Source organism: Pseudomonas hefeiensis, assembly GCF_030687835.1.
Lineage (GTDB): Bacteria > Pseudomonadota > Gammaproteobacteria > Pseudomonadales > Pseudomonadaceae > Aquipseudomonas > Aquipseudomonas hefeiensis.
The window spans coordinates 4,361,259-4,418,929 of the sequence record NZ_CP117449.1; the positions used below are offsets into that span (position 1 = coordinate 4,361,259).

43 protein-coding genes and 1 other RNA gene (2 of these 44 cut by a window edge) are annotated in these 57,671 nt (G+C 61.1%); 19 read left to right on the forward strand and 25 right to left on the reverse strand.

Annotated features, from left to right (window positions below; translation table 11 throughout):
• Nucleotides 1-1,646, reverse strand: partial view of a putative bifunctional diguanylate cyclase/phosphodiesterase gene (locus PSH57_RS19615; protein WP_305384966.1) — the 5' portion only. It extends 97 nt beyond the left edge of the window; the window shows 1,646 of its 1,743 coding nt (coding positions 1-1,646); it begins with the start codon at nt 1,644-1,646; its stop codon lies off the left edge, out of view.
• 338 nt (nt 1,647-1,984) lie between these two features.
• Between PSH57_RS19615 and PSH57_RS19620 the strand changes: the two genes are divergently transcribed.
• On the forward strand, nt 1,985-2,299 hold the full coding sequence (locus PSH57_RS19620; protein WP_305384968.1) for a helix-turn-helix domain-containing protein: 315 nt from the start codon (nt 1,985-1,987) through the stop codon (nt 2,297-2,299).
• 189 nt (nt 2,300-2,488) lie between these two features.
• Here the strand turns inward: PSH57_RS19620 and ffs are convergent.
• Together ffs and PSH57_RS19630 are read right to left on the reverse strand one after the other, a co-directional pair.
• Nucleotides 2,489-2,585: signal recognition particle sRNA small type (gene ffs / locus PSH57_RS19625), an RNA gene on the reverse strand.
• Between the two features lie 148 nt (nt 2,586-2,733).
• Nucleotides 2,734-3,894: a zinc-binding metallopeptidase family protein gene (locus PSH57_RS19630; protein WP_305416020.1), complete on the reverse strand. Its 1,161-nt coding sequence runs from the start codon at nt 3,892-3,894 to the stop codon at nt 2,734-2,736.
• Nucleotides 3,895-4,313: 419 nt separating this feature from the next.
• Here PSH57_RS19630 and PSH57_RS19635 point away from each other — a divergent pair, with 419 nt between their 5' ends.
• Nucleotides 4,314-4,673: a DUF6124 family protein gene (locus PSH57_RS19635; RefSeq protein WP_305384969.1), complete on the forward strand. Its 360-nt coding sequence runs from the start codon at nt 4,314-4,316 to the stop codon at nt 4,671-4,673.
• A 178-nt stretch (nt 4,674-4,851) separates the two neighbouring features.
• Here PSH57_RS19635 and ligA read toward each other — a convergent pair whose 3' ends face one another.
• From ligA to PSH57_RS19655, 4 genes are all read right to left on the reverse strand, one after another.
• On the reverse strand, nt 4,852-7,209 hold the full coding sequence (gene ligA, locus PSH57_RS19640) for an NAD-dependent DNA ligase LigA (RefSeq protein WP_305384970.1): 2,358 nt from the start codon (nt 7,207-7,209) through the stop codon (nt 4,852-4,854).
• A 256-nt stretch (nt 7,210-7,465) separates the two neighbouring features.
• Nucleotides 7,466-8,311 carry a cell division protein ZipA gene (zipA, locus tag PSH57_RS19645; RefSeq protein ID WP_256230339.1) on the reverse strand — a complete coding sequence of 282 codons (846 nt, stop codon included), beginning with the start codon at nt 8,309-8,311 and terminating at the stop codon, nt 7,466-7,468.
• A 257-nt stretch (nt 8,312-8,568) separates the two neighbouring features.
• A complete protein-coding gene (smc, locus tag PSH57_RS19650) occupies nt 8,569-12,057 on the reverse strand; it encodes a chromosome segregation protein SMC (RefSeq protein ID WP_305384971.1) in 3,489 nt (1,162 codons plus the stop codon).
• Nucleotides 12,058-12,059: 2 nt separating this feature from the next.
• Nucleotides 12,060-12,719: a GntR family transcriptional regulator gene (locus PSH57_RS19655; RefSeq protein WP_305384972.1), complete on the reverse strand. Its 660-nt coding sequence runs from the start codon at nt 12,717-12,719 to the stop codon at nt 12,060-12,062.
• Nucleotides 12,720-13,099: 380 nt separating this feature from the next.
• On the opposite strand from PSH57_RS19655, the gene xdhA reads away from it, so the two are divergent.
• The 4 genes from xdhA to guaD all read left to right on the forward strand — a co-directional run bounded on the left by xdhA (nt 13,100) and on the right by guaD (nt 19,237).
• Complete coding sequence (gene xdhA / locus PSH57_RS19660; protein WP_305384973.1) at nt 13,100-14,554, forward strand: xanthine dehydrogenase small subunit; 1,455 nt, start codon at nt 13,100-13,102, stop codon at nt 14,552-14,554.
• Complete coding sequence (gene xdhB / locus PSH57_RS19665) at nt 14,547-16,946, forward strand: xanthine dehydrogenase molybdopterin binding subunit (protein ID WP_305384975.1); 2,400 nt, start codon at nt 14,547-14,549, stop codon at nt 16,944-16,946. The genes xdhA and xdhB overlap by 8 nt, the downstream gene beginning before the upstream one ends.
• Nucleotides 16,947-17,070: 124 nt before the next feature.
• Nucleotides 17,071-17,913 carry a xanthine dehydrogenase accessory protein XdhC gene (gene xdhC, locus PSH57_RS19670; RefSeq protein WP_305384976.1) on the forward strand — a complete coding sequence of 281 codons (843 nt, stop codon included), beginning with the start codon at nt 17,071-17,073 and terminating at the stop codon, nt 17,911-17,913.
• A 19-nt stretch (nt 17,914-17,932) separates the two neighbouring features.
• Nucleotides 17,933-19,237 (forward strand): guanine deaminase, encoded by a 1,305-nt coding sequence (gene guaD / locus PSH57_RS19675; protein WP_305384977.1) that lies wholly within the window; start codon nt 17,933-17,935, stop codon nt 19,235-19,237.
• A gap of 138 nt (nt 19,238-19,375) precedes the next feature.
• Here the strand turns inward: guaD and PSH57_RS19680 are convergent, their stop codons facing one another.
• Nucleotides 19,376-20,140 (reverse strand): GntR family transcriptional regulator, encoded by a 765-nt coding sequence (locus PSH57_RS19680; protein WP_003183531.1) that lies wholly within the window; start codon nt 20,138-20,140, stop codon nt 19,376-19,378.
• A 241-nt stretch (nt 20,141-20,381) separates the two neighbouring features.
• Here PSH57_RS19680 and PSH57_RS19685 point away from each other — a divergent pair, with 241 nt between their 5' ends.
• Nucleotides 20,382-21,572, forward strand: a complete 1,191-nt coding sequence (locus PSH57_RS19685) for a benzoate/H(+) symporter BenE family transporter (protein WP_305384978.1) — start codon at nt 20,382-20,384, stop codon at nt 21,570-21,572.
• Nucleotides 21,573-21,730: 158 nt separating this feature from the next.
• On the opposite strand, the gene PSH57_RS19690 is transcribed toward PSH57_RS19685, so the two are convergent.
• Nucleotides 21,731-22,075 (reverse strand): YggL family protein, encoded by a 345-nt coding sequence (locus tag PSH57_RS19690; protein ID WP_305384980.1) that lies wholly within the window; start codon nt 22,073-22,075, stop codon nt 21,731-21,733.
• Between the two features lie 230 nt (nt 22,076-22,305).
• On the opposite strand from PSH57_RS19690, the gene dacB reads away from it, so the two are divergent.
• Nucleotides 22,306-23,772 carry a D-alanyl-D-alanine carboxypeptidase/D-alanyl-D-alanine endopeptidase gene (dacB, locus tag PSH57_RS19695; protein ID WP_305384981.1) on the forward strand — a complete coding sequence of 489 codons (1,467 nt, stop codon included), beginning with the start codon at nt 22,306-22,308 and terminating at the stop codon, nt 23,770-23,772.
• 124 nt (nt 23,773-23,896) lie between these two features.
• Here the strand turns inward: dacB and PSH57_RS19700 are convergent, their stop codons facing one another.
• Both PSH57_RS19700 and rlmKL read right to left on the reverse strand, forming a co-directional pair.
• Nucleotides 23,897-26,281 carry a sensor domain-containing diguanylate cyclase gene (locus PSH57_RS19700; protein WP_305384982.1) on the reverse strand — a complete coding sequence of 795 codons (2,385 nt, stop codon included), beginning with the start codon at nt 26,279-26,281 and terminating at the stop codon, nt 23,897-23,899.
• A gap of 143 nt (nt 26,282-26,424) precedes the next feature.
• Nucleotides 26,425-28,695 carry a bifunctional 23S rRNA (guanine(2069)-N(7))-methyltransferase RlmK/23S rRNA (guanine(2445)-N(2))-methyltransferase RlmL gene (gene rlmKL, locus PSH57_RS19705; protein ID WP_305384984.1) on the reverse strand — a complete coding sequence of 757 codons (2,271 nt, stop codon included), beginning with the start codon at nt 28,693-28,695 and terminating at the stop codon, nt 26,425-26,427.
• Nucleotides 28,696-29,226: 531 nt separating this feature from the next.
• Between rlmKL and rmf the strand changes: the two genes are divergently transcribed.
• On the forward strand, nt 29,227-29,442 hold the full coding sequence (gene rmf / locus PSH57_RS19710; RefSeq protein WP_003223300.1) for a ribosome modulation factor: 216 nt from the start codon (nt 29,227-29,229) through the stop codon (nt 29,440-29,442).
• 307 nt (nt 29,443-29,749) lie between these two features.
• On the opposite strand, the gene PSH57_RS19715 is transcribed toward rmf, so the two are convergent.
• A complete protein-coding gene (locus tag PSH57_RS19715; RefSeq protein WP_305390432.1) occupies nt 29,750-30,769 on the reverse strand; it encodes a quinone-dependent dihydroorotate dehydrogenase in 1,020 nt (339 codons plus the stop codon).
• A 237-nt stretch (nt 30,770-31,006) separates the two neighbouring features.
• Here PSH57_RS19715 and PSH57_RS19720 point away from each other — a divergent pair, with 237 nt between their 5' ends.
• The 8 genes from PSH57_RS19720 to cobA all read left to right on the forward strand — a co-directional run bounded on the left by PSH57_RS19720 (nt 31,007) and on the right by cobA (nt 43,053).
• Complete coding sequence (locus PSH57_RS19720; RefSeq protein ID WP_305384985.1) at nt 31,007-32,218, forward strand: CmpA/NrtA family ABC transporter substrate-binding protein; 1,212 nt, start codon at nt 31,007-31,009, stop codon at nt 32,216-32,218.
• Nucleotides 32,219-32,232: 14 nt separating this feature from the next.
• A complete protein-coding gene (locus PSH57_RS19725) occupies nt 32,233-32,808 on the forward strand; it encodes an ANTAR domain-containing response regulator (RefSeq protein ID WP_047227152.1) in 576 nt (191 codons plus the stop codon).
• A gap of 496 nt (nt 32,809-33,304) precedes the next feature.
• Complete coding sequence (locus PSH57_RS19730) at nt 33,305-34,516, forward strand: nitrate/nitrite transporter (RefSeq protein ID WP_305384987.1); 1,212 nt, start codon at nt 33,305-33,307, stop codon at nt 34,514-34,516.
• A gap of 9 nt (nt 34,517-34,525) precedes the next feature.
• Nucleotides 34,526-36,196, forward strand: a complete 1,671-nt coding sequence (locus PSH57_RS19735) for a bifunctional protein-serine/threonine kinase/phosphatase (RefSeq protein WP_305384988.1) — start codon at nt 34,526-34,528, stop codon at nt 36,194-36,196.
• A gap of 543 nt (nt 36,197-36,739) precedes the next feature.
• Nucleotides 36,740-39,193 carry a nitrite reductase large subunit NirB gene (gene nirB, locus PSH57_RS19740; RefSeq protein WP_305444710.1) on the forward strand — a complete coding sequence of 818 codons (2,454 nt, stop codon included), beginning with the start codon at nt 36,740-36,742 and terminating at the stop codon, nt 39,191-39,193.
• Nucleotides 39,190-39,507 carry a nitrite reductase small subunit NirD gene (nirD, locus tag PSH57_RS19745; RefSeq protein WP_092401770.1) on the forward strand — a complete coding sequence of 106 codons (318 nt, stop codon included), beginning with the start codon at nt 39,190-39,192 and terminating at the stop codon, nt 39,505-39,507. The genes nirB and nirD overlap by 4 nt, the downstream gene beginning before the upstream one ends.
• A complete protein-coding gene (locus PSH57_RS19750; protein WP_305384992.1) occupies nt 39,507-42,224 on the forward strand; it encodes a nitrate reductase in 2,718 nt (905 codons plus the stop codon). Before nirD ends, PSH57_RS19750 begins: the two co-directional genes overlap by 1 nt.
• 10 nt (nt 42,225-42,234) lie before the next feature.
• Entirely contained in the window at nt 42,235-43,053 is an 819-nt protein-coding gene (gene cobA, locus PSH57_RS19755; RefSeq protein ID WP_305384994.1) for a uroporphyrinogen-III C-methyltransferase, read from the forward strand.
• Nucleotides 43,054-43,147: 94 nt separating this feature from the next.
• Here cobA and PSH57_RS19760 read toward each other — a convergent pair whose 3' ends face one another.
• The 8 genes from PSH57_RS19760 to ppsA all read right to left on the reverse strand — a co-directional run bounded on the left by PSH57_RS19760 (nt 43,148) and on the right by ppsA (nt 51,339).
• Nucleotides 43,148-44,182, reverse strand: a complete 1,035-nt coding sequence (locus PSH57_RS19760; protein ID WP_305384996.1) for an OmpA family protein — start codon at nt 44,180-44,182, stop codon at nt 43,148-43,150.
• Between the two features lie 107 nt (nt 44,183-44,289).
• Nucleotides 44,290-44,880 (reverse strand): RNA polymerase sigma factor SigX, encoded by a 591-nt coding sequence (gene sigX / locus PSH57_RS19765; RefSeq protein ID WP_042729583.1) that lies wholly within the window; start codon nt 44,878-44,880, stop codon nt 44,290-44,292.
• A gap of 91 nt (nt 44,881-44,971) precedes the next feature.
• Entirely contained in the window at nt 44,972-45,796 is an 825-nt protein-coding gene (locus PSH57_RS19770) for a mechanosensitive ion channel family protein (protein ID WP_047227144.1), read from the reverse strand.
• Between the two features lie 2 nt (nt 45,797-45,798).
• Nucleotides 45,799-46,044, reverse strand: coding sequence for a CrfX protein (locus PSH57_RS19775; RefSeq protein WP_186609889.1), 246 nt, complete (start codon nt 46,042-46,044; stop codon nt 45,799-45,801).
• Between the two features lie 63 nt (nt 46,045-46,107).
• A complete protein-coding gene (locus PSH57_RS19780) occupies nt 46,108-47,103 on the reverse strand; it encodes a zinc transporter ZntB (RefSeq protein ID WP_305385001.1) in 996 nt (331 codons plus the stop codon).
• Nucleotides 47,104-47,128: 25 nt separating this feature from the next.
• Nucleotides 47,129-47,620: a ribonuclease E activity regulator RraA gene (gene rraA, locus PSH57_RS19785; protein WP_047227142.1), complete on the reverse strand. Its 492-nt coding sequence runs from the start codon at nt 47,618-47,620 to the stop codon at nt 47,129-47,131.
• A 127-nt stretch (nt 47,621-47,747) separates the two neighbouring features.
• Nucleotides 47,748-48,737: an alpha/beta fold hydrolase gene (locus PSH57_RS19790; protein WP_305385002.1), complete on the reverse strand. Its 990-nt coding sequence runs from the start codon at nt 48,735-48,737 to the stop codon at nt 47,748-47,750.
• A gap of 226 nt (nt 48,738-48,963) precedes the next feature.
• Nucleotides 48,964-51,339: a phosphoenolpyruvate synthase gene (gene ppsA / locus PSH57_RS19795; protein ID WP_305385003.1), complete on the reverse strand. Its 2,376-nt coding sequence runs from the start codon at nt 51,337-51,339 to the stop codon at nt 48,964-48,966.
• Nucleotides 51,340-51,518: 179 nt separating this feature from the next.
• Between ppsA and ppsR the strand changes: the two genes are divergently transcribed.
• A complete protein-coding gene (gene ppsR, locus PSH57_RS19800; RefSeq protein WP_230149764.1) occupies nt 51,519-52,337 on the forward strand; it encodes a posphoenolpyruvate synthetase regulatory kinase/phosphorylase PpsR in 819 nt (272 codons plus the stop codon).
• A 139-nt stretch (nt 52,338-52,476) separates the two neighbouring features.
• Here ppsR and PSH57_RS19805 read toward each other — a convergent pair whose 3' ends face one another.
• The 5 genes from PSH57_RS19805 to PSH57_RS19825 form a co-directional block, all read right to left on the reverse strand.
• Complete coding sequence (locus PSH57_RS19805; protein WP_305385007.1) at nt 52,477-52,704, reverse strand: MbtH family protein; 228 nt, start codon at nt 52,702-52,704, stop codon at nt 52,477-52,479.
• 84 nt (nt 52,705-52,788) lie between these two features.
• Nucleotides 52,789-54,201 (reverse strand): aspartate aminotransferase family protein, encoded by a 1,413-nt coding sequence (locus PSH57_RS19810; RefSeq protein ID WP_305385008.1) that lies wholly within the window; start codon nt 54,199-54,201, stop codon nt 52,789-52,791.
• Nucleotides 54,202-54,319: 118 nt separating this feature from the next.
• Entirely contained in the window at nt 54,320-54,826 is a 507-nt protein-coding gene (locus PSH57_RS19815) for a GNAT family N-acetyltransferase (RefSeq protein WP_305385009.1), read from the reverse strand.
• Nucleotides 54,827-54,952: 126 nt separating this feature from the next.
• Nucleotides 54,953-56,278, reverse strand: coding sequence for an ATP-binding protein (locus tag PSH57_RS19820; protein ID WP_305444712.1), 1,326 nt, complete (start codon nt 56,276-56,278; stop codon nt 54,953-54,955).
• Nucleotides 56,275-56,955 carry a response regulator gene (locus PSH57_RS19825; protein WP_256230303.1) on the reverse strand — a complete coding sequence of 227 codons (681 nt, stop codon included), beginning with the start codon at nt 56,953-56,955 and terminating at the stop codon, nt 56,275-56,277. Before PSH57_RS19825 ends, PSH57_RS19820 begins: the two co-directional genes overlap by 4 nt.
• A 175-nt stretch (nt 56,956-57,130) precedes the next feature.
• On the opposite strand from PSH57_RS19825, the gene dsbD reads away from it, so the two are divergent.
• Nucleotides 57,131-57,671 carry the start of a protein-disulfide reductase DsbD gene (dsbD, locus tag PSH57_RS19830; RefSeq protein ID WP_305385011.1) on the forward strand. 1,187 nt of this gene lie beyond the right edge of the window, so the window shows 541 of its 1,728 coding nt (coding positions 1-541); the start codon lies at nt 57,131-57,133; the stop codon falls past the right edge of the window.

Sequence of the window (57,671 nt, forward strand, 5' to 3'; positions counted from 1 at the left end):
CAGCCTGGTACTTGTTCAGGCGGCATGGGCCGGGCGATGAAATAGCCTTGAGCCACTTCGCAACCCAGGCGTAACAGCAATTGACCATGCTCCAGGCTGTCCAGTCCCTCCGCCACCACCTGGCGACCAAATGCCCTGGCCAAGCCGATGATCGCTTCGGTCAGCGCCAGATCATCCCGGTCATTGAGTATGTCGCGGACAAAGGTCTTGTCGATCTTGATGGTCTGTGTGCGCAGGTGTTTGAGGTCATTGAGCGAACAGTATCCCGTGCCAAAACCGCCCAGGGAAAACCCCACACCCAAGGCCTGGCACGCCTGGAGACAGGTGCTGACGTGGGCAAGGTTTTCCACCGCGACGGATTCAACGATCTGCAGATCCAGCATGCGCGGCGACACCGCCGGGTGCCGTTGCAGCACCTGCCGCAACCGCTCGACGAAATCCGCCCGCTGGAAATGCCGCGCCGAGATATTGATGCTCACCGGCCAGACCTGCCCCGCGTGCTGCCATTGCTGCAACTGAATCAGCACCTGCTCCATGACCCACTCACCGATCTCGACGATCAGGTCGGTCTCCTCCACAAGCGGCAGGAACTCCCGGGGCGGCACCAGGCCCCGTTGTGGATGTTTCCAGCGCAGCAACGCTTCCAGGCCCACCACCGCGCCATGGCGCATATTGACCTTGGGCTGGAAATGCAGCCGCAACTCGTTGCCGGCCATGGCCTGCCGCACCCGCTCGACGGTCTGGTAAGTGACCCGCACTTCATGGTCCCGGGACACGTCGAACAAATGAAAGCGATTGCGACCGCTCTGCTTGGCCACGTACATCGCCTGGTCGGCGTGGCGCAACAAGGTGTCGGCGTCTTCGTTGTCATCGGGAAACAGGGTGACGCCAATGCTGGCGAAAACCTTGATGGCCTTGCCATCAATGGCATACGGCATGGAGACGGCAATCAGCACCCGGTTCAACGCGGCATGCAATTCATCAAGCCCGCGTACATGGCGCAGCACCAGCACAAACTCATCGCCAGCCAGCCGCGCCACCACATCCTCACCGCGCACGATGCTGCGCAGGCGCCTGGCGACTTCCACCAGCAACTGATCACCACAGGCATGGCCATGACCGTCGTTCACGGCCTTGAAGCCATCCAGGTCGAGCATACACACCGCCAGAGGCAAGTTCTGCGCCCTGGAAAACTCCAGAGCCTGATCCAGCAGATCGGACAGGTAGGTGCGGTTGGGCAATCCGGTCAACACATCGTGACCGACCCGCCATTGCAGCGAATGCAACAACTGACGCTTCTCGCTGATATCAAAACGAATCGCCAGGTAGCGCTCGATCTGACCGGTCGCATCGTCGATCACCGGCACCAGCGTGGTATCGACCCAATGCAGCGTACCGTCCTTGGCCCGGTTGCAGATCTCACCCTTCCAGACCTGCCCCAGGGCGATGGTGCGCCACATGGCGCTGAAGAACTCGCCAGGGTGCTGGCCGGAGTTGATCAGGCGATGGTTAGCCCCCAACAGCTCTTCGCGCGGGTAGCCAAAAAGCTTACAGAATTGGTCGTTGACGTAGGTAATGCGCCCGCTCAGATCGGTTTCAGAAAAAATCGCGGCGGCGTCAACGGCTCTGCGGTACTTCTTATCCATCGAAGCAGTCATCCATGAGTCAGGCTCATTTGTCGCGCGCGGTTGCACCGCCCCAAGACAGGCGAAAAATCAACTAGGCTCAAACACCTTGAGATACGCTGGAGCGCGGGCCGTGGCGGTGCTACCTGAAGGCGCCAAGCGTCGCCTTGTGTACAACAAGAAAACGCAAGGCCCACCCTTTTCGCACATCCAGGCTTCTGAAGCAGGTCACCAAATGCCCGTGCCAAAGGCCGATTCTACGAAACGCATCACATTTTGCAAAGCAAGGTGATGAATCATGCGGTTGCCTAATGCAAAAATCTATCGTTAAGTTCTTGATTCTAAATGGGAATTAAGCGATGCAAATTTCAAGTTTGGGTCCGGCCATCAGACGCTATCGCAAAGTAGCGGGGCTTACTCAGGCTGAACTTGGCGAAAAAACCGGTTTTGACCCTAAAACCATCAGCCGTTTCGAAACCGGCACCTACACCCCGAGCGTCGAAGCCTTGGTCTTGCTTGCCGACAAACTGGATGTACAGCTCAAAGTGTTTTTTGCCGACATGGACGACGAGGACGAACAGCGGGCATACCTGTTTGGCGTCATACACAAAGCCACCGCAAAGGATTTGGGGAAGCTGATTGCGGCGGTAGATCAGGCACTGGCGAAGCCTTGAAGCGATAATGCAAAAGAAAAGCCCGGCCTGTCGATGAGCGACAGGCCGGGCTTCTCTTTCGGTGTTTGGTTGTTCTGCCACACCAGAATCCAGGCAGCAGAAAGCGGCGATAAATATCGTTCGGTAAATAAAAGAAATATGGAATATTCGCAAACCTTGCGAACGAAGGCCTGGGCGTTATGGAGGCAACCCCACCAGCCACACCCCGGCACACAATGTTCCCGCTGTGGCTGCTTCCTTCCGGATCTGACCAGGTTCACGGGTAATCGTTGCGGGGGGACCGATGGGGTCACCATAACGACGCCCACCTGACGGCGAGCCGCGCCATTGTACCTATCTGACGAGAAGTTACAACCGTTCGCGCCGGATTAAAAAACTGAAGATGTTCAAGCACTTGCCTGTGGGAACAAAGCCTGCTCCCGCAAGCCGGGCTGCTACAGCAACACCTCGTCAGCGCGGCCGCCCTCCTCCTGGATTACCAGATGGATGAAATGCAGCTTGGTGATCACCGCGGCCGGTACGACGAACGGATAAAAATCCGGCTGGCCCATGCTGCGCGACAGTTCGTTGAGCATGCCGGCCAGTTCGATCCAGGCGTTGACGAACGACAGGAAGGCCACGCCGCCGCTGTGTTGAGGGTCGAACAAGGTCTCGGGCGGGAACGGTTGGTAGTCGAAATCCATGTCCCCGGCGCTCATGCCAAAACCCAGGGCCGTGTCCACCGCGTCCATCATGTGCAGGTAATGCGCCCAGGTTTCCGCCCAGTCTTCCCAGGGATGCATGGTGGCGTAGGCGCTGACGTAGTGAGTTTGCCAGTCCAGCGGCGCGCCCTGCTGATAGTGACGTTCCAGGGCATCGGAATAGCTGGCCCGCTCGTCGCCAAACTGCTCGCGAAACGCCTCGAGCCAGTGGCTGTTGGCGATCAACCGGTCCCAGTAGTAGTGCCCTACCTCATGACGAAAGTGCCCGAGCAAGGTGCGATACGGCTCGTGCATCTGCTGGCGCACGTGCTCGCGGTGGGCATCGTCGGCCTCTTTGATGTCGAGCGTGACCAACCCGCTGGCATGGCCGGTGGTCGGAGCCGTGCCGTCGAGATCAACGCCGATGAAATCGAAGGCCAGGCCCTGACTTTCACTGACGGTTTTTGGGATGACTGGCAAACCGAGAGTGATCAATTGCGCCACCAGCCGGCGCTTGGCGGTTTCGACCTTGCACCAGCGTTCGGGGTTTTCCGGGATCGACAGGTCTGGAATGGTGCGGTTCAAGCTGCAGGCGATACACAAGGTGTCGCGCCCATTGGCCGGCAACAGCCAATTGCAGGCCGCCGGGGTGTCGAGGTTGGCGCAACGGCGGAACAATCCGGCGTGCGGGTCGGCATCCAGGGTCCAGGTGCCGGGCTGTTCGCCGGGTTGCAGGGACGACAAGCGGCTTTGCTCGGGCTGATAGCCCAGCACCGCCTGGCAGGCCAGGCACTGGCTGTTGCGAAAAAACAGCGACTGGCCGCAACGACACGGCCAGATCTTGCTGTTACGCGAGCGATCGCCGGTAAAGGGCGCGGCGATGCGTGAACTCAGTTGCTCGAAGAAGCGGTACATGGTGATCTCCGGGGGCCTGCAAGACTAGATTCCCCCCTGTGCGTGATCGTTCCCGGGAGCGTGCGAATCATCCGAAGATTGTGAGCATTGTGTAGGACGCTGCCGGGCCGGGCTACCCCGCCTTGCGCCATTACCTACAACTGCGCCAGAATCCGCCGGCTTGTGCACCTATGGGCCGGGCTTTATCGTTTCCGGGTCGCTGACGAATCAGCGATCGGGTTTAGCGACCCGGATCATTCTAGGTGCATAAGCGGTCCATGCTTCGCTGCAGGTCTAACTGCAATGACGTTATGGCGGCTGTATGTGGGAGACCTTCGAGTCTGCCGGGTGCCTATGACCGGTTCGCTAACCTGCGTGCAGCCGCCACCATTTCTGTTTAGCGACAGGCCTTGGTGGCTCCATCTCATAGGAGCGTCACCATGTTCAAAGCAACACCCAACCCACCGGACACCGATCCAACATCCCCGCACAAAACCGCCGCCGCTAAAAAACTCGACGAAGCCGCCGAACGCGCCCTCGACTTCTACCTGAAGCCAAAACCGGAACAACCGGAGGCCGACCCCACACCCGGCCAGCTCTTCACCGTGATCAACGGCATCGACACCGAATGCCTGCTCGCCAACCTCAGCGAAACCCTGGCTTCGGCCGATGCCATGATCAGTGATCTGGCTTTTGAACTGGAGGGTTCGCGGCGGCATGTTGCGTTGGGTATTCAGCAGTTGATCGAGCTGGGAGGGTTGCTGGCGAATCGGGCGCTGGATAACGTCGATCCACGCTAGCCGACTCTCCACATAACCCTGTGGCGAGGGGATTTATCCCCGCTGGGCCGCGCAGCGGCCCCAATCCTGTCGACTCAATCAACCAGACAGACCGAGATGGCAGATATTAGGGCCGCTGCGCGGCCCAGCGGGGATAAATCCGCTCGCCACAATGAATCCGAGCTTCCTGGCGACATGACTAAACCGTGATGCCGTGCTGACTCAAAAACGCCACAAACGCTTCTTCATCCAGCACCTTGAGCCCCAGCTCGTTGGCCTTGGTCAGTTTCGAGCCCGCCCCTGGCCCGGCGACGACGCAGTGGGTTTTCGCCGACACGGAACCGGCCACCTTGGCCCCCAGGCTTTCCAGCTTGTCCTTGGCGACATCGCGGCTCATCAACTCCAGCGAGCCGGTCAGCACCCAGGTGTGTCCCGCCTCGGGCAAACCTTCGACGACCTTTTTCTCGCTTTGCCAGTGCATGCCGAAGGCCTGTAGTTGCTGCTCGGCGGCTTCGGCCAGTTGGCGGTTGGCGGCGATGGCGAAGAACTCGCGCACGGCGTTGGCCTGTTTCTCCGGCAGGGCCTGGCGCATGTCCAGCCAGTCGGCGTTCATCACCGCTTCGAGAGAGCCAAACTTGTCCGCCAGTTTCTGCGCCCCGCCCGGCCCGACCGAGGGAATGTTCAGTTTGTCCAGAAAACCACCCAGGGTGGTGCTGGCGGAGAATTCAGCGCCGAGTTCACCCTGGTCCTGGATATCCAGGCCATGGCGCAGCAGGTCCTTGATCACCTGGCGATTGTGCGGGTCTTCGAAGAAGCTGTGGATCTCGTGAGCCACTTCCAGGCCGACGTCCGGCAAGTACGTGAGCACTTGCGGCAAGGCCGCTTGCACACGCTCCAGTGAACCGAGGGAGCGAGCCAGGACCTTGGCGGTTTCCTCGCCCACGTCCGGGATGCCGAGGGCGTAGATAAAGCGCGCCAGGCTCGGCTTCTTGCTGTCGACGATGGCCGCCAACAGGTTCTTGCTCGACAGTTCGGCGAAGCCTTCCAGGTCAACCACCTGCTCGAAGGTCAGGGCATACAGATCGGCAGGCGAACCCACCAGACCTTCATCGACCAACTGTTCGACGCTCTTCTCGCCCAGGCCTTCGATGTCCATGGCCCGGCGCGACACGAAATGAATGATTGCCTGCTTGAGCTGCGCGCCACAGGCCAGACGACCGACGCAACGGTACACCGCGCCTTCGCTGATGGTTTCGCGCCCCTTGCTGCGCTTGATCAGTTGCGTACGTTCCACATGGGAGCCGCAAACCGGGCAGTGTTGCGGGATTTCAACGGGGCGGGCGTTTTCCGGGCGACGCTCGGTGACCACTTGCACCACTTGCGGGATCACGTCACCGGCGCGGCGGATAATCACCGTGTCCCCGATCATCAGGCCCAGGCGCGCCACCTCGTCCATGTTGTGCAGCGTGGCGTTGGCCACGGTCACGCCGGCCACCTTGACCGGCTTGAGTCGCGCAACGGGTGTTACAGCGCCGGTGCGGCCGACCTGGAACTCGACGTCCAACAGTTCGGTGAGCTCTTCGCTGGCCGGGAATTTATGGGCGATGGCCCAGCGCGGTTCCCGGGCGCGGAAACCCAGTTCGCGCTGGGAGGCGATGCTGTTGACCTTGAACACAACGCCGTCGATTTCGTAAGGCAGCGCGTTACGCCGCTCGCCGATGTCGCGGTAGTAATCCAGGCACTCGTCGATGCCGTGGGCCAGTTTCAATTCGCGGCTGATGGGCAGGCCCCAGGCCTTGAGTTGCTTGAGATTGCCGATGTGGGTGTCGGCAATGTCCGCCGTCACCTGACCGATGCCGTAGCAGCAGAATTCCAAGGGACGATTGGCGGTGATCTTCGAATCCAGCTGGCGCAGGCTGCCCGCAGCCGCGTTGCGCGGATTGGCGAAGGTCTTGCCGCCCGCCTCCAGTTGCGTGGCGTTGAGACGCTCGAAGCCGGCCTTGGACATGTACACCTCGCCGCGCACTTCCAGCACCGGCGGCCAGCCACTGCCCTGCAGTTTGAGAGGGATATTGCGCACCGTGCGTACGTTGACGCTGATGTCTTCGCCGGTGGTGCCGTCGCCGCGTGTGGCGCCGCGCACCAGCAGGCCGTCCTGGTACAACAGGCTGACCGCCAGGCCATCGAGCTTCGGCTCACAGCTGTACTCCACCGCCGCGCCGCCGCCCAGCAAGTCGCCCATGGGCAGGTCGAGACCTTCGGTCACGCGGCGGTCGAATTCGCGCATGGTGGTTTCGTCGAAGGCATTGCCCAGGCTGAGCATCGGGATTTCGTGACGGACCTGGCTGAAGGCCGACAGTGCAACACTGCCGACACGCTGGGTCGGGGAATCACTGGTCACCAGTTCCGGGTGTTGCTCTTCCAGGGCCTTGAGCTCATGGAACAGGCGGTCGTACTCGGCGTCCGGAATGCTCGGCTCATCGAGAACGTGGTAGCGGTAGTTGTGCTGATCCAGCTCGGTACGCAGCTGTTGGATGCGGGTTTGGACGGCAGTCATGGATGTTCTCTCATAAAGCAAAAGAGCAGCCTAGGCTGCTCAATTTTTTGAAATCATCGGCAGTCGGACCTGAGCCCGCCGAACATACAACCTGTGGCGAGGGGATTTATCCCCGCTGGGCTGCGAAGCAGTCCCAAAGCTAACGACTCAACTAGCTGATAAGGCCAAGGCGCCAGGATTTAGGGCTGCTGCACAGCCCAGCGGGGATAAATCCCCTCGCCACAAAAGCCCTTCAGCCAGAAAAATCCTGCCGACTTTAGCGTTTCTGGGTCAGTGCCCGGCGTTCGAATTCGACGATGCGCTGGCGGTAGTGTTCGATGGTCTGGGCGGTCAGCACGCTGCGCTGGTCATCCTTCAGTTCGCCGTTGAGCTCCTGGGACAGCTTGCGCGCCGCGGCCACCATCACATCAAACGCCTGCTTGGGATGACGCGGGCCGGGCAAGCCGAGGAAGAAGCTCACCGCCGGGGTGCTGAAATGGTCGATGTCGTCCAGGTCGAACACGCCAGGCTTGACCGCGTTGGCCATGGAGAACAGCACCTCGCCGTTGCCGGCCATGCTTTCATGGCGGTGGAAAATGTCCATCTCGCCAAAACGCAGGCCGCTCTCCAGGATGTTCTGCAACAGCGCCGGGCCCTTGAAGCCGGCCGGGTCACGGCAGATCACGCTGATCACCAGCACTTCCTCGGCCTGGGCCTGGTCCTTGTCGCCACGCACGGGCTTGCTCTCGTCCGGGAAATCATCGTCGCGACTGCTGAAGCTCGGGCCGCCATCCAGGTCGAGATTGAGGTTCAGGTCGCCCTGGGACGGTTCGCTGTTGCGCTTGCCGCGCTTGGAGCCCGACTCCCGTGGCTCGCGCACCGGCGCGCTCATCGACGGCAGGTCGTGCTCATCCAGTTGTGGCTCCTTATGGGTATCCAGCACCCGGGGCGGGCCCAACAGCTCGGCATTGCCATCGTCATCCGGCAAGTTCGACAGGCTGCGGTCAAGGCGAAACTTGAGTTTCCCCTTGCCGCCGCGCATGCGGCGCCAGCCGTCGAAAAGAATACCGGCAATGACAATAATGCCGATGACGATCAGCCACTCGCGCAGACCGATTTCCATGTAATCCCGTGCCTCTATAAAAATGCTGAAAAATAAGGGGCTTAGCTATGTGCAAACCGCTTTAAAACGTGGCGCCAACTCTATGTTCTGAATGGCGTTTTGCCCACGCATACGAAAAATTGACATTAAACTAGCACGACCAAAGATAACTTTACACCGTCTGTCGCATAGGCTTGCGCCATTCTGCGAATTGAACGACAAGCCCAAGGCTCAAAAAATCCTACAACATCCAAAGTAAATGCCCTACAAGCAGTGTTTCAGGCATCCACCATCGCCATCGCCTCCTCCACATCCACCGCCACCAGACGCGAGCAACCTGGCTCATGCATGGTCACGCCCATCAACTGGTCGGCCATTTCCATGGCGATTTTGTTGTGGGTGATGTAGATGAACTGCACCGTTTCAGACATCTCTTTTACCAGCCGTGCATAACGCCCCACGTTGGCGTCGTCCAGCGGCGCGTCCACCTCGTCGAGCATGCAGAACGGCGCCGGGTTCAATTTGAAAATGGCAAAAACCAGAGCCAATGCCGTCAGCGCTTTTTCACCCCCGGAGAGCAAATGGATGGTGCTGTTCTTCTTGCCCGGGGGACGCGCCATGATGGTCACCCCTGTATCGAGTAAATCTTCGCCCGTCAGTTCCAAGTAAGCGCTGCCACCACCGAAAACTTTCGGGAAAAGTGCCTGCAAACCGCCGTTGATCTGATCAAAGGTATCCTTGAAGCGATTACGGGTTTCCTTGTCGATCTTGCGGATGACGTTTTCCAGGGTCTGCAGCGCTTCCACCAGATCGTCGTTCTGGGCATCCAGATAACGTTTGCGCTCGGACTGCTGCTGATACTCGTCGATGGCCGCCAGGTTGATGGCGCCCAGACGCTGGATGCGGGCAGCGATGCGTTCCAATTCTTCTTCGGCGTCTTTCTCGTTGGCCCCGGCCACCAACGTGGCGAGCACGCCGTCGAGATCGTAGCCGTCTTCCAGCAACTGGTCCTGCAAGGCTTTGCGGCGCACGGTCAGGGCTTGCCATTCCATGCGTTGCTGTTCCATCTGGCTACGGATCAGTTGGGACTGCTGTTCGGCCTGGCTGCGGCGCTTTTCGGCGTCGCGCAGTTCGCGGTCGGCGTCTTCCAGGGCAATTTGCGCGGTCTTGAGTTCCTCATCAACGCTCATGCGCTTGTCGAGCAACTCTTCGAGTTTGAGGCGCAACTCTTCCAGCGGCGCTTCGCCCTCCTCCAGATTCAGACTCAATTGCTCGCGTTTTTCGGTCAGGCGTTCGGACTGCATTTCCAGCCGTTCCAACGCCTGGCGCGTGGAGTCGTACTGAGCCTTGAGCGAGCCCAGGCGGACCGCCAACTGGTGGGCGTGATCCTTATGTTGGCGGGCATCCTGACGCACCCGGTCGAGGCGTTCGCGCAGACTGTCGCGCTGAGCCAGCAGCAACTCGCGCTGCTCGGTGTCCACGGCCATAGCATCGAGGGCTTCCTGCAGTTGCAGGCGCGCCTCACCGATCTGCTCATGCTCCAGCGCCCGCTGCTCGCCCAGCTCGGCGATTTCTTCCTCAAGGCGCGTGCGGCGCAAGGCCAGTTGTTCAACCTTGGCCTTGCCGGCCGACAACTGCGCCTTGAGTTCGCCCTGCTGGCGTGCTTCATCCTGCAACAGCCGACGCAAATGTTCGCGGCCGTTCTCCTGTTGACGCTGTTGCGCCCGCAGATTCTGTAATTCGGTTTCCAGGGCTTCGACGCTCGCTTCGCGCTCTTCGCGCTCGGCGCTCAGGCGCTGGATTTCCTGGCCCCGGGCGAGCATGCCGCTCTCGGCTTCGCTGGCCCGGCGCACCCGCAGGAAATGCCGGCCGACCCAATAGCCATCCCGACTGATCAGGCTTTCACCGGCCGCCAGTTGTCCGCGCAGGGCCAAGGCCTGTTCAAGGCTGTCCACCGGTTTCACCTGCCCCAACCAGGGAGACAGATCGACCTGGGCCTCGACTTTATCCAGCAAGCTGCCCGGCACCCGCACGCCATCGCCAGCGGGGCTGAGCAGGCGCAGATCACCTTGGGTGAAGCCCGACAGATCGAAGCCTGCGAAGTCATCCACCAGCACCGCTTGCAGATCGGCGCCCAGCACGGTTTCCACCGCCAGCTCCCAGCCGGCATCGACCTTCAGGCCTTCGGCCAGTCGCGGACGCTCGGCCAGATGCTGGTCGCGCAGCCATTCGGCGGTGCCGGTGCCCGGGTCCAACGCGGCTTGCTGCAAGGCCTCCAGCGAAGCCAGACGGCCATTGAGGCGCTGCAATTCGCCTTGGGCCTGCTGCTGATTCTGCAGAGCCAGTTGCAAGGCTTGGCGCAGTTGTTCGAGCCGCTCAACCTGGGCATCTTCGCTGGCTTGCAAGTCTTCAAGGGTGGCTTCGCTGGCAGCCAGCTGTTCACTCAGATCAATAATCGCCGCGTCTTCGGGGTCCGCCGCGAGCAAGGCGCGCTCTTCGGCCAAGCGGCGCTGACGCTCGGCCAGGCGTTCCATGCTGGCTTCCAATTGCTGGATGCGCGACTGCTGGACTTCGGCCTGACGCCGCGGCTCGGCAGAGGTCAGGTTGAAACTGTCCCACTGCTCCTGCCAGCCGTGCATGGTCAGCTCGGCTTCTTCCAGGGCCGCGGCAGCCTCTTCGGCAGCGGCGCTGGTGAGTTCCTGTTCCGGCGTGAGCCGGTCCAGTTCTTCGCCAAGGGTCAGCAGCAACGTGCGGTCGTGGCCCAGGTGGGATTCGGTTTCCAGGCGCGCCCGCTCGGCTTCTTTCAAGTCATCCTGCAACTGGCGCAGCCGTTGCTGACCGTGCTGGATACTCTGCTCGACCCGGGCGATGTCGCCACCCACCGAATAGAAGCGCCCTTGCACCAGGTTGAAGCGTTCGGACAGATCGTGGTGGCCGTCGCGCAAGCGCTCAATGGCGGCGTCGGCATTGCGCTGCTCGGCCACCAGGGCTTCGAAGCTGACCTCCTGATTGCCGATAATCGCCTCGCGCTGACCGACCTGCTCGTTCAGCGCCTGCCAGCGCAGGGCCGAAAGCTGGGCTTTGAGCTGACGCTCTTCGCCTTTGTATTCCTGATACTTCTTGGCGGCCTCGGCCTGGCGGTGCAAGCGTTCGAGTTGGCGTTCAAGTTCTTCGCGCAGGTCGGTCAGGCGGGCCAGGTTTTCGTGGGTGCGACGGATGCGGTTTTCGGTCTCGCGCCGCCGCTCCTTGTACTTGGAGATGCCGGCGGCTTCTTCGATGAAGTTACGCAGGTCTTCGGGCTTGGCCTCGATCAGCTTGGAGATCATGCCCTGCTCGATGATCGAGTAGCTGCGCGGGCCGAGGCCGGTGCCGAGGAAAATATCGGTGATGTCGCGACGTCGGCACTTGGTGCCGTTAAGGAAATAACTGTTCTGGCTGTCGCGGGTCACTTTGCGGCGGATGGAGATTTCCGCATAGGCTGCGTACTCGCCGATCAGGGTGCCGTCGGAGTTGTCGAACACCAGTTCGATGCTCGCCTGGCTCACCGGCTTGCGACTGGTGGAGCCGTTGAAGATGACGTCGGTCATCGACTCGCCGCGCAGGTTCTTGGCCGAGCTCTCGCCCATCACCCAGCGTACGGCGTCGATGATGTTCGACTTGCCGCAACCGTTGGGCCCGACCACCGCCGCCATGTTGCTGGGGAAGTTCACCGTGGTCGGGTCGACGAAGGATTTGAACCCCGCCAGTTTGATGCACTTGAGCCGCACGTTCAGGCCGCCGTCAGGGCAGAAACCACCAGATCGCAACTGCGCTGGGCGTAGGCCGTCAGCACGATGCGGATCTGTGGCAAATCACGGGCCAGCACGGCGGTCAGCAGGCGCTGGAACAGGTCGAGGAATTCGCTCATCTCGGCCTTGCGCTGTTCCAGGGCCAAGAAGTAGGCGCGACTCATGGCCGGTTGCAGGTTCTCGACGGTTTCCTGCAAGTACGGATTGTTAGCGAAGGGATAGGCGGCGCGCATCACGCTGAAACTTTCATCGACGAAGGTGCGGATGTCCTGGCGCGCATAGGCGTCGTTGAGACGCTGCTGGATCGCCACGAACGGCGCCATGTCGGCCTGTTCCTGCCAGCCATGAGCCACGGCATTGCCCAACAGGATGTACAGCTCGCTCATCAGCGCACAGAGACTGCGTACCTTGTGTTCGCTCAGTTCGGTGACGTGTGCGCCACGGCGCGGCAGGATCGCGATCAGATGCCGCCGCTCCAGAATCAGCAGCGCCTCGCGGACCGAGCCGCGACTCACGTTCAGCGCCAGCGTGACCTTCTGTTCCTGGATGCGCTCGCCCGGCTTCATTTCGCCACGAATGATGCGTTCGGCGAGATGGTGGGCGATTTGCTCGGCGAGGCTGTCCGGGGCCTTGAACGTCATGGTTGTCCTTCAAACTCTTCGATTTGCACAAGCGGCGCAGTGTAGCGCACTCAATACGTCATGGCGCAGGGCCTGCAGCGGGTTTTTGGCACGATATAAGCAAAAAGTTTGAGCCCTCATCCTGAAACAGAACCTGTGGAAGAACCTGTGGGAGCCGAGCTTGCTCGCGATAGCGGTCTGCCAGCTTGCATCCATACTGAATGTACCGTCGTCATCGCGAGCAAGCTCGGCTCCCACAGGTTCTACAGTGTCCATAGATCGTTGTTCATCGACCAAACGGATTTTCTTGACCTATAAGTCAGAAAATCGTTGACCGCAAAGTCAGACCTGATAAATTCAGCTCAAGTCGATACAACAATAATGAGTTTGCGAGGCCTTCCGTGATCCAGTTTTTACTCAACCAGGAACTCCGTAGCGAGCACGCCCTGGACCCGAACCTGACCGTGCTCAACTATTTGCGCGAACACCTCGGCAAATCCGGTACCAAAGAAGGCTGCGCCAGCGGCGACTGTGGCGCGTGCACAGTGGTGGTGGGCGAGTTGCAGACCGACGAGGAAGGCCGTGAACGTATTCGTTATCGCAGCCTCAATTCGTGCCTGACCTTCGTCTCGTCCCTGCACGGCAAGCAACTGATCAGCGTCGAAGACCTCAAGCACCAGGGCCAGTTGCACAGCGTCCAACAGGCGATGGTCGATTGCCACGGTTCGCAATGCGGCTTCTGCACACCGGGCTTCGTGATGTCCCTGTTCGCCCTGCAAAAGAACAGCGAACAGCCCGACGCCCATAAGGCCCACGAAGCCTTGGCCGGCAATCTGTGCCGCTGCACCGGCTACCGGCCGATTCTGGCGGCCGCCGAGCAGGCCTGCTGTGGGAAACAGCCAGACCAGTTCGACGCCCGCGAAACCGAAACCATCGCTCGCCTCAAGGCCATCGCGCCGACTGACACTGGCGAGCTCAACAGCGGCGACAAACGTTGCCTGGTGCCGTTGACCGTGGCCGACCTGGCCGATCTCTACGACGCTTATCCCCAGGCGCGCCTGCTGGCCGGCGGCACGGACCTGGCCCTGGAAGTCACCCAGTTCCATCGCACCCTGCCGGTGATGATCTACGTGGGCAACGTCGCTGAACTCAAGCGCATCGAGCGCTTCGACGATCGCCTGGAGATCGGCGCCGCCACCACGCTCTCCGATTGCTACGAAGCTTTGCAAGCTGAATACCCGGACTTCGGCGAACTGCTGCAGCGCTTCGCTTCATTGCAGATCCGCAACCAGGGCACCCTGGGCGGCAACATCGGCAACGCGTCGCCGATTGGCGACTCGCCGCCCTTGCTGATCGCCCTCGGCGCGCAGATCGTGTTGTGCAAGGGCCAGACTCGCCGCAGCCTGGCGCTGGAAGACTATTTCATCGACTACCGGGTCACCGCCCGCCAGGAAAGCGAATTCATCGAAAAGATCATCGTGCCCCGGGCCAGCGCTGAGCAAGCGTTCCGCGCCTACAAGGTCTCCAAACGCTTGGACGATGACATTTCCGCCGTATGTGCTGCGTTCAACCTGCGTATCGAGCATGGCGTGGTCCAGGACGCCCGGGTGGCCTTCGGCGGCATGGCCGCGACACCCAAGCGCGCCAAGCATTGTGAAGCCGCGTTGATCGGTGCCGCGTGGAACGACAGCACGGTTGAACGCGCTTGTACCGCCCTGGCCGAAGACTTCACGCCGCTATCGGACTTCCGCGCCAGCAAGGAATACCGCCTGCTTAGCGCCCGCAACCTGCTGCGCAAATACTTCATCGAATTGCAAACGCCGCACATCGAGACTCGGGTGACCGCTTATGTCTAACCATCACGCCGTAGAGAAGACTCAAGCCGAGCTGGCCGAACTGTTCGCCCGCGACCTGACCACCGGCGTGGGCCGCAGTGTCAAGCATGACAGCGCCGCCAAGCACGTGTCCGGCGAAGCCCAGTACATCGACGATCGCCTGGAATTCCCGAACCAGTTGCACGTTTACGCCCGGTTGTCGGACCGTGCCCACGCGCGGATTTTGCGCATTGATACCGCGCCTTGCTACGCCTTTGAAGGCGTGCGCATCGCCATCACCCATGAGGACGTGCCCGGCCTCAAGGACATCGGCCCGCTGCTGCCCGGTGATCCGCTATTGGCCATCGATGACGTGCAGTTCGTCGGCCAACCGGTGCTGGCCGTCGCCGCCAGGGACCTGGAAACCGCGCGCAAGGCAGCGATGGCGGCCATCATCGAGTATGAAGACCTGGAACCGGTGCTGGACGTGGTCGAGGCTCTGCGCAAGCGGCATTTCGTGCTGGACAGCCACACCCACCAGCGCGGTGATTCGGCGGCGGCGCTGGCCAGTGCCGAGCATCGCATCCAGGGCTCGCTGCACATTGGTGGCCAGGAACACTTTTACCTGGAAACCCAGATTTCCTCGGTGATGCCCACCGAAGACGGCGGCATGATCGTCTACTGCTCCACGCAGAACCCCACCGAAGTGCAGAAACTGGTGGCCGAAGTGCTGGACGTTTCGATGAATAAAGTCGTGGTGGACATGCGCCGCATGGGCGGTGGCTTTGGTGGCAAGGAAACCCAGGCCGCCAGTCCGGCGTGCCTGTGCGCGGTCATCGCCCACCTCACCGGCCAGCCCACCAAGATGCGCCTGCCCCGGGTCGAAGACATGCTGATGACCGGCAAGCGCCACCCTTTCTACATCGAATACGACGTCGGCTTCGACAGCTCCGGGCGTCTGCACGGGATTGCCCTGGAGCTGGCCGGCAACTGCGGCTGCTCGCCCGACCTGTCGGCCTCGATTGTCGACCGGGCGATGTTCCATGCCGACAACGCCTATTACCTGGGCGATGCAACCATCAACGGCCATCGCTGCAAGACCAATACCGCGTCGAACACCGCTTACCGTGGCTTCGGCGGGCCGCAAGGCATGGTCGCCATCGAAGAAGTGATGGACGCCATCGCCCGGCATCTGGGGCTCGATCCGCTGGCGGTGCGCAAGGCCAACTACTACGGCAAGACCGAGCGCAACGTCACCCATTACTACCAGACCGTCGAGCACAACATGCTCGAGGAGATGACCGCTGAACTCGAGCAAAGCAGCCAGTATGCCGAGCGCCGCGAAGCGATCCGCCGCTACAACGCCAATAGCCCGATCCTGAAAAAAGGCCTGGCGCTGACGCCGGTCAAGTTCGGCATTTCCTTTACCGCCAGCTTCCTCAACCAGGCCGGCGCGCTGATTCACGTCTATACCGACGGCAGCATTCACCTGAACCATGGCGGCACGGAAATGGGCCAGGGCTTGAACACCAAAGTCGCGCAAGTGGTGGCCGAGGTGTTCCAGGTGGAAATGGACCGGGTGCAGATCACCGCAACCAACACCGATAAGGTGCCGAACACCTCCCCCACCGCCGCCTCTAGCGGTGCCGACCTCAATGGCAAGGCTGCGCAGAATGCCGCTGAAACCATCAAGCAGCGCCTGGTGGCGTTCGCTGCGCGGCAGTACCAGGTCAGCGAAGAAGACGTGGCGTTCCACAACGGCCATGTGCGGGTGCGCGATCACATCCTGACGTTCGAGGCGCTGGTCCAGCAGGCGTATTTCGCCCAGGTTTCGCTGTCGAGCACCGGTTTCTACAAGACCCCGAAAATCTACTACGACCGCAGTCAGGCCCGGGGCCGGCCGTTCTACTACTACGCCTACGGCGCGGCGTGTGCCGAGGTGATCGTCGACACCCTGACCGGCGAATACAAAATGCTGCGCACCGACATCCTCCACGACGTCGGCGCCTCGCTGAACCCGGCCATCGACATTGGCCAGGTCGAGGGCGGTTTCATCCAGGGCATGGGCTGGCTGACCATGGAAGAACTGGTATGGAACGACAAAGGCAAGCTCATGACGAATGGCCCAGCCAGCTACAAGATTCCGGCGGTGGCCGACATGCCGTTGGATCTGCGGGTCAAGCTGGTGGAAAACCGCAAGAACCCGGAAGACACGGTGTTCCACTCCAAAGCCGTGGGCGAGCCGCCGTTCATGCTCGGCATCGCCGCCTGGTGCGCGATCAAGGACGCCGTGGCGAGCCTGGGGGATTACCAGCACCAGCCTAAAATCGATGCACCGGCGACACCGGAGCGGGTGTTGTGGGGGTGTGAGCAGATGCGCGGGTTGAAGGTGGCGAAAGCTGTGGAAGCTGAGGCCGAGGTGGCTTCGCTTTAGACCGCGGCGCGGCCTTCGCGAGCAAGCCCGCTCCCACAGGGACTTTGTTAACCCTGAGCCCCCTGTGGGAGCCAAGCTTGCTCGCGATGAGGCCGGAACAGACAACAGAGATGTCGAGGTGAATATGTACAACTGGATCAGCGCCCTCGCCGACCTGCAAGATCGCGGTGAACCCTGCGTGCTGGTGACGATCATCGAAGAACTCGGCTCGACCCCGCGCAATGCCGGTTCGAAGATGGTGATCAGCGCCAGCCAGACGTTCGACACCATCGGTGGCGGGCACCTGGAATACAAAGCCATGGAACTCGCTCGGCAGATGCTCGCCAGCGGCCAGCAAAGCACCCATCTGGAGCGCTTCAGCCTCGGCGCCAGCCTGGGCCAGTGCTGCGGCGGCGTGACCGTGCTGCTGTTTGAACCCATGGGCCAGGTCCAGGCGCAGATTGCCGTGTTCGGCGCCGGCCATGTCGGCCGTGCCCTGGTGCCGCTGCTGGCGAGCCTGCCCTGCAAGGTGCGCTGGATCGACTCCCGGGAAGCGGAGTTCCCCGAACACCTGCCCCACGGCGTGCGCAAGATCGTCAGCGAAGAGCCGCTGGATGAAATCGACGAACTGCCCGCCGGCAGCTACTGCATCGTCATGACCCACAACCATCAGCTCGACCTGGAACTGAGCGCCGCGATCCTCAAGCGCAACGACTTCGCCTACTTCGGCCTGATTGGTTCGAAAACCAAACGGGTCAAGTTCGAACATCGCCTGCGTGATCGTGGCTTCGACAGCAGCACCTTGCAACGCATGCGCTGCCCGATGGGCATCGGCGACGTCAAAGGCAAGTTGCCTGTGGAAATCGCCATCTCCATCGCCGGTGAAATCATCGCCACCTATAACGCGGATTTCGGCCAGCACACCACGCGCGCCGAACCGATTGCCAAGCTGCTGCCGGCCTCGCGCCGCAGCCAGGCGAACCGTTGAACAATCGTTGAGAACTCCCATGCCCCTGACACGTAAAGCCTACCGCGCCGCCCTGCTCCACAGCCTCGCCGACCCTGCCGAAGTCGGCATTGAAGCGTCCTATGAATATTTTGAAGACGGCCTGCTGGTGGTAGAAAACGGCCAGATCAGCGCCATCGGCCACGCCAGCGAGTTGCTGCCGACCCTGGCGGCCGACATCCAGATCACTCACTACCAGGACGCGCTGATCACGCCCGGCTTCATCGACACCCACATCCACCTGCCGCAGACCGGCATGGTCGGGGCCTACGGCGAGCAATTGCTGGACTGGCTCAACACCTACACCTTCCCCTGCGAAAGTCAGTTCGCCGACAAAGCCCACGCCGACGCCGTGGCCGATATTTTCGTCAAGGAACTGCTGCGCAACGGCACCACCACCGCGCTGGTGTTCGGCAGTGTGCACCCGCAATCGGTCAACGCATTTTTCGAGGTGGCCGAGAAACTCGACCTGCGAATGATCGCCGGCAAAGTGATGATGGATCGCAACGCCCCGGACTACCTGACCGACACTGCTGAATCCAGCTACACCGAAAGCAAAGCGCTGATCGAACGCTGGCACGGCAAAGGCCGCCTGCATTACGCCGTGACCCCGCGTTTTGCGCCGACCAGCACGCCGGAACAACTGGCCCTGGCGGGTCAGTTGCTGGGGGAATATCCCGACCTGTACATGCAGACTCACATCAGTGAAAACCTGCAGGAAGTGCAATGGGTCAAGGAGCTGTTTCCAGAGCGCAAAGGTTATCTGGACGTCTACGACCACTACCAACTGCTCGGCGAACGTTCGGTGTTCGCCCACGGCGTGCACCTGTGTGACGACGAATGCGCGCGCCTGGCTGAGACCGGTTCGGCCATCGCGTTCTGCCCGACCTCGAACTTTTTCCTCGGCAGCGGCCTGTTCAACCTGCCAATGGCCGAGAAGCACAAAGTGAACGTAGGGTTGGGCACGGACGTCGGTGGCGGCACCAGCTTCTCGTTGCTGCAAACCCTGAACGAAGCCTACAAGGTGATGCAGTTGCAGGGCGCCCGCCTGAGTCCGTTCAAGTCGCTGTACCTGGCCACGCTTGGCGGCGCTCGGGCCTTGCGCCTGGAAGACCGGATCGGGACTTTACAGCCGGGCAGCGATGCGGACTTTTTGGTACTGGACTACAGCGCCACGCCGCTCTTGGACTATCGACTGAAGCAGGCCCGGGACATTGCCGAGAAGTTGTTTGTGTTGATGACGCTGGGGGATGACCGCGCGGTGGCGCAGACTTATGCGGCGGGCCAGTTGGTGCATCAGCGGTAGATCTTTAGCGCTTGTCAGACCGCTTTCGCGAGCAAGCCCGCTCCCACATTTGATCCGCGTATGTCATGACAACACGGTCAAATGTGGGAGCGGGCTTGCTCGCGAAGGGGGCGACACGGTGCCGCTGACTCAACTCAATCAGAGCTTGGCCGTCGACCGCCCAGGCTTCTTGCTCTGCAGCAAATGCGAAAAAACCGCATGCAGATCATCCGACGCGCTTTCTTCGTCGAGGTTGAGCTTGCTGTCGATGTGGTCCATGTGGTGCATCATCAGGTCCACCGCCAGGGTGGCGTCGCGGGCCTCGATGGCGTCGATCAACTGAGTGTGTTCGTCGTAGGAACAGTGGGAGCGGTTGCCGCTTTCGTACTGGGCGATGATCAGCGAGGTTTGGGACACCAGGCTGCGCTGAAAGCTGATCAGCGGGGCGTTCTTCGCCGCCTCGGCCAGCTTGAGGTGGAACTCGCCCGACAGGCGGATGCCGGCGCCGCGGTCACCGCGGGAAAAACTGTCGCGCTCGTCGCTGACCATCTGCCGCAGCTCAGCCAGTTGTTCGGCCGTGGCATGCTGCACCGCCAGTTCGGTGATCGCCCTTTCCACCAGGCGCCGGGCCATGAATACCTGACGGGCCTCTTCGACACTCGGGCTGGCCACCACGGCGCCGCGATTGGGCCGCAACAGCACCACGCCTTCGTGGGCCAGACGCGACAGCGCACGGCGAATGATGGTGCGGCTGACCCCGAAAATCTCCCCCAACGCCTCTTCGCTCAACTTTGTACCGGGCGCCAGGCGCTGTTCGAGGATGGCCTCGAAAATATGCGCATAGACAATATCGTCCTGGGTTCCGCTGCGGCCGGCTTTGCCTGCTCGCGGTTGTTTCTTGAGGGGCTGCAACTGTTCGTTCATGGGCACTCGAGTCGGGAGAACTGCGGCGAATTGACCGTGACTGTAATACGCCTCAGCGAGTTGCTGACAAGTATCACGTAAATAATACGGCGATTGTACACAACCTCTGATGGCAACACGACTGTACGGCTGTTTGCGGACGTGGCTGTATTGCAATCGGCAACGGGGTTGAGTTTAGGCTTAAACCCCAAACCTGTGGCCCCAGCCCTCCTGCAATTTACAACAAGGACCACCGCCCACCATGACCGAAGTCACGACCACGCCACTTCGCCCGCTGGCCGATACGGCGCCATCGGCCATCGTCGCCGGTTTCATCGCAATGATGACCGGCTATACCAGTTCGCTGGTGTTGATGTTCCAGGCCGGGCAGGCGGCAGGGCTGACCAGCGGGCAGATTTCTTCGTGGATCTGGGCGATTTCCATCGGCATGGCTGTGTGCTCCATTGGTCTGTCGTTGCGGTATCGCACACCGATCACCATCGCCTGGTCGACACCCGGCGCGGCGCTGCTGATCACCAGCCTGGGCGGGGTCAGTTATGGCGAAGCCATCGGCGCCTACATCACCTGCGCGGTGCTGGTGACAATCTGTGGCCTGACCGGTAGCTTCGAGCGCCTGGTCAAGCGCATTCCGGCCTCGCTGGCGGCGGCGTTGCTGGCGGGGATCCTGTTCAAGATCGGCAGCGAGATTTTCGTCGCCGCCCAGCATCGAACCGGCCTGGTGCTGGGGATGTTTTTCACCTACCTGATCGTCAAGCGCCTGTCGCCGCGCTACGCGGTGCTGGCAGCGTTGCTGATCGGTACAGCGCTGTCAGGTTTGATGGGGCTCCTGGACTTCAGCGGCTTTGCCCTGGAAGTCGCCACACCGGTATGGACCACGCCACACTTCTCCCTGGCGGCCACCATCAGCATCGGCATTCCACTGTTCGTGGTGGCGATGACCTCGCAAAACATGCCTGGCGTCGCCGTGCTGCGGGCAGACGGTTACAACGTGCCGGCCTCGCCGCTGATCACCAGCACAGGCATCGCCTCGCTGCTGCTGGCACCGTTCGGCTCCCACGGCATTAACCTGGCGGCCATCAGCGCGGCCATTTGCACCGGGCCCCATGCCCATGAGGATCGTAACAAACGCTACACGGCAGCGGTCTGGTGCGGGATTTTCTACGGGATTGCCGGCGTGTTCGGCGCGACACTGGCGGCATTGTTCGCGGCGCTGCCCAAGGAGCTGGTACTGTCCATCGCGGCGTTGGCGCTGTTCGGTTCAATCATCAATGGCTTGAGCATCGCCATGAGCGAAGCCCGGGAACGCGAAGCGGCGCTGGTCACCTTCATGGTCACGGCATCGGGGTTGACGCTGTTTTCCATCGGTTCGGCGTTCTGGGGGATTGTGGCGGGGGTGTTGACCTTGCTGATCCTGAACTGGCGTAACGCCTGACAGCATCGCGAGCAGGCTCGCTCCCACAGGGGGATTTGTGTCGCTCACATAACCTTGTGGGAGCCAGCCTGCTCGCGAAGGCGGCCTGAAGGTCACCCAATCCATAACTGACAGGCACAAAAAAACCGGCGCCCGAAAGGGCTGCCGGTTTCAGACCATCAAGCGACCGGATTGATCGGCTTTTCCGGGTACCAGACGTCCATCAGCGGGCTGACTTCAACACTGGTCAGCTCAGGACGCGCCTTGAGCCAGGCTTCAACGGCCGCACGCTGCTCTTCGGACACCGAGCCACGCTTCTGCAGGCAAACCAGACCGTAGTCGTCGCCGCCAACATAGCCCAGGCCATTGGCTTCCATGGCTTGTTTCAGGAAAGCGTCGAGGAAAGCGTCAACGGCCTCATCGGCCAGATCTTCTTTGAAATCCAGGTTCAGTTCGAAACCCAGCTCTTGAAATTCATCCACGCACAGTTTTTTGCGCAGACGCTGGGAACGGTTAGTCGCCATTGGAACAATCCTCATAAGTAATAACGGCCGGCACTCTACCAGTTTGGTGCACCGTTTGCCCGCCTGATCGGGTGTGTGGGCCTACCGTCGGTAAAAAATAGCGCCCCGAAGGGCTCAGGCACGGCACACGCCGTTGCACCTTGGGGCATAATGCCGACACTTTCATGACGTTGAGGGCGTTCATTTTCATGCCCTCGTTTTTTCCCCCTCGCCCGTAGGGTTTTATTTCAATGATCAAATCTTTGCGTCCACTGCTTTTGGCCAGCCTTCTTCTTCCCCTGGCCCTGCCGGCGTCCACCAGCGCCGCCACCATCAACACGGCCCTGACGCCCAATGTGCAAAAGGCCCTCAAGAACAGCAAGCTGCAAAACAACGCCTTGTCCCTGGTGATGATCCCGCTCAACGGCCCTGGCACCCCGACCCTGTACAACGCCGATGTCTCGGTGAACCCGGCCTCCACCATGAAACTGGTGACCACCTATGCCGCCCTGGAGATGCTGGGGCCCAATCACCAGTGGAAAACCGAGTTCTACACCGACGGCACCCTCAGCGGCGGGATTCTCAACGGCAACCTGTACCTCAAGGGTGGCGGCGACCCCAAGCTGAACATGGAAAAGCTCTGGCTACTGATGCGCGACTTGCGGGCCAACGGCGTGCAACAGGTCACCGGTGATCTGGTGCTGGACCGTGGTTTCTTCGTCAAACCGCAGTTGCCTGAATTCAACGACGACGGCAACGACAAAAACAAACCGTTTTTGGTCAAGCCTGATTCTCTGCTGGTCAACCTCAAGGCCCTGCGTTTTGTCGCCCGCAATGACGCCGGTCGGGTGCTGGTGTCGGTGGAGCCGCCGATCGCCAGCATTCGTATCGAAAACCAGGTCAAGGCACTCAACTCCAAAAAATGCACCGGTGGCGTGCGCTATAACCCGGTGCCCCAGGCGGACGGCAGCGTGACCGTCACCGTCGGCGGCCAGCTCGGTGACGGCTGCAGCTCCCAGACCTACCTGGCGCTGCTCGACCACCCTACCTACACCGCCGGAGCGGTGCGGGCGATCTGGAAGGAACTGGGCGGCAGCATCCAGGGCAAGGACCGCCTGGCGGCGACCCCGAGCAGCGCCAAGGTGTTGGCCCGGGCGTTCTCGCCGGATCTGGCGGAGATCATTCGCGACATCAACAAATACAGTAACAACACCATGGCCCAGCAATTATTCCTGAGCCTGGGCGCAGAGTTTCGCAACGAAGCCGACGGTGACGACGCCAAGGCGGCACAACGGGTGGTACGCCAGTGGCTGGCTCGCAAAGGCATCACCGCGCCGCACCTGGTCATGGAAAACGGCTCCGGCCTGTCCCGCGCCGAAAGGGTGAGTGCCCGGGAAATGGCGGCAATGCTGCAAGCCGCGTGGCGCAGCCCGTACTCCGCCGAATTCATCAGTTCGATGCCCATCGCCGGCACCGACGGCACCATGCGCAGACGTCTCAAGACCACCGCCATGGCCGGCGAAGCCCACGTCAAGACGGGCACCCTGAACACCGTTCGCGCCATCGCCGGCTACAGCCGTGACATCAACGGCAACACCTGGGCCGTGGTGGCGATCCTCAACGATCCGCGGCCATGGGGTGCGTCGTCGGTGCTGGACCAGGTGCTGCTGGACCTGTATCGCCAGCCGAAACTGCCACAGACGGCTTCGGTGCTCTAAACCCGTACAAATTAACTGTGGGAGCGAGCCTGCTCGCGATGCGTCAGCCAGTGAACAGAAATGTTGAATGGCACACCGTTATCGCGAGCAGGCTCGCTCCCACATTGATCCCCGGCGGAGACGCCTACCCCAACTGCGCCTCAACCCGATCCCGTCCGGCCTGCTTGGCCACGTACACTCCCGAGTCGGCTCGCAACAGCAGCGCATCCGCCCCCTCCCCGACGCGCCAGGTGGCGATGCCGAAGCTGGCGGTGATGACACCCACATCCTCGATTGGCGCGCTGCGCAGCCCCTCCCACAACCCCACGGCCAAAGCATGGGCGCTTTCGCCGTCGGTGTCCGGGCACAACACCACGAACTCTTCACCGCCCAGCCGGCAGAACACGTCGGTCCGTCTCAGCCGTTGAGTGATACGCTGGCAAACCGCCTGCAACACCCGATCGCCCACTGCGTGGCCGTGCTGATCGTTGATACGTTTGAAGTGGTCGATGTCGAGCATGATGACCGCCAACTCCCCGGTGCCCCGCTCCACCCGGGCCATCTCCGTGGTCAGGCGCTCCTGGAAATAGCGCCGGTTGCGAATACCTGTCAGGGCGTCGGTCACTGACAAGGCTCGCAGTTCCTCTTCCACCCGTTTGAGATCGGAAATGTCGGAAATATAACCGTGCCACAACACCCCGCCGCCCGGCAGCTCCTCAGGTGTGGCTTCGCCGCGCACCCAACGCAACCCACGCTGCGGCAGTTGCAGGCGATACTCCTCCCGCCATGGGCTCAGGGTGTCGGCCGAAGTCCGGATCGATCTGCGCACGCGCGCACTGTCCAGCGGATGGATGCGCGAGAAAATCGATTCGGCGTTGCGCACCAGTATCTCGGGCTCCAGCTCGTAGATATCGCGAATGCCGTCGCTGGCATAAATCACGCTGAAACGCCCATTGAAATCCATCTTGAACTGGTAGATGCCTCCGGGCACGTGAGCACTGAGCTTTTTCAGCAACAGGTCCCGCGCGGCCAGGGCCTCGTGAACGCGCTTGCGTTCGGTGATGTCGATGCAGATGGCCAGATGGCCAATCCACAGTCCCTGATCATCCAGCATCGGTGTGGCCAGCATGTTCACAGTCAGATGAGTGCCATCGCGGCGCACCAGCGTCCACTCCCGGGCTTGCTGACCACCCTGTTCGCCGCCTTCGACCAACATGGCGTGGCAGGTGGGAATCGGTTTGCCATAACGCGCTGCAAGTTGTACGGCCCGGGCCTGGAGCTCGCGCGGCAAGTGGAGGCTTTCGAGGGTCATGCTGTGCAGGACCTCGCCGCTGTCGTAGCCAAGCATCTGTTCGGCGCCCGCATTGAACGTGGTTATCACCCCGCGCAGATCCGTGGCGATGATCGCAACCTGGGTCGCGGCATCCAGCACACCTCGCAACTGGCCGTGGGTACCCCGCAGCTCCTGCTCACGCTCGCGCAGCTCCCGGGTCCGCAGCTCTACCAGTTGCAGGGCCCGCTGTCGCTGGCTGACCAACACATACAGCAGGGCACTGAGGAGCAGGCTGAGCAAGCCACCCAATACCACCAGGCTTGCCACCGAAGAGGGGTTGGTGGACAGAAAGATGCGACTGGGCCGCAACTCTATCCGATAGTCGCGGTCGGCCAGGCGCAACAGACGGGTCGCTGACAAGTCACTTTCGCCTGGTGGATCGAGCGACTCGAACAACACTTCCTCACGGTCGTCCGCAGACAAGTCCATGACCCGCATCGCAAGATTGTCCTGACCGGGCGCTGGCAGGCCATCACCTACCAACTGGTGCATGCTGACGGCAGCCACGACGTAACCGAACGGTTCCCTGGACCACGTCCTGGAGACCGGCGCGACCAACAACACTCCGCGCACCGTGGTGGAAGCCTCACCCACCAGGTCCAAAGGTTGCGATACCACCATGGTGTCACGTTGGCGAGCACGCTCAAGGGTGGCACGGCGCAAGGGCTGGGCGAGCAGATCCAAACCCCGTATGGCCTTGAAGGAAGGCTGACTCTGGAGGTACAGCACCGGCACGTATTCGTCCCGCTCGGCGGCCAGGCGCAGGCCACCTGAGTCGTCCGGCTCACGGATGGAAAACGTATCGCCCCCCTCGGTCCGGGCTTGTTGTTCGAACGAGGATCGTTCGTCGCGCAGCACCCGAGGCGCCCAGGCGAACGCCTGGGTGCGGCGCAATAACGCTTCGGCATAGCCATGGAATTCCCTCTCGAAAACCCCTGCCGAATTGGCAAAGAAACGCCTCAGGCTGTCGAGACGTTGCTCTTGGTCCTGAAAACGCTCCTCGATGCGGCTGAAGCGCTCCTGGGTTTGCAGTTCAAAGCGCTGGCGCAATTGCTGGTTGAACAGACTCGCCATCGCCCAGGTCAGCAAACCGGTCACGAACGCACCGGCCAGCAGCACCAGCGAAGCCACCAGCCAGGCCGACACATCTTCGCTGATAAAACCCAGGATTCTGGGGCGCACCTGATGCAATGCCATAAATACAACTCAGAAAGGGGCCAGGCATAGGTACTGCCCTGTCCACAAGCTTAAGTTATAGCTATTAGCCATCACTTTGACCAGCACAAAAAACCCCGAAAGCCTTGAGTTTCAAGGCTTCCATGGATCCAATCGGCTATAGGTCAGCGGGCCATGATCTTCCAGGCACGATGAATCTTGCCGTTTCGGGCAAAATCCGGATCAATGGTCTTGGCGGTGATCTCCTCCACCGCGTAACGCTCGCCAAGATTGTCCTCGAGCTGGAACTTGCGGAAGTTGTTGGAGAAATACAGCACGCCACCCGGCGCCAGGCGGGCCATGGCCAGGTCCAGCAACTGGACGTGGTCGCGCTGCACGTCGAACACACCTTCCATGCGCTTGGAGTTGGAGAAGGTCGGCGGGTCGATGAAGATCAGGTCGTACTCGTCGCGGCTGGCTTCAAGCCAAGCCATCACATCGCCCTGCTCCAGGCGATTCTTGTCCGAGAAGCCATTGAGCGACAGATTACGCCGCGCCCAATCCAGGTAGGTTTTCGACAGGTCGACACTGGTGGTGCTGCGCGCGCCACCCTTGGCAGCGTGGACGCTGGCGGTCGCGGTGTAGCAGAACAGATTGAGGAAGCGCTTGCCGGCCGCCTCTTTCTGGATCCGCAGGCGCATCGGCCGATGGTCGAGAAACAGCCCGGTGTCCAGGTAGTCGGTGAGGTTGACCAGCAGCTTCACGCCACCTTCATTGACCTCGGTGAACTTGCCTTGGGCGCTCTGGCGCTCGTACTGCTTGGTGCCGCTCTGGCGTTCGCGACGCTTGATCACCACGCGACTCTTGTCCACGTTCAATGCCTGGGGGATGGCCGCCAGGGCGTCGAACAGCCGGGCCGAGGCCTTTTCCGGGTCGATGGATTTTGGCGCGACGTATTCCTGGACATGAACCCAATCGTGGTACAGGTCGATGGCCATGGAGTATTCCGGCATGTCGGCGTCGTAGACCCGATAGCAGTCCACGCCTTCACGCTTGGCCCATTTACTCAGCAGCTTGAGGTTCTTTTGCAGACGGTTGGCAAACATCTGCCCGCCTTCGCTCAAACGTGCCTGCTCGACCACAGGGGCCGGAGCCGGGGCGGGTTTGATCGGGTTGCCGTTCTTGTTGTACTGGCGCTCTTGCGGTACGTCGGGCGCCTGTTCGTACTCAGCCTGCTCACGCTCGGCCTGACGCTGTTCCGGGGTACGACGCTCACCGGTGACGAACTGATCCGGCAGGACCTTGATCAGCAGCAATTTGCACGGCAAGGCGCCGTTCCAGAACGAATACTGCTTGTGACTGCGAATGCCCATGCGCTTGCCCAGGTCCGGCGCGCCGGTGAACACCGCGGCTTCCCAGTTCAGGCAGGCCTGGCGCAGGCGCTCGCCGAGGTTCTGATAGAGATAAAGCAAGCTGGCTTCGTCGCCCAGACGCTCGCCGTACGGCGGATTGCAGATCACCAGGCCTTTCTGGTTCTGGTCGGGACGGGGTTCGAAGGTAGCGACTTCACCCTGATAAATCTTGATCCACTCGCTCAGGCCGGCACGCTCGACGTTATTGCGGCCGGGCTGAATCAACCGCGGATCAGCCTCGTAGCCGCGAATCCACAGCGGCGGCTTGGCCAGCCCGGCGGCGGCACGGGCGCTGGCCTCTTCGTGCAGCTTCTTCCACAACGCCGGCACATGGCCGAGCCAGGCGGTGAACCCCCACTGCTGGCGACGCAGGTTCGGCGCCATGTCGGCGGCGATCATCCCGGCTTCGACCAGAAAGGTGCCGACGCCACACATCGGGTCGGCCAGCGCCCCGCCTTCAGCGGCAATACGCGGCCAGCCGGAGCGGATCAGGATGGCCGCGGCGAGGTTTTCCTTCAGCGGCGCGGCGCCTTGCTGCAGGCGATAACCGCGCTGATGCAGGCTGTGGCCGGAAAGGTCCAGGGAGAGGATCGCTTCGCCGCGGTCCAGGCGCAGGTGGATGCGCAAGTCCGGGTTGAGCTTGTCGATTGATGGCCGCTCGCCCGTCGGCGTGCGCAGCTTGTCAACAATGGCGTCCTTGACCTTCAAGGCACCAAAGTGGGTGTTATCGATGCCCGAGCCATGCCCGCTGAATTCCACTGCCAGAGTGCCATCGGCCAGCATGTGGTCCTGCCAGTCGACATCCAGCACGCCGTGATACAGGTCTTCGGCGTCCTTCATCGGGAAACGCTTGAGCACCAGCAACACGCGGTTGGCCAGACGTGACCACAGGCACAGGCGATAAGCCGTTTCCATGTCGGCCATGCCGCGCACGGCCGAGGTGTGCTCGCGCGCCTCTTCAAGGCCAAGCCCGACGGCTTCCTCGATGAGCAGGCCTTCAAGACCTTTGGGGCAAGTGAGGAAGAGTTCGAAACGATCGGACATGGGATTTCCAGAGCCTTTGGCTAAGTGGACCGGGCAACGCATTGCCGGGCCGGGTTCGATCAGGTGCTTTTCTCAAGAGCACCCGCGTGGCACGAAGGTGTGCCGTCCCGCCCTCGCCGCTCAGGTTAAAAAGCTTAGAGGCGAGGGCAGGTAAAAAATTCTGTGCAACAAATTGTGAAAAGTCGCCCCTTTCGTCGCATATTACCCGAGTGCAACGCAGGGACATTCGCATTCGGACAAGGGCAACGCCCTTCGACGCAGGGCCGATCATACAGGGCTCTTGCTCATTAGCGGTCAACGAACATCATGTTACTTATCGCCCTAACATCTTTATTGTTACGCGCTTATGACAAAACGATCATTCCATACATGTGACGCTTTGGTTAGAACTCAACACAGGTTGACGTCACAACGGCGCCAACACCTCGGCTCGTCACGCCGGCAACGAGCCACCCAACGGCAGAATGATTCTGCCCCGGCCTCGACAGAGGTCAACGCGAAGCAACAGTCAACAAGTGAGGGCAACACCCTATGAGAAGACTTAAGCGTGATCCGTTGGAAAGAGCTTTTTTACGCGGTTACCAATATGGCGTTGGTGGTAAATCCCGTGAGCTTTGCCCCTTTACTCTACCGTCGGTACGTCAAGCCTGGATCAATGGCTGGCGAGAAGGACGCGGCGACAACTGGGACGGTATGACCGGCACTGCGGGTATCCACAGACTCAACGAACTTCACGCCGTCGGCTGACACAGGGCTTAACACTCAAGAACTCAACAATTTGATACTCACATCGATTTAACCACGCACGTCCCATCCGGACGGCGGGCTTCGGCCCAGGGGGCTCCTTCGAGGAGCCCTTTTTAATGCCTGGGTTTCATGAACACTGCAAAAAGCGGAGCTGTGAATACAGCTGTGGCGAGGGGATTTATCCCCGCTGGGGCGCGAAGCGGCCCCAAACAGTTCACTCGTTAAACCTGACACTCTGAGGGGCTGCTGCGCAGCCCAGCGGGGATAAATCCCCTCGCCACAGTTGAATCGCGCTGCACCTTGAGAATCAACGCAGCGCGGCAATCGCATCCACCGACTCCCGAATCAACGCCGGCCCCTTATAGATAAAGCCCGAATAAATCTGCACCAGGCTCGCGCCTGCACTGATTTTCTCGGCAGCATGCTTGCCCTCGGTAATGCCACCCACTGCAATGATCGGCAGGCGTCCCGCCAGTTCGGCGGCCAGCACTTTCACGATATGGGTGCTCTTGTCCCGCACCGGCGCACCCGACAGCCCGCCCGCCTCGTCACCGTGATCCACCCCCTCGACGCCTTCGCGACCCAGCGTCGTGTTGGTGGCAATCACCGCGTCCATTCCGGTGTCGACCAGGGCCTGGGCCACTTGTGCGGTCTCTTCGTCAGTCATGTCCGGAGCGATCTTGATGGCCAGCGGCACGTGCTTGCCATGGATCACCGCCAACTCGGCGCGGCGCCGGGCCAGGTCAGCCAACAACTGCTTGAGGGAGTCGCCAAATTGCAGGCTGCGCAGCCCAGGGGTGTTGGGGGAGCTGACGTTGACCGTCACATAACTGGCATGGGCGTAGACCTTGTCCAGGCAGATCAGATAATCGTCGACCGCGCGCTCCACCGGTGTATCGAAATTCTTGCCGATGTTGATGCCCAGCACGCCCTTGTACTTGGCCGCGGCGACACGACCGAGTAAATGGTCGACACCCAGGTTGTTAAAGCCCATGCGGTTGATGATCGCCTCGGCTTGCGGCAGGCGGAAAATCCGTGGCTTGGGGTTGCCCGGCTGGGGACGCGGGGTGACGGTGCCGATTTCCACGAAACCGAACCCCAGTTGGGCAAAGCCGTCGATGGCCGCGCCATTCTTGTCCAGGCCCGCCGCCAGCCCGACCGGGTTGGGGAAATCAAGTCCCATCACAGTCACCGGCAACTTAGCCGGCGCCTTGCACAGCAGACCATTGAGGCCCAAACGTCCACCCGCGCCGATCAGGTCCAGAGACAGATCGTGGGAGGTTTCCGGGGAAAGTTTGAACAGCAGTTCACGGGCCAGGGTGTACATGGGCGGCTTGGACTCGGGCGACGAAATGAGGCGGCGATTATAGCCGGCCAACGGCGATTCAAGCGAGGCGCCTGCACAAAACAGCGGCGATGGCATATGCCTTGCACCACTTGCGTTCATCGGCACCCATGCCAACGATGGAATGAGTGCCACACTGTATTTGAAGGACAACGGCGTCGTCATCCGGCCTTGCAAGCGTCCGGATACGGCGCCTTTTTTGTGGAAAGGTGATGCGCGATGAATGAAATTCCAGCCAACCCTCTGGCCTGGGTCAACGGCAGCGATGCCCCGGAAAAGAGCGCGATCAATCTCGGCTTCATGGCCTTGAGCGACTGCGCGCCGCTGGTGGTGGCCGCCACCCAGGGCTTCGCCCAGCCTTACGGGCTGACCTTGAACCTCAAGCGCCAGGCATCCTGGGCCAACCTGCGGGACAAGCTGGTCAGCGGTGAAATCGATGCCGCCCACAGCCTGTATGGCCTGATCTACGCGGTGCATCTGGGTATCGGCGGGGTCGCGTCGACCGACATGGCGGTGTTGATGGGGCTGAACCAGAACGGCCAGAGCATCAACCTTTCCCACGGCTTGCAGGCCCAAGGCGTGACCAGTCCTGAGGCACTGGAACGGCATGTGCACCAAACTCGCCCGAAACTGACCTTCGCCCAGACCTTCCCCACCGGCACCCACGCCATGTGGCTCTATTACTGGCTCGCCGCCCAAGGCATCCATCCGCTGTCGGATGTCGACAGCGTCGTGGTGCCGCCGCCGCAAATGATCGCCCACCTGCAGGCCGGACGCATCGACGGGTTCTGCGTGGGCGAGCCGTGGTGCGCCAGCGCAGTAAAGCAGAACCTGGGCTTCACCCTGGCGACCACCCAGACCATCTGGCCCGATCACCCGGAAAAAGTCCTCGGCTGCACCCGTGCATTTGTCGAGCAATACCCCAATACCGCCCGCGCACTGGTGATGGCGATCCTGCAAGCCAGTCGCTTCATTGAGCAAAGCACCGAGAATCGCCGCAGCACTGCACAACTATTGAGTGCGCCCGAATACCTGGATGCGCCGCTGGACTGCATCGAGCCGCGCCTGTTGGGGATCTACGCCGACGGGCTGGGCAACAGCTGGCAGGACCCTCACGCGATGCGCTTCCACGGCAACGGCGAAGTGAACCTGCCCTACCTGTCCGATGGCATGTGGTTCATGACCCAGTTCCGCCGCTGGGGCCTATTGCGTGAAGACCCGGATTACCTGGCCGTGGCGCGGCAAGTCCAGCAACTCAAGCTATACCGTGAAGCCTGCGCGGCACTGGACATTGCATCGCCCCGCCAGGACATGCGCAGCAGCCAATTGATCGACGGCACCCTCTGGGACGGCTCGGATCCGACCGCTTATGCCAAAAGCTTCAAACTGCACGCCTTGAGCGATGCGGCTCCCCTCTTCGCCAGCCGCTGACAGGAGCCTCGACCATGCTGCGTATCCTGCTGATCAACGACACCGCGAAAAAAGTCGGCCGCCTCAAAGCGGCCCTGATTGAGGCCGGGTTCGAAGTCATCGACGAATCCGGATTGACCATCGACCTGCCGGCGCGCGTCGAAACAGTGCGTCCGGACGTGATCCTGATCGATACCGAGTCACCCGGGCGCGATGTCATGGAGCAAGTGGTGCTGGTCAGCCGCGATCAGCCACGACCGATCGTCATGTTTACCGACTCCCACGATCCGGATGTGATGCGCCAGGCGATCAAGTCGGGCGTAAGCGCCTACATCGTCGAAGGCATCCACGCCGCGCGCCTGCAACCGATCCTCGACGTGGCCATGGCGCGCTTCGAAAGCGACCAGGCCCTGCGCGCCCAGCTCCTGGCCCGGGACCAGCAACTGGCCGAACGCAAACGCATCGAACTGGCCAAGGGTATGCTGATGAAGATGAAAGAATGCAACGAAGAACAGGCCTACACCCTCATGCGCCGCCAGGCCATGAGCCGCCAGCAGAAGCTGATCCAGGTGGCTGAGCAGATCATTGCGATGAATGAGTTGCTCGGCTGAAAGCCTTGCAGCGCCTGGCCTGCCCCCATCGCGAGCAGGCTCGCTCCCACAGGTTCAGTGGGGAACACAGCATTCGCGAACACCCCAGATCAAGTGTGGGAGCGGGCTTGCTCGCGAAGACGGTGGGTCAGTCGATATCGATGTTGGATATGAGATTGCTTTCGCGAGCAAGCCCGCTCCCACATGGGGGATTGGGGGGCACGCAAATGCTGCATTCACCCCGAGAACCCCATGTGGGAGCGAGCCTGCTCGCGATAGCCCTCACGCCAAACCCTCCTGTTGGCACAGATCTCGCTTAAGCAACCCCACAGGTAACCAACGGCGGTTGCCCCACCTACGACAAAGACGTCGCACACCCTCCTCGCCCCCTGGCGATTCGGGTTGCGGCGTTTTTTTGTTTTGACCCCACAGTCCGGGGTCGGTGGTGCAGCCACAGGCGGCGCACTGCTTCAAGGCACTGACTCATTTCTCGAGACTTTTACAGCTGAGGTGCGCGATGAATTCAAGCTTCTGGAAATCCGGCCACACCCCGACACTGTTCGCGGCCTTCCTCTATTTCGACCTGAGTTTCATGGTCTGGTACTTGCTCGGCCCACTGGCGGTGCAAATTGCCGCCGATCTGCAACTGACCACCCAGCAACGCGGCCTGATGGTGGCTACGCCGATCCTGGCCGGTGCCGTGTTGCGCCTGTTCATGGGCTTGCTGGCTGACCGCATTTCCCCGAAAACCGCCGGTATGGTCGGCCAGGTGATTGTGATCGGTGCACTGTTCTGTGCCTGGAAACTGGGCATCCACAGCTATGAACAAGCCTTGCTGCTGGGGCTGTTCCTGGGCGTGGCCGGCGCATCGTTCGCCGTGGCCCTGCCACTGGCCTCCCAATGGTATCCGCCACAGCACCAGGGCAAGGCCATGGGCATCGCCGGCGCAGGTAACTCGGGCACCGTACTGGCAGCCTTGATCGCCCCGGTCATGGCGGTGGCATTTGGCTGGAGCAACGTGTTCGGTTTCGCGCTGATCCCGCTGATCGTGACCCTGATCCTCTTCGCCTGGCTGGCCAAGAACGCTCCCGAGCGACCAAAAGCCAAATCCATGGCCGACTACCTCAAGGCCCTGGGCGACCGGGACAGCTGGTGGTTCATGTTCTTCTACAGCGTGACCTTCGGCGGTTTCATCGGCCTGGCCAGTGCCCTGCCCGGCTACTTCAACGACCAGTACGGCCTGAGCCCGGTGACCGCCGGTTACTACACCGCCGCTTGCGTCTTCGGTGGCAGCCTGATGCGTCCATTGGGCGGCGCCCTGGCGGATCGTTTCGGTGGCATTCGCACCCTGTTGGGCATGTACACCGTCGCGGCCGTCTGCATCGCGGCAGTGGGCTTTAACCTGCCGAGCTCCTACGCGGCCCTGGCCCTGTTCGTCTGCACCATGCTCGGTTTGGGTGCGGGCAACGGCGCGGTATTCCAACTGGTGCCACAACGCTTCCGTCGCGAGATCGGCGTGATGACCGGGTTGATCGGCATGGCCGGCGGCATCGGCGGTTTCGCCCTGGCGGCAGGCATGGGCGCGATCAAGCAGAGCACCGGCAGCTATCAACTGGCGCTGTGGCTGTTCGCCAGCCTCGGCGTTCTGGCCTGGTTCGGCCTGTACGGCGTCAAGCGTCGCTGGAGGACCACCTGGGGTTCGGCTGCTGTCACCGCGGCTCGGGTATAAATAGCACCCATGAGCCTGCAACTGAGTTTTGCCGAAGCCAGTGCCATTGGCCCTCGGGAGGAAAACCAGGACGCCCTGCGCCTGGTGACCCCGGCGCCGGCCCTGGCTGCCAGCAAGGGGTACCTGTTCGCCATCGCCGACGGTGTGAGCCAATGCGCCGATGGTGGACTGGCCGCCCGTTCGACCTTGCAGGCCCTGGCCCTGGATTACTATTCCACGCCGCAAACCTGGGGGGTGGCCCAAGCACTGGACCGGCTGTTGCTGGCTCAGAATCGCTGGCTACAGGCCAATGGTGGCGGGCAACCGTTGCTCACCACCGTCAGCGCCCTGGTCCTGCGGGGCCGGCGCTTCACCCTGGCCCACGTGGGCGATTGCCGGGTCTACCGCTGGCACGACAATCATCTGCAACGGGTCAGTGAGGATCACGTCTGGGAACAACAGGGCATGCAGCACGTGCTCAAGCGTGCCCTGGGGCTGGATCAGCACCTGATCCTGGACTTCCTCGATGGTGAACTGCGCACCGAGGAGACCTTCGTACTGCTCAGCGATGGCGTCTGGGCGGTTCTGGGGGACACGGCCATCGCCGGTATCCTTCGCGACCAGCCGGATTTGGACATTGCGGCGCAAACCCTGGTCAACGCTGCGCACCTGGCCGGCAGCCAGGACAACGCCAGCGCCCTGCTGGTGCGGGTCGATGCGGTGGGCGAAGCAAGCATTGGCGATGCACTGGCCCAACTGCAGCAATGGCCCCTTCCCCCGGCATTGAAACCGGGGCAAGCGTTCGAGGGCTGGGAGATCGAAGGCCTGCTCGGCCAGAGCCAGCAATCGTTGCTCTACCGGGTACACGATGGCCAGGGCCAACCGTGGTTGCTGAAAACCTTGCCAGGGCATCTACGGGACGATACCCAGGCCGGGCAGTCGTTGCTGTCGGAAGAGTGGTTCCTCAAGCGGGTCGCAGGGCGGCAATTTCCGGAAGTCCACGGCGTTCCCCAACGTCAGCATTTGTACTACGTCATGCGGGAATATTCGGGCAAAACCCTGGCCGAGCTGTTCAACCAGGGCGGCCCGCTGCCTCTGCCTCAGTGGCAGGACCTGGCACAGCGGCTGGTCCACGCGGTGGGTCTGTTGCATCGAAGGCAGATCTTTCACCGCGATATCAAGCCGGAGAACCTGCACCTGGGCGCTGATGGCGAACTGCGCTTGCTGGATTTCGGACTGGCGTATTGCCCGGGATTATCTGAAGACCAGGCCAACCTGCTGCCCGGCACACCCAGCTATATCGCCCCGGAAGCCTTCGGCGGCACTGCCCCCACGGCCCAACAGGATTTGTATGCCGTCGGCGTGACTTTGTATTTCCTGCTGACCGGGCATTATCCCTACGGCGAAATCGAGGCGTTCCAGCGACCGCGCTTTGGCGTACCGGTCAGTGCTCAACGCTATCGACCGGATCTGGCCGAATGGCTCGGGCAAAGCCTGGAGCGTGCCGTGGCGGCAGATCCTGGGCAGCGCTTTGAAACCGCCGAGGAATGGCTGTTACTGCTGGAACAGGGCGAACGCCGCAGTTTGAGCGTCAGGCCCCGGCCGTTGCTGGAGCGTGAGCCGCTGAAGGTCTGGCGCACGTTGGCGCTGGTGTCTTTGCTGGTGAATATTGTGCTGCTCTTTCTGGTGTTCCATAGCTGAGATCCAGTAGCGCCTATCGCGAGCAAGCTTTGCTCCCACAGGGGATCTGATCCCACTGGATATCTGCTCCCACTGGAGATCTGATCCCACAGGAGGTCTGCTCCCACTGGAGATCTGCTCCCACTGGGGATCTGATCCCACTGGATATCTGCTCCCACTGGAGATCTGCTGTGGGAGCAAAGCTTGCTCGCGATGGCGGCCGGACTGTCCATACAAACTTTCCGGCCGAGCGCTCCATTAGCGGGCAACACGCGTTGATTCGGTGCAATAAATCCCTCCCCCATGCGTGTAACCCGTCGTTTCCCGAGTAAATCCGCGCACTCAAGCCAGTTGGCACAACCACTGCATAACCTCTCTCACCATACATAAAGCAACGCCTCCAACGATGAAGGCGGTGCTTCCCGAGAGAACGGGACCAGGACAAAGGCGTCCTCGCTAGCTTGCTAGCGGGACGCCTTTTTTTGTTTTCGTAAAAATTGTCGAGCCAGTCCGATCGCCGTGATGAAACGTGACGAAACCGGTCTGGGCTTGCGGAGAACCCTGATGAAAAAACTCAAACTGGTGATGATCGGCAACGGCATGGCCGGGGTTCGTACCCTCGAAGAGCTGCTCAAGCTGAGCAACGAGTTGTATGACATCACGGTGTTCGGCGCCGAGCCCCACACCAACTACAACCGCATCCTGCTCTCGCCCGTGCTCGCCGGCGAGCAGACGTTTGAAGAGATCGTGCTCAACGATCTGAGCTGGTACCTGGACAACAACATCAAGCTGCTGCTCAACCGCAAAGTGGTGGAGATCGACCGGATCAAGCGCCGGGTCATCGCCGAGGACGGCAGCGAAGCCGAATACGACCGCCTGCTGATCGCCACTGGCTCCACGCCGTTCATCCTGCCGATCCCCGGCAACACCCTGGAGGGCGTCATCGGCTACCGCGACATCGCCGACACCCAGGCGATGATCAACACTGCCAAGACCCACAAACACGCGGTGGTGATCGGCGGCGGGCTGCTCGGCCTGGAAGCCGCCAACGGCTTGAAACTGCGGGGCATGGACGTGACCGTGGTGCACCTGGGTGAGTGGCTGCTGGAACGGCAGTTGGACAAGACCAGCGGTCAGTTGCTGCAAACCGCCCTGGAAAACCGTGGCCTGAAATTCCGCCTTAGCGAACAGACCCAGGCCCTGCACGACGCCGGCAATGGTCGGGTCGGCTCGGTGCAATTCAAGAACGGTGACATCATCCCGGCCGATCTGGTGGTGATGGCTGCCGGTATCCGCCCCAATACCGAACTGGCGGAAAAGTCCGGCATCCCTTGCAACCGCGGGATTCTGGTCAACGACACGATGCAAACCTACGACCCGCGCATCTACGCCATCGGTGAGTGCGCCAGCCACCGGGGGACCGCCTACGGCCTGGTGGCACCGCTGTTCGAGCAAGCCAAGGTCTGCGCCAATCACCTCGCGCAACTGGGCTTCGCCACCTACAAGGGTTCAGTGACCTCGACCAAACTCAAAGTCACCGGCATCGATCTGTTCTCCGCCGGGGACTTCATGGGCGGCGAAGGCACCGAGACCATCACCCTCTCCGACCCGATTGGTGGCGTCTACAAAAAACTGGTGATCAAGGATGACGTGCTGGTCGGCGCCTGTCTGTACGGCGATACGGCAGATGGTGGCTGGTATTTCCGTCAGATCCGTGAGAACCACGCCATCAGCGAGATCCGCGATCACCTGATGTTTGGCGAAAACGCTCTCGGCGATGTAGGACACCAGGGCCAGGACAAAGCCATGAACATGGCCGACACCGCCGAAGTCTGCGGCTGCAACGGCGTGTGCAAGGGCACCATCGTCAAGGCGATCCAGGAGCACGGGCTGTTCAGCGTCGATGACGTGAAAAAACACACCAAGGCCGCCAGTTCCTGCGGCTCCTGCGCCGGGTTGGTAGAGCAGATCCTGATCAACACTGTGGGCGGTGCGGCGGACGTCAAACCGAAAAGCGAAAAAGCCATCTGTGGTTGCAGCGACCTCAACCACGGACAGATTCGCCAGGCGATCCGCGACCAGCATCTGCTGACCATCGCCGCAACCATGAGTTACTTGAACTGGCGCTCCCCGAACGGCTGCGCCACCTGCCGCCCGGCGCTCAACTATTACCTGATTTCCACCTGGCCCGGCGAAGCACACGACGACCCGCAGTCGCGCCTGATCAACGAGCGTGCCCACGCCAACATCCAAAAAGACGGCACTTACTCCGTCGTCCCACGGATGTGGGGTGGCGTGACCAATCCGTCGGAGCTGCGGCGCATTGCCGACGTGGCCGACAAGTACAACGTGCCGATGGTCAAGGTCACCGGCGGTCAGCGTATCGACCTGCTGGGTATTAAAAAGCAGGACCTGCCCGGAGTCTGGAAAGACCTGGACATGCCGTCCGGCCACGCTTATGGCAAATCCATCCGTACCGTAAAAACCTGCGTGGGCAGCGAGTTCTGCCGCTTCGGCACGCAGAACTCCACGCAGCTGGGGATCGAGCTGGAGCATGACCTCTTCAACATGTGGTCGCCCCACAAGGTGAAGCTGGCCGTTTCCGGTTGCCCACGCAACTGCTCGGAAGCGGGCATCAAGGACGTCGGTATTATCGGCGTCGATTCCGGTTGGGAGATGTACATCGGCGGCAACGGCGGGATCAAGACTGAGGTCGCCGAGTTCTTCGTCAAACTCAAGACCGCTGAAGAAGTGCGCGAATACAACGGCGCATTCCTGCAGTTGTATCGCGAAGAAGCCTTTTACCTCGAGCGCACCGTGCACTACATGCAACGGGTCGGCATGGAGCACATCAAGAAAGCGGTACTTGAAGATCCGCAACGACGCAAAGCCTTGCATGAACGCCTGAAGTTCTCCCTGTCGCTGGAACAGGACCCATGGAAAGAACGCCTGGAACAACCCCGGTTGAAAAAAGAGTTTGAAGTCATCCCCGTGAAAAACCTGGAGGTGCCGGCATGAACTGGCTGGATATCTGCGCGCTGGAAGAGATCAACGCCCTGGGCTCGCGCATCATCAACGGACCAAAAGGCGACATCGCGATTTTTCGTACCAGTGACGATGAGGTTTTCGCACTCGATGACCGCTGCCCGCACAAGGGTGGTCCGCTGTCCCAGGGGTTGATCTATGGCAAGCGCGTGGCCTGCCCGCTGCACAACTGGCAGATCGACCTGGAAACCGGCCAGGCCCAGGCCCCGGATGTGGGCTGCGCGCATCATCATTCGGCGCGGGTCGAAAACGGCCGGGTGATGCTGGCATTGCGGGAAGCAAGCTGATGAGCCGTCAGACCACTGCCTCGACCTGCTGTTATTGCGGGGTCGGTTGCGGCGTGCTGATCGAACATGACGACGAGCGCATCCTCGGCGTCAGTGGCGATCCTGCCCATCCGGCCAACTTCGGCAAACTGTGCAGCAAGGGTTCGACCCTGCACCTGACCGGCGACCTCGCCGCGCGCGCCTTGTATCCCGAACTGCGCCTGGGCAAGGGCTTGTCCCGTGCCCGCAGCGACTGGGACAGCGCGCTGGATCACGCGGCCAGCATCTTCGCCGATACCATCGCCGAACATGGCCCCGACAGCGTGGCGTTCTACATCTCCGGGCAACTGCTGACCGAGGACTATTACGCCTTCAACAAACTCGCCCGGGCCCTGGTGGGCACCAACAATATCGACAGCAATTCCCGGCTGTGCATGTCCTCGGCGGTGGTGGGCTACAAGCGAAGCCTTGGCGCCGATGCGCCTCCCTGCAGCTATGAAGACCTGGAGCTGAGCGACTGCGTGATGATTGTCGGCAGTAACATGGCCTACGCCCATCCGATCCTGTTCCGTCGCCTGGAGGAAGCCAAGTCCCGCCGGCCGCAGATGAAAATCATCGTTATCGATCCACGGCGTACCGACACCTGCGACCTTGCCGACTTGCACCTGGCGATCCTGCCGGGCACCGATGTCGCCTTGTTCCATGGGATTTTGCACCTGTTGTTGTGGGAAGACTGGGTCGACCGCGATTTCATCAAGGCTCACACCGAAGGCTTGGCGGACCTGAAGAACCTGGTGCGCGACTACACGCCGGCGATGGTCGCCCAGATCTGCGGCATCAGCGTCGAGCAACTGCACCAGTGCGCCGAATGGGTCGGCACTTCGCCCAGCTTCCTGTCGTTGTGGTGCATGGGCTTGAATCAGTCCACCGCCGGCAGTGCGAAGAACAGCGCGTTGATCAACCTGCACCTGGCCACCGGGCAAATCGGCCGGCCGGGCGCCGGGCCCTTCTCGCTGACCGGTCAGCCCAATGCCATGGGCGGTCGGGAAACCGGTAGCCTGTCGAACCTGCTGCCGGGCCATCGCGACGCCGCCAATGCTGAGCATCGCGCCGAAGTCGCCCGCTACTGGGGCGTTGAACAATTGCCCGCGACCACGGGTTTGAGCGCCATCGAACTGTTCGAACAGGTTCGCAGCGGCAAGATCAAGGCATTGTGGATTGCCTGCACCAACCCCGCACAGTCAATGCCAGACCAGACAGCGGTACGGGACGCCCTGCAAGCCTGTCCATTCGTGGTGCTGCAAGAGGCCTTCCGGACCACCGAAACCGCCGCGTTTGCCGATCTGCTGCTGCCAGCGGCCAGTTGGGGCGAGAAAGAAGGTTCAGTGACCAACTCCGAACGGCGTATTTCCCACGTCCGCCGGGCGATTGCCGCACCGGGTGAGGCACGGCCGGACTGGGCGATTACCGTGGATTTCGCCCAACGCCTGGAGAAACGCCTGCGCCCGGGCAGGCCCAGTCTGTTCGCCTTTGAAACCTCAGCCCAGTTGTTCGATGAATACAAGCAACTGACCCGTGGCCGCGACCTGGACTTGTCCGGTATCAGCCACGCCCTGATCGATCAACTCGGTCCTCAGCAATGGCCCTTCCCGGAAGGCGCCAGCAGCGGAACGCCGCGCCTGTATCTGGACGGGATTTTTCCTACCGACAATGGCCGCGCGCGGTTCGTCGCAGAGCCGTATCGCGCCGCCAAAGAGCTGCGCGATGCCCGCTACCCGCTGACCCTCAACACCGGTCGACTGCGGGACCAATGGCATGGCATGAGCCGTACCGGCACCGCAGCGCAATTATTCGGCCATGTGAACGAGGCCGTGCTCAGCCTGCACCCCGACGAACTGCATCGCCATCGCCTGCAAGCCGGTGACCTGGTCAGCCTCAAGAGCCGTCGTGGCACCATCATCGTGGCGGTGGACAGTGACGACAGCGTGCGCCCCGGCCAGGCGTTCCTGCCCATGCACTGGGGCGACCGCTTTCTCAAGGGTGGGGTCAATACCCTGACTCAACCGGCCTTCGACCCCTTGTCAAAACAGCCGGAGCTCAAACACAGCGGCGTGCGCCTGGAGCCGGTGAATCTGCCCTGGCAGCTTTTCGCCCTGGTCGAAGGCAATGTTCAACAGCATCTGGAGACTTTGCGCCCACTGTGTGAGGCGTTTTCCTACGTCAGCCTGAGCCTGACCGGGCGCGAACGTCCCGCGTTGCTGATTCGCGCAGCCAGCGCCGTCGCCCCCGAGCCACAGTTGCTACAAGCGATCGACGAGCAATTGGGGCTCATCGAAGGACCCGTGCTGGCCTATGACGATCCGCGTCGCTCCATCGGTAAACGGGTGCGGATCGAAAACGGCCGCATCACCGCGATTCGCCTGGCCGGTGAAACCCTCGCCCGGCACTGGCTGCAAAACCTCTGGCTCGAAGGCCGTGCCGATGAGCAGTTGCGGCGCTGGCTGCTGGCACCTTTAAGCGCTCCACCAGGCAATGTCGGCGCCTCGGTCGGCGGGAGCAAAACGCTGTGCAACTGCATGAACGTCAGCCAGCGTGCGATCTGCGCGGGCATTGAACGTGGCCTGGATTTGCAGGGGCTGAAACAGGAACTGGGCTGCGGCACGCAATGCGGCTCCTGTGTACCGGAAATCAAACGCCTACTGGTTGCCACCGCGCAACCGGTGGCCGCTGTCTCGTGAAGAAAACACTATGAACGCAAAAGTCTGGCTGGTGGGTGCAGGTCCTGGCGACCCTGAATTGCTGACCCTCAAAGCCGTGCGCGCCTTGGGCGAAGCCGACGTGGTGTTGATCGACGATCTGGTCAACGATGCGGTGCTGGAGCACTGCCCCGGCGCGCGGATCATTGCCGTGGGCAAGCGCGGCGGGTGCCGCTCCACGCCACAGGCCTTTATCCATCGGCTGATGCTGCGTTATGCCCGTCAGGGCAAGTGCGTGGTACGCCTCAAGGGCGGCGACCCGTGCATCTTCGGCCGGGGCGGCGAAGAGGCGCAGTGGCTGCGCGAGCGCGGCGTCGAAGTGGAGCTGGTCAATGGCATTACGGCCGGTCTTGCGGGGGCCACCCAATGTGATATTCCGCTGACGCTGCGCGGGATTGCCCGTGGCGTGACGCTGGTCACCGCCCACACCCAGGACGGCAGCAGCCTGAACTGGAAAGCCTTGGCCCAAAGCGGCACGACCCTGGTGGTGTATATGGGCGTGGCGAAACTCAGCGAGATCCGCGAGCAACTGCTGGCCGGTGGCCTGGCGGCAGACACACCAGTGGCCATGATCGAAAACGCCTCCCTGCCCCATCAGCGTGACTGTCGCAGCGACCTGGCCTCGATGGAAGCCGACGCAAACGCGTTCCAACTCAAGAGCCCGGCGATCCTGGTGATTGGTGCGGTGGCCAAAGCTGCCGAACCTGTGGGAGCAAAGCTTGCTCGCGATGAGGTAGAGTCAGCAACATTCATATGGGCTGGCACACCGCTATCGCGAGCAAGCTTTGCTCCCACAGGCTCAGTGTTTTAACTCACCCCACTGTGGCAGACCCACGGCTTTTTTTATAAATCGCAGGCAAAGAAAAGCCCGGCCTAAGCCGGGCTTTTCTAAAGCTGTGGGCTAATTACTTAGCTTCGGCTTCAACTTCTGCTTCTACGCGACGGTTTACAGCGCGGCCAGCGTCAGTAGCGTTGTCGGCAACTGGGCGGGATTCGCCGTAGCCAACAGACTGAACGCGGGACGATTCAACACCGTACTGGTTGGTCAGAACGTCTTTAACGGCGTTTGCACGACGCTCGGACAGTTTCTGGTTGTAAGCGTCAGGACCGACGGAGTCAGTGTGACCTTCAACAGTGGTGCTGGTGGATGGATACTGATTCATGAAATCAGCCAGGTTCTTGATGTCGCCGTAGCTGTTTTCTTTAACGACCGACTTGTCGAAGTCGAACTTGACGTCCAGCTCAACACGTACGACTTCAGCAACAGCTGGGCAGCCATCAGCGTCAACAGTTACGTTGGCTGGGGTGTCAGGGCACTTGTCGACGTTGTCGCACACGCCATCGTTGTCGCTGTCGGAGCAGACTTCAGCCGGAGCTGGAACTGGAGCAGCAGCAGGCTTGGAGCCGCCACCGAAGTTCACACCGATACCGACGCTTGGAGCCCACTCGGTGTCGCCCTGGTCGATGTTGTACTGAGCTTCAACGCCGGCACGGGCGTAGAAGTTGTCGGTGAAGTACAGCTTGGCACCGCCGCCAACGTTGGCGAAGGTGGAGCCATTGCGACCGCTACGGCCGTTCTGACCGATGCTCTGATCAGAGAAACCAGCCGATACGTATGGACGCAGCATGTCGCCTGGGTTGTTGAAGTGGTACAGAGCGTCCAGAGCGGTGTTGGAGCCCTTGATGTTACGGCCGTCGTCGGAACGTGCGTTGTGCACTTCGTCGTAGGCCAGACGCAGCTCAACGTCGTCGGTCAGGAAGTAGCCGATCGAACCGCCGAACAGGTTGCCGTTGTTCTTGAAGTTACGAGCGCTGTCGAATTGTTCTTTCTTCGCGAAGCCTTCGATTTCAACTGCGCCTTGGCCTTGTGCCAGAGCGCCGAACGAAGTGGCAGCAATCAAAGAACCAATGGCAAAGCCCAAGGTGTTTTTCAGTTTCATCCGTTAAATCCCCATCTGGTGATTGTAAAGCAGTCCCGCAAACCGGGGGACAACTCGGCGACAAGTCTATCAGAACTTGCCTACACGTAAGAGATATTTGCGCCGAACTAAGTTTCAGCAATACCCGCAAATTTCTCACGCAATTTATCAAGAGCGCGCTTGTAACGCATTTTTGTCGCGCTCAACCCCATGTGCATTATGTCTGCGATCTCTTGGAATTCCAGCTCTGCGACAAATCGTAGCACCAGAATCTCCCGGTCGATCGGGTTCACATGGACAAGCCAGCGATCAAGCCCGCCTTTCTCCTCCGGTTTGGGCGCCTTTTCTTCAGAGGCTTCCTCCAGAGGGTCCAGGCTTAAAGCGTCCATCAAGCGACGCTTTCGCCGTTCCTTACGGTACTGCGTGATGCATTCGTTGTACGTGATGCTATATAGCCATGTCTTGAACTTCGATTTCCCCTCGAAGTTCTTCAGGCCATACAGCACCTTCAACATCACCTCCTGACAGACATCGTCAGCATCACGATCGTTCCCCAGATAACGTGCACAAACGTTAAATAATGTTCTCTGGTAACGGCGCATCAATTCTTCGTAAGCACGCGTTACGTGAAAAAGTTCCGTATGCGCGCGCGCGACCAACTCCTCATCGGAGAGATCACGGGGGTCGTAGCGCGTGGATAGCGATTGGGGTTTGTTCAAAACAAGTCGGGCCGACAGTCTAGGTCAATGTGCGCCGCAGCCTGCGTTAACAGGCATTTTGCGGCGGCATACATTAGCAGGGTTTGCCGGGTTAGCGGCTACTCACATGCTGTTCCAGCAGGATCCGATTGGAGAGCGATACCAGTTCGCCCTCCTCGGTCAGCAATGTGGTCTTCACCGTGCCGATCTCCTCGATCTGGCCTTCGACCTCGCCAACACGCACTTGTTGCCCAACCTCATACAATTCACGCACATAGATTCCCGCAAGAATCTGGCCGGCAATTTCCCGGCTTCCCAACCCCATTGCCAGCGCAACCGCCAGACCAACGGTAATCAATACGATGACGATCACGTGGTTGAGCAGGTCAGTCTTGACCTCCAACTGGCTGATCGCGACCGAAATACTGATGATGATCACCAGGCCTTGGGCAATGCGCCCCAAGCCTTGGGCGTAGTCGAGCCCGACGCCTTCGGCCGCGCCACGCACCAGCCCGTTGGCCAGTTGCGCCAGCAGAACGCCCACCAGCAATACCAGCGCGGCACCGAAAACCTTCGGCAAATACAGCGCAAGCATATCGAGCGTAGCTGAAACTCGCTCAAGGCCAAGGGATTCAGCCGCGGAAACCAGGAAAATCAGCAGAACGAACCAGTAGACGATCTTGCCGACCAAGGTCGAGATCGGTACCTGAATGCCACCGCGCGACAGCAACTTGGTCAGGCCGGTGCCGCCCATCAGGCGGTCGAGCCCCAATTTTGCGAGCAGTTTTGAAAGCAGGGTGTCCAGCAACTTGGCCACCACGAACCCCAATAACAGCACCACCAGCGCGCCGAAGAGGTTCGGGATGAAATTAGCCACCTTGGTCCACAACGCGGTCATTGCCGTGACGAGGCTCTGGGTCCAGAGATCAAGTTCCATATTCAATCAGCCTTATCAGCGGTGCGAGTAACAGATTTACGACGGGAAACCGGCGAAACGTGGGCGGACCCGTTATTCAGGGCGATCATCAGCGCGGGCAACCAGCGGCCCAGCAGGCTGAACAGATCGCCGGCGCCAACCTGGCGATTGGCGGTTTTCAGTACACGTCCCAGGCATGCATCGTCGTCCCGGCTGGACGGCGAAGCCTTGAGCATGTCGCGCAAAGACTGTTCAAACGGATCGTGCATACGCACCTCTCGTGATGTCTGTGAAAGACGCGATCAAATTTCGGCGGGTCACATGGCGCTCCGTCAAACCCAGCGCAAACGGCGGAATAACCACCACTGACCCAGGGCCACGCCGACCATCAACAGGCATGCAACCAGGAAGCCATAAGGGCTTTCGGAGAACGGAATGCCGCCGACATTGATGCCCAAAAGACCGGTGAGAAAACTCATCGGCAGGAAAATCCCGGTGATGATGCCAAAGCGGTACATGGTGCGATTCATGCGCACAGACAGACGCCGGTCCTCGGCCTCCAGCACAAGCCCCACGCGCTCTCGAGTCAATTCCAGCTCTTCGAGGTAGCGGGTCAGGCTGTTGTTCAATTCGTTCCAGTAGTCGCCATCATCTTCGACAAACCACGGCAGTTTGAGCCGGGTCATCTGGCCGAAAATATCCCGCTGTGGTGCCAGGAACCGCTTCAGCCCGGCCGCCCTTCTACGAATGTGCAAAATGGCATCATGCTCGGGGGTATACCGTTCGTCGGTATCGATTTTTTCTTCTTCGCCATCGACGATTTCCGAGAGCTGGGTGACCAGATCCTGCACCTTGTTGGTCAGGTACTGCGCCATATAAAGGATGAGTTCCGACGCGGTCCTTGGCCCCTTGCCCTCGGCCAGTTGCGTCAATAGTTCATCGGTGGCGCGCAACGGACGCAGGCGCAGGGAGATGACTCGCTGGGCGGACGCGAAGATCCGCACCGACACCATGTCCTCAGGTTCAGCGCCCGGGTTGAGATTGATGCCGCGCAGAAACAGCAGCAACTCGGCGTTGGGCAACGGCAACAGGCGCGGCCGGGTGTTCTCCTCCAGCAGCAGGTCGCAGTTGAATTCGCTCAGACCACTGGACTTGCGTAGCCAGGTGTGGGTTTGCGGGTGACTGCGATCCCAGTGCAGCCACAGGCTTTCGTGGGCCTGTAGCTGCAAATCGTCGAGTTCTGTCCGGGCTATCGAACGCGCGCCACCAATACCGTCCAGCACCAGGGCATGCACCAGCCCCCATTGCGCGTTTTCTTCCTCGAACATCCTCATCCCTTATGGCATTGACGCTTCATTCAGGCATTTTCAGCGGGCTTGGCGAAACAATCACACCGTTGTTGTCCGCATAGACATACTCGCCTGGACGAAACGTCACGCCGGCGAAGGTCACCGCGACATTGAGATCGCCGATGCCACGCTTGTCGGTTTTCATTGGATGGCTGGCCAGGGCCTGGACACCGAGGTCTGTCTGGGCGATGACGTCGACGTCGCGGATGCAGCCGTAAATCACCAACCCTTCCCAACCGTTTTTCGCGGCTTTCTCGGCCAGCATGTCACCCAGCAATGCCCGGCGCAGCGAGCCGCCGCCATCGACCACCAACACTTTGCCGTTTCCCTTGAGTTCCACCTGCTCCTTGACCAGGGAGTTGTCCTCGAAGCACTTGATGGTCACGATTTCGCCACCGAAGGAATCGCGGCCGCCAAAATTGCTGAACATCGGCTCCAACACTTGCACCAACTCCGGGTAGGCGTCGCACAGGTCGGGCGTGAGGTAATGGTTCATTGAACAACTCCTGTAAAGGCTGGAACGTCAGGCTGAGTGAGCAACCGTTTGTGACCGGAACCGCGTATCGCGTCATATCTTAGCCGCAAGCCGAGAAGAGCGAAATGCCCTTGTCAGAGCCTTCGCTTCAAACCGCCTCGGCCAGCCGGGATGGATCTGCCAGCAACGGTTCGTGCTGATCCGCCAGCCAGCGCGCCACCAGCGGCCAGACCTCAGCGTGGGCCGCTTTGCTGACCAGCATCTCGACATGGCCGAAATTGTCGTTGAAGCCCTGCTCCCGGCCCAGGCAGACAAACTGCTTGTGCTCGGAGCCAATCTGTTCAAAGAGTTTGCGGCAAGCCCAGGTTGGGTCCTGCTGATCGCCGGCCGCGCTCACCGCCAGCACCGGCACCCGCACATCGGCCAGCCCCGCCCACCAGTTCTTCTCGGCATCACCGAAACGCCCGAACAAGCCATACCAGCGCATGCTCTCCAGGGCTAGGCCGATAGGCTCGTCCTCCGGGCCGCGCTTGAGCCGTGAACCGGACAATTGGGCAAAACGCTTGAGGATGAAACGCCCGCTCCATTCCACCGGCGGGATTTTCAGCGGCCAGTAGGTGCGGCTGACCTGGGTGCCAAAAAATGCCGCCGAAGCCACAGCCGGTTCGCCCAGGTAGTGGCCGCCCAACGCCGCCGCCAGGGTGATGCCACCCAGGGAGTGACCGATCCAGTGTGGCACCTGCCCGCTTTGCTCACGCACGAAGGCGCCAATGGCCGGCAGGTCGTAACGAGCGTAATCGGCGACGCGGTTCTTGCGGTAGTCATGATTGCGCTGGGACAGGCCATGGCCACGCATCTCGGGAATCCACACGTCAAAGCCCAGCCGCGCAAGATAGGCCCCCAGGCCCAAGCCCTTGGGCGAATACCAGAAGCGCCGGTTGGAAAAACTGCCGTGCAGCAGGATCACGGGAATGCCGCGAACCTCGCTGCCGTCGGCCAAACCCAATCGGGTGATGGCCAGTTCAACGCTGTAGTCCGGACTGTTGCCGGGCTTCAGACGATAGACGTCTTCGCTCAGATCACCACGCCGCTCGGCGCTGATCAGGGCGACAGGAAAAAGCTTGCTGCTGCTTTGCATAATGCTCTTGCACAAAAAAGGGCGGCATCCGCCTGGAGCCCGCCCTACTTCAATCAAAAGGGGCCTATGGGTCAAGCCGCACAACCAGTGGGAGCGGGCTTGCTCGCGAAGACGGTGGAACAGTCAACATTGATGTTGTCTGACACACCGCTTTCGCGAGCAAGCCCGCTCCCACAAGGGTTGCGCTTAACCGACTGACATCAGCCGGTTAGGCCCCTTCACTCGATCAGACCGCAGCCTGACCCTCAGCCAGGAAGAACCAGGTCTCCAGTACGGAGTCGGGGTTCAACGAAACGCTTTCGATGCCCTGCTCCATCAGCCACTTGGCCAGGTCCGGGTGGTCCGAAGGGCCCTGACCGCAGATACCGATGTACTTGCCGGCCTTGTTGCAGGCGGCAATGGCATTGGCCAGCAGCTTCTTGACCGCCGGGTTCCGCTCGTCGAACAGGTGCGCAATGATGCCGGAGTCACGGTCCAGGCCCAGGGTCAACTGGGTCAGGTCGTTGGAGCCGATGGAGAAACCGTCGAAGAACTCAAGGAACTCTTCAGCGAGGATCGCGTTGGATGGCAGCTCGCACATCATGATCACGCGCAGACCGTTGTCGCCACGGGCCAGGCCGTTTTCCGCCAGCAGGTCGACAACCTGGCTCGCTTCGCCCAGGGTGCGCACGAACGGCACCATGATTTCGACGTTGGTCAGGCCCATCTCGTTGCGCACACGCTTGAGGGCGCGGCACTCGAGCTCGAAGCAGTCACGGAACGACTCGCTGATGTAGCGCGAAGCGCCACGGAAGCCCAGCATCGGGTTTTCTTCTTCCGGCTCGTACAGCTTGCCGCCGATCAGGTTGGCGTATTCATTGGACTTGAAGTCCGACAGACGCACGATGACCTTTTTCGGCCAGAACGCAGCCGCCAGGGTGCTGATGCCTTCCACCAGCTTCTCGACGTAGAAACCGACCGGATCGTTGTAGCCGGCAATGCGTTTGTCGACGCTGTCCTTGATCTCCGGCGGCAAACCGTCGTAGTTCAGCAACGCCTTGGGGTGTACGCCGATCATGCGGTTGATGATGAACTCCAGACGGGCGAGGCCCACGCCGGCGTTTGGCAGTTGCGCGAAGTCAAAGGCGCGATCCGGGTTGCCGACGTTCATCATGATCTTGAACGGCAGGTCCGGCATGGCGTCCACGGAGTTCTTCTTGATGTCGAAGCCCAGTTCGCCTTCGAAGATATAGCCGGTATCGCCTTCGGCGCAGGACACGGTGACGCCCTGGCCGTCCTTGAGCAGTTGGGTGGCGTTGCCGCAACCGACTACGGCCGGGATGCCCAGTTCACGGGCGATGATCGCCGCGTGGCAGGTACGCCCCCCGCGGTTGGTGACGATGGCGCTGGCGCGCTTCATCACCGGTTCCCAGTCCGGGTCGGTCATGTCGGAAACCAGCACATCGCCGGCCTGGACCTTATCCATCTCCGAAACGTCCTTGATGATCCGTACCTTGCCGGCGCCGATGCGCTGGCCGATGGCACGGCCTTCCACCAGCACGGTGCCGGTTTCCTTGAGCAGGTAGCGCTCCATGACATTGGCCTGGGTACGGCTCTTCACGGTTTCCGGACGGGCTTGCACGATATACAGCTTGCCGTCGTCACCGTCCTTGGCCCATTCGATGTCCATCGGGCACTTGTAGTGCTTCTCGATGATCATCGCCTGCTTGGCCAGCTCGCTGACTTCAGCGTCGCTCAGGCAGAAGCGCGCACGCTCGGCCTTGTCCACATCGACGGTCTTGACCGAACGACCAGCCTTGGCTTCGTCGCCGTAGACCATCTTGATGGCCTTGCTGCCCAGGTTACGGCGCAAGATGGCCGGACGGCCGGCTTCCAGCGTGCCTTTATGGACATAGAACTCATCCGGGTTCACCGCGCCTTGTACGACGGTTTCACCCAGGCCGTAGGCGCCGGTGATGAATACCACGTCACGGAAACCCGACTCGGTGTCGAGGGTGAACATCACCCCGGCGGTGCCGGTTTCCGAGCGGACCATGCGCTGCACACCGGCAGACAGGGCGACCAGCTTGTGGTCGAAGCCCTGGTGTACACGGTAGGAAATGGCACGGTCGTTAAAGAGAGAGGCGAAGACTTCCTTGGCGGCACGGATGACGTTTTCCACGCCACGGATGTTCAGGAAGGTTTCCTGCTGGCCGGCGAAGGAAGCATCCGGCAGGTCTTCGGCGGTAGCCGAGGAGCGCACGGCAACGGCAATGTCGGGATTGCCTTCGGACAATTTGGCGAAGGCCGTGCGGATCTCGGCGTTCAGCTTCTCGGGAAACTCGGCGTCCATGATCCACTGGCGGATCTGGGCGCCGGTCTTGGCCAGGGCATTGACGTCATCGACGTCCAGGGCATCGAGCGCGTCGTGGATCTGTTGGTTCAGGCCGCTCAGTTCCAGAAAATCACGATAAGCCTGAGCTGTCGTGGCGAAGCCACCTGGCACCGATACGCCGGCACCGGCGAGGTTACTGATCATCTCGCCCAGGGATGCGTTCTTGCCCCCCACATGCTCTACATCATGGACGCCGAGCTTATCGAGGGAAACTACGTACTCTACCAAGGTGATCTCTCCACTAACTGTGTTGGAAAAGCTCAAGGCACCGGCAGCTCCAGGGGAGCAAATACCGGCGATATGGCCTGGACCTGGAAAATAAGTGAGAATGCGGGCCACTGGCGGCCGGCAAATCGCGCCTATCATATCCAAGAATCGTCACTAGCTCACTAGGGCCCAAGGCGCAAATGAAACGATCTGCTTTCTTTATCTCCGACGGCACCGGCATCACGGCCGAAACACTGGGCCAAAGCCTGTTGGCGCAATTCGAAAACATTACCTTCGCCAAGCTGACCCGCCCCTACATCGACAACGTCGACAAGGCCCGGGCCATGGTACAGCAAATCAATAAAGCCGCCGAAACCGACGGTTTCCGCCCGATTATCTTCGATACCATCGTCAATCAGGACATCCGTGAGATTCTCGCAACGTCCAATGGTTTCATGATCGACATTTTTTCCACCTTCCTGGCGCCCCTGGAACAGGAACTGAGCGAGCATTCGTCCTACTCGGTCGGCAAGTCCCATTCCATTGGTCATAACTCCAACTACATGGAGCGGATCGAGGCGGTCAACTTCGCCCTGGACAACGATGACGGCGCCCGTACGCATTATTACGACAAGGCCGATTTGATCCTAGTGGGCGTGTCGCGCTGTGGTAAGACGCCGACGTGCCTGTACATGGCAATGCAATTTGGTATCCGCGCGGCCAACTATCCGCTGACCGAAGACGACATGGAGCGCCTGCAACTGCCCAGCGCCCTGCGCGCCCACCAGCACAAGCTGTTCGGCCTGACCATCGATCCGGACCGACTTACGGCGATTCGCAACGAGCGCAAACCCAACAGCCGCTATTCGAGCTACGCCCAGTGCGAATTTGAAGTGCGCGAGGTGGAAAACCTGTTCCGGCGGGAGAACATTCCCCACATCAACTCCACGCATTTTTCCGTGGAAGAGATTTCGGCGAAGATCCTGGTGGAGAAAGGGGTGGAGCGGCGGTTCAAGTAACCCGCAACAACACAAAACCCTGTGGGAGCGGGCTTGCTCGCGAAAGCGGAGTGTCAGCTAATACTTGATTGACAGACAGACCGCTTTCGCGAGCAAGCCCGCTCCCACAGGGGTTAGGGGTTTTTTCAGAATTTCTGCATTAATGAACCACAGCCACCTGCTCGTCCATTTTCTTGCGCAGGCTCAACGGGCGCATGTCAGTCCAGACTTCTTCGATGTAAGCCAGGCAGTCCTTCTTGAAGCCACTTTTTCCAATGGCACGCCAACCTTCAGGGATGGCCTTGTAGTCAGGCCAGATCGAATACTGTTCTTCGTGGTTGACCACGACCTGAAAAACGATGTCCTCGCGGTCGAATACTGAAGTCATGGGTGTCTCTCCATCTTTGCTCGAGGTTCACTGCGGTGCGTACGCAGCCAGGGTATGAAAGGAACGTTTGGAGCCGGGTGAAAATTAGCTTTGGGCAACGGCAGCCTTCAAGGCACGTGCGAAAATCTCGGCAACCCGGTCGATTTCCGCCGCCGTGATGATCAGCGGCGGCAGGAACCGCACCACGCCGCCCTGTCGGCCACCCAACTCCAGGATCAACCCACGCTTGAGGCATTCACGTTGCAACCGTGGCGCCAGAGATGCGTTGACTGGCGGGTGACCCAAGGCATCCGGCGTCCCGGCCGGGTCAACCAGTTCGACGCCAAGCATCAGCCCGCGACCACGGATATCGCCCAGCTGCGCAAAATCCCGCTGCAGGACGTACAGGTGTTCGCTCAAGCGATCGCCCATGGCGCTGGCGTGGGCCGGCAGGTTGTGTTCCACCAGATAACGCATCACCGCAGAACCGGCGGCCATGGCCATTTGATTGCCACGGAAGGTCCCGGCGTGGGCTCCCGGCAGCCAGGTGTCGAGCCAGTCACGATAGACCACCACCGCCAGCGGCAGGCTGCCGCCAATGGCCTTGGACAGCACCACCACATCTGGAATGATGCCGGCATGTTCGAACGCGAACATTTTGCCGGTGCGGCCAAAACCACTCTGGATCTCGTCGACGATCAGCGCCACGCCCGCCTGCTCGGTGATGCGCCGCAATCCGCGCAGCCAATCCAGATCGGCCGGGATGACCCCACCCTCGCCCTGCACCACCTCGACGATCACTGCCGCCGGCAATTGCACGCCGGCCTCGGGGTCAGTCAACAGGTTTTCCAGATAATGCAGATTGGCCTTCACCCCCAAGGCACCGCCCAAACCGAATGGACAGCGGTAATCGTAGGGGTAAGGCATGAACTGCACGCCGTTACCGAGCAAGGCGCCCAAGGGTTTTTTCGGCCCCAGGCTGCCCATCAGGCTCAGCGCACCCTGGCTCATGCCGTGATAACCGCCCTGGAACGACAGCACGGTGCTGCGCCCGGTGGCCGTGCGTACCAGTTTGAGGGCGGCTTCCACCGCGTCAGTACCGGTGGGGCCGCAGAACTGGATCTTCGCCTCGGCGGCAAGGTCCGCCGGCAACAGGCCGAACAGGTCCTGGACGAAGCGATCCTTGACCGGCGTGGTCAGGTCCAGGGTATGTAAAGGCAACTCATCGCTTAGCACCTGCTGGATCGCCTCGATCACCACCGGATGGTTATGCCCCAGCGCCAGAGTGCCGGCCCCGGCCAGGCAGTCGATGAAAGTGCGGCCCTCGACGTCCTCGACATACAGGCCCCTGGCGCGCTTGAGGGCCAAGGGAATGCGCCGTGGATAGCTGCGGGCGTTGGACTCCTGCCGGCTCTGGCGGGCCAGCAGCGGCGATTCGTTGAATTGGTAGAGCATCTCGGTCGGCGCGCAACTGACCCGCGCCGGCTGTGCTTCGATAAGACTATTGGCGACTGACATCTCTCGACCCCGCAATACACTGTAGTAGTGACCCAAATGGCACCCCGGACAGGTGCGCATCCGGTTGGGGCGCACGTGCAGGTTTCCTGTTGTGGAAACGCACCGGCGCGGCAAGGATTTACTCTCGAACCGAACTTTCCCCCGCAGGCTCGACCAGTGGTTTGTGCATGGCAATGGCGGTGACACCGCCGATGGCGAAAGCCTCGGCGCTTTGCTTGAACCCCAGGTGTCGATAGAACCCGTGGCTGCTGCGCGTGCTGTTGAGGGTCACCTGGACGACCCCGCGATCGCGCAACCACCCCTCGATGTCCCGCACCAGCGCTCGCCCGGCACCGCGGCGAAACCATTCCGGTTGCACATAGCAGAAGGCGATCCGGCCGCAGACCGAAGCCATGGCGGTGCCCACCAACCGCCCCTGCAAACGCGCCAGGGTCAGACGTAACCTTGGGTCGAGCAGTAAAGGCTGTATTTGGGCGAGGGTGTTGCGGCGCGTCCAGGCCGCCACGATGCGCGGGTCGTTACGGTGTTCGGCGGCACATCCGAGGCGAATGGAGCGTTCGGCGATCCGGCTGATGATGCCGGCATCGCTGGGTGTTGCGGTGCTGATTTCAATGAGTGGTTCCATGGCACGGTTTTCCTCAGTCCTTGAGTCGAGCTGAAAAAAACATAGACCCGGATGAGGTGGGTGCGCCAATGGCAGGTCGTTACAACGGATGTATACAGCTCCCCGGTGGACGGCTCCTACGAGGGGTTAACCAACCTGCACCGGCATCGTCAATTCAACCCGCAATCCGTCCGGACGGCTGTCGAAATGCAGACCGCAACCGCAGCGCTGGACGATCGCCTGGACGATCGCCAACCCCAACCCGCAGCCGGTGCTCTGGCCGTTGCGCCAGAAGCGCTGGGTCAGGTACTGGATGTCGTCGGCGTCTATGCCGGGACCATGATCGCGAACCTGAAAGCGCACGCGCTGGCCAATCATTTCCAGGCTCAATTGCACCTCAGTATCGTCCGGCGTGTGACGCAAGGCGTTGTCCAGCAGATTGCGCAAGGCAGCGATGGAAAGCACCGCCGGCATTTGCACCGGCGCGTCGGAGACCTCGGGGGCCAGGTGCAGCTTGATCCGCTGGGGAGCGCCGCCGGTCGCATCCTGGATCGCCAGTCGCGCCACTTGCTCGGCGTTGCACTGCACGCCATCGTCGAACGACAGACTGCCCTCGACCCGGGCCAGCAACAGCAACTGTTCGAGGGTGCGGTGCAAGCGGTCGGCACCCTCCTCGGCTCGGGCCAGGGACTGATCGCGGGCGACGCCCTCGGTCATGCGCGCCACTTGCAGGTGAGTCTTGATGGCCGTCAATGGGCTGCGCAGCTCATGGGCGGCGTCGCCGGTCAGCCGTCGCTCGCGCTCAATGGTCTTGCCGATACGCTGGAACAGCTGGTTCTGGGTCTCCAGCAACGGCCGCAGTTCACTGGGCAGCGGATGAATCTGCAAAGGCTCCAGGGAATCGGCATTGCGTCGCATCAACGCATCGCGCATGCGATTGAGCGGTGCCAGGCCCTGGCCGATGCCCAGCCACAACAGACACAGGCAGCCCAGCAGCGCCACGCCGACCGGCACCGAGGCCGCCAACAGTACCGACATGTTCAAAGCTTCGCGTTCGATCTGGCGGTCGCCGGTGGTGATGCGCAAATCCCCCCGGGCCAGAGTAAAACTGCGCCAGGGCGCGCCGTCGATCATCTGGTCGTGAAAGCCCAGCTTCTCGGCTTCCAGGGTTTGGTCCGGGGTGCCATGGCTGCGGGCCAGGATCTCCCCCCGCAAGGAACTGACCTGGCAGGCCATACCCCCCGGAATGCTCAACTGCTCGGTTCTCAGGTGCGTGCCTTCTCCCTTGCTGGGCAATGGCGGCATCTGTTCCAGCAGCCCGGCGACCATCCGCGCCGAAGCCACCAGCCGTTGGTCCAGGGAAAACATCATCTGGTTGCGCAGATCACTGAGCATCCACGCCGCCGCCAGGGCCCAGATCAGGGCGAAGGCCGCGCCGAGGGTCAGGCTCAGGCGCAATCGCAAGCTCATCACTTGGAGGACTCCCCGTCATCGGCCGGCCCCAGCCGATAACCCAGCCCGCGGACCGTCTCGACAATGCCATTGCCGAGCTTGCGTCGCAGGTGATGGATATGGACGTTGAGGGCGTTGCTTTCCAGTTCGTCGTTGAACCCGTAGACGCTGTCCTTGAGTTGCTCGGTGGACAGGACCCGACCGCGGCTGTGCAATAGCGCCTGCAGCAGTGACTGTTCACGCCGGGAAAGGTCCACCGGCTGTCCGCCCAGGGTGGTTTCCCGGCTGCTGGGGTCGTAAGTCAGACGGCCATGCTCGATCAGGTTGACGCTGCGCCCCGCCACACGCCGCAGCAAGGTGTGCAGGCGCGCTGCGAGTTCACGCAGATCGAAGGGCTTGAGCAAATAATCATCGGCACCGGCCTGCAAGCCGTCGACCCGGTCGGTCACCGAATCCCGGGCGGTGAGGATCAGCACCGGTATCTCCAGGCCTTGCTGGCGCAATTGGCGCAGTAATTTGAGGCCATCCTCGTCGGGCAGCCCCAGGTCCAGCACCATGACATCGAACCTGGCCACGCCGACTATCGCCCGCGCCGCCGAGGCCGTGGCGACGTGCTCGACGGTCAGGCCCTGGGCCGTGAGACCGGCGACGATCCCGCTGGCGATCAACTCATCGTCTTCGCAGACCAGTACGTGCATGGTAAGCCCCGTGGAAAAAGGTACATTAGGCCGCCGGCCGATTAAGCCGACATTATGCGACGAGTACGGCAAACATGGGCGATCATTGCTACCTGCCGATCGTCGCCGGGTTAATCGACGGTTAATCGCCAGTCGCCATCGTGCATTCCACTTGCTCCGTTCTAAGGCTTTATCCATGCGTCGATTGTTTTTGCTGTGGCTGCTGCTGATCTCGGGCCTGGCCCAGGCCGCCAATCCCTTCGAGACCAAAACCGATTTCCTACCGGTGGAAAAGGCATTCGTGTTTACCTCCGAACGCCTGGACTCCGGTGAAACCCAGTTGTTCTGGCAGATCGCCGACGGCTACTACCTGTATCAGCAGCGACTCAAATTCGACGGTCTTGCCGAGGCGCAAAAGCCGCAGCTGCCGGAAGGTGAAGCCCACAGCGACGAGTTTTTCGGCGATCAACAGGTGTATCGCCAGGCGCTGGATCTGAAGATTCCCGCCGGCGCCACCGGCAAGATCAAGGTCGGCTTCCAGGGCTGCGCCGACGCGGGCCTGTGCTATCCACCCCAGACCCAAGTGGTAGACCTGGGCGGTAACGCACCAGCGATTGCCAGTGGCGAGGCGCCGGACCAGGCCCTGGCCAGCGGCCTGCAACAACGGGCCTTGGGCTGGAGCCTGCTGGTGTTCTTTGGCCTGGGCCTGTTGCTGGCGTTTACACCATGCTCGCTGC

Bases quoted from the DNA above. Each gene is read 5' to 3' on its own strand.
- PSH57_RS19620 (WP_305384968.1), top strand. From the start codon at position 1,985: ATGCAAATTTCAAGTTTGGGTCCGGCCATCAGACGCTATCGCAAAGTA.
- PSH57_RS19630 (WP_305416020.1), bottom strand. From the start codon at position 3,894: ATGTACCGCTTCTTCGAGCAACTGAGTTCACGCATCGCCGCGCCCTTT.
- PSH57_RS19635 (WP_305384969.1), top strand. From the start codon at position 4,314: ATGTTCAAAGCAACACCCAACCCACCGGACACCGATCCAACATCCCCG.
- ligA (WP_305384970.1), bottom strand. From the start codon at position 7,209: ATGACTGCCGTCCAAACCCGCATCCAACAGCTGCGTACCGAGCTGGAT.
- zipA (WP_256230339.1), bottom strand. From the start codon at position 8,311: ATGGAAATCGGTCTGCGCGAGTGGCTGATCGTCATCGGCATTATTGTC.
- PSH57_RS19655 (WP_305384972.1), bottom strand. From the start codon at position 12,719: ATGACGTTCAAGGCCCCGGACAGCCTCGCCGAGCAAATCGCCCACCAT.
- xdhB (WP_305384975.1), top strand. From the start codon at position 14,547: ATGTCTAACCATCACGCCGTAGAGAAGACTCAAGCCGAGCTGGCCGAA.
- xdhC (WP_305384976.1), top strand. From the start codon at position 17,071: ATGTACAACTGGATCAGCGCCCTCGCCGACCTGCAAGATCGCGGTGAA.
- guaD (WP_305384977.1), top strand. From the start codon at position 17,933: ATGCCCCTGACACGTAAAGCCTACCGCGCCGCCCTGCTCCACAGCCTC.
- PSH57_RS19680 (WP_003183531.1), bottom strand. From the start codon at position 20,140: ATGAACGAACAGTTGCAGCCCCTCAAGAAACAACCGCGAGCAGGCAAA.
- PSH57_RS19685 (WP_305384978.1), top strand. From the start codon at position 20,382: ATGACCGAAGTCACGACCACGCCACTTCGCCCGCTGGCCGATACGGCG.
- PSH57_RS19690 (WP_305384980.1), bottom strand. From the start codon at position 22,075: ATGGCGACTAACCGTTCCCAGCGTCTGCGCAAAAAACTGTGCGTGGAT.
- dacB (WP_305384981.1), top strand. From the start codon at position 22,306: ATGATCAAATCTTTGCGTCCACTGCTTTTGGCCAGCCTTCTTCTTCCC.
- PSH57_RS19700 (WP_305384982.1), bottom strand. From the start codon at position 26,281: ATGGCATTGCATCAGGTGCGCCCCAGAATCCTGGGTTTTATCAGCGAA.
- rlmKL (WP_305384984.1), bottom strand. From the start codon at position 28,695: ATGTCCGATCGTTTCGAACTCTTCCTCACTTGCCCCAAAGGTCTTGAA.
- rmf (WP_003223300.1), top strand. From the start codon at position 29,227: ATGAGAAGACTTAAGCGTGATCCGTTGGAAAGAGCTTTTTTACGCGGT.
- PSH57_RS19715 (WP_305390432.1), bottom strand. From the start codon at position 30,769: ATGTACACCCTGGCCCGTGAACTGCTGTTCAAACTTTCCCCGGAAACC.
- PSH57_RS19720 (WP_305384985.1), top strand. From the start codon at position 31,007: ATGAATGAAATTCCAGCCAACCCTCTGGCCTGGGTCAACGGCAGCGAT.
- PSH57_RS19725 (WP_047227152.1), top strand. From the start codon at position 32,233: ATGCTGCGTATCCTGCTGATCAACGACACCGCGAAAAAAGTCGGCCGC.
- PSH57_RS19730 (WP_305384987.1), top strand. From the start codon at position 33,305: ATGAATTCAAGCTTCTGGAAATCCGGCCACACCCCGACACTGTTCGCG.
- PSH57_RS19735 (WP_305384988.1), top strand. From the start codon at position 34,526: ATGAGCCTGCAACTGAGTTTTGCCGAAGCCAGTGCCATTGGCCCTCGG.
- nirB (WP_305444710.1), top strand. From the start codon at position 36,740: ATGAAAAAACTCAAACTGGTGATGATCGGCAACGGCATGGCCGGGGTT.
- nirD (WP_092401770.1), top strand. From the start codon at position 39,190: ATGAACTGGCTGGATATCTGCGCGCTGGAAGAGATCAACGCCCTGGGC.
- PSH57_RS19750 (WP_305384992.1), top strand. From the start codon at position 39,507: ATGAGCCGTCAGACCACTGCCTCGACCTGCTGTTATTGCGGGGTCGGT.
- cobA (WP_305384994.1), top strand. From the start codon at position 42,235: ATGAACGCAAAAGTCTGGCTGGTGGGTGCAGGTCCTGGCGACCCTGAA.
- PSH57_RS19760 (WP_305384996.1), bottom strand. From the start codon at position 44,182: ATGAAACTGAAAAACACCTTGGGCTTTGCCATTGGTTCTTTGATTGCT.
- PSH57_RS19770 (WP_047227144.1), bottom strand. From the start codon at position 45,796: ATGGAACTTGATCTCTGGACCCAGAGCCTCGTCACGGCAATGACCGCG.
- PSH57_RS19775 (WP_186609889.1), bottom strand. From the start codon at position 46,044: ATGCACGATCCGTTTGAACAGTCTTTGCGCGACATGCTCAAGGCTTCG.
- PSH57_RS19780 (WP_305385001.1), bottom strand. From the start codon at position 47,103: ATGTTCGAGGAAGAAAACGCGCAATGGGGGCTGGTGCATGCCCTGGTG.
- rraA (WP_047227142.1), bottom strand. From the start codon at position 47,620: ATGAACCATTACCTCACGCCCGACCTGTGCGACGCCTACCCGGAGTTG.
- PSH57_RS19790 (WP_305385002.1), bottom strand. From the start codon at position 48,737: ATGCAAAGCAGCAGCAAGCTTTTTCCTGTCGCCCTGATCAGCGCCGAG.
- ppsR (WP_230149764.1), top strand. From the start codon at position 51,519: ATGAAACGATCTGCTTTCTTTATCTCCGACGGCACCGGCATCACGGCC.
- PSH57_RS19805 (WP_305385007.1), bottom strand. From the start codon at position 52,704: ATGACTTCAGTATTCGACCGCGAGGACATCGTTTTTCAGGTCGTGGTC.
- PSH57_RS19810 (WP_305385008.1), bottom strand. From the start codon at position 54,201: ATGTCAGTCGCCAATAGTCTTATCGAAGCACAGCCGGCGCGGGTCAGT.
- PSH57_RS19815 (WP_305385009.1), bottom strand. From the start codon at position 54,826: ATGGAACCACTCATTGAAATCAGCACCGCAACACCCAGCGATGCCGGC.
- PSH57_RS19825 (WP_256230303.1), bottom strand. From the start codon at position 56,955: ATGCACGTACTGGTCTGCGAAGACGATGAGTTGATCGCCAGCGGGATC.